Consider the following 57,671-nt stretch of genomic DNA (forward strand, 5'->3'; position numbering starts at 1 on the left):
TGTTTACGGCGTCTACCATGACGCAGTATGGCCATCTTCAGGAATCCCGTGCTGATATTTTAAAGGCATATGAGCGTAATGAATGATGTCATCCTGAATAAACGAGCGACCGTCGAGCGCTGTATTTCGCGCATTCTTGAAGAATACGTCGATGAAAAGACGTTGCGTGGCAGCTACACAAAACAGGATTCGGTACTTCTGAATTTGCAGCGTGCTTGTGAGGCCTGTATCGATGTGGCGAATCATCTTGTTCATCAGCATCGTTTGGGAGTTCCACAGTCTGCGCGGGACAGTTTTTCTTTGCTTGAGCGAAGCGGATATATCACCTCGGATATATCTTTGCGTATGCAGAAGATGGTTGGTCTCAGGAATGTCGCTGTTCATGATTATCAGAAGTTGAACCTGGATATCGTAATTTCCGTTCTTGATAATCATCTGGCAGGCTTTATTGATTTTCTCGATGAGGCTGACAAGGCTTTAAACAGGCTAAGTAATAGCTGATACCACCTGGGAGAAGTTTACGCCGTAACCACTTTATTCCGCCCGGTTTCCTTGGCTTCGTACAATGCTTTGTCTGCCGTTTTCAGCAGGTCGCTCATCGCTTCAACATCGGGGGATGGGTAACAGGCGACGCCGAAACTCGCAGTCACATCAATCTTTTGGCCATCAACCACAACATTCATACTGCTGATCCGTTTACGAATACGTTCTGCGATCAGTTTGGCCTGTAATAGAGTGGTACCCGGCAACAGAACCGCAAACTCTTCTCCGCCATAGCGACCGACTTCATCGTTAGGGCGGGCGCTGTCCATCATGACTTTTGATGCGGCGATCAGTACCTCGTCACCCGCGTGGTGCCCCCAGGTGTCATTGATCTGCTTGAAGTGGTCGAGATCTATCATGATGCAGGACAGTGGGGGCATGGCGTCTGAAGCCCGGGCACGGCGGATTTCTTCCTGTCCTCTGCTGATAAGAGAGTTGCGGTTTGAGAGTCGGGTCAGGCCGTCGATTGTCGACATTTCCAGATACAGGCTTTCACGTTCGGTCCAGCGCTTCATGGCCAGAATGCAGAGATAGGTAAGCGGTGCAAGGATGACGGCGACGGTCATCCTTACCATCATCCAGCCTTCAAGAGGGCGACCATCCTCTGAGTAAGGTGATCGCTCAAGTAGCATGGCATAAGGAACGACTTCGCTGTAATCGAGCGCCGACATCAGGATAAGAATGGGAACGACGATCCAGAAGCAAAACTTGACTTTATTCACATCGGCGAGTGTGCAGGTAATGATGACACCGAGAAATATAATCAGGAGGGCCTCAGACAAGTGAGTGCCCGTCAGGTATCCCGTGGTCATCACGGTAACCAGAAAGCTACTGATGATGGCATTCTCAAATAGGGGCCAGTCATGCGTATACTTTCTTAGTTTCATAGCGGTAAGTATGAAACTTCCCATCACCGCGATATGCATTACATACAGAACACTGAGCATCATCACCAACGTCTGGTTCAACCACTCAGGGGCCAGAATATTGGTTGCCCACATACTGACACCAAAAGACAGTGGCGCGAGAAGCACCAGGCAGGCGAGAAGGATAAAACGGTCAATGGCTTTCCAGTCCATGGGGTTAGAAATCGTGAGCAGGCCAGGTTCCTTCAATGTATTTGAATCCGTAGTCATAGTGGCGTCTGTTATTCAGGTGGATTAATACTAGTTCAAGGCGTCTTGTTTGACCAAGTAACGAGGCCGGAAAGCACATAAAGCAGACAGAGCTTTGATGTACGCCAAAGAATTGTCTGGTAAATTGAGCGAAAGCCTGTAGCTGGACCGCCTGATGTTGTTTGAACATAAAAACGAAGAACTTTTCACGTTAAACCGTAGTGATACTCAGCAGCCGCTGTCGTCGTATGCCTTATTTGCCTTTGAGCTGGATGGCGCAGAATGGCCGAGTGTTGAGCACTATTATCAGGCAATGAAGTTCGAAGACGAGGCTCACCGCGAGAAAATCCGTCAGGCGAAGACTGCCGAGGAGGCAGCGAAACTAGGTAAGAGCCGTAAGCCAAAGCGTCGCAAGGATTGGAAGAAGACCAGCACGGTAGTTATGACCCGTGGCACCTACATTAAGTGCCGCACTCATCGTGATATTGCCGAACAACTGTTAGAAACGGGCGAGCTGCGAATCGCGGAGCTGAGTGGTTACGATTATTTCTGGGGAAGTGGCCGTGATATGCGAGGAAAGAACAACTTCGGTAAAGTGCTCATGGGTGTGAGAGACAAGCTGCGCTCTGAGCGGGAGCAGAGCGCCTGATCCTTCTTACTTCCTTCCTGCCTCTTGTCAGGGCAGTGGCGTAAATTCCTGGTTGTCTCCGGGAATATCCGGGAAACGCTGCTCCTGCCAGTCTTGTTTAGCCTGTTCAATCCGTTCTTTGCTGAACGACACGAAATTCCAGTGCATGTGTGGATGTTGAGACCATTGCTCGCCACCTAAGAATATGGTCCGGGCGTAGGCGTTACTCGAGACAGATTCGTCTGGAGACAGGAGAACAAAGTCTCCTTGTTGGTAGCGTTCTGAGCCGACCAGCACCTCCCCCTCGATGACATACAATGCGCATTCCTGATCCGGATTCGGGCGCTTGAAAGTGCTACCGGCGCTAAAAATGACATCCAGAAAGAACATAGGGGAGTAGGTGCGGATCGGCGAGGTCATGCCCATGGCATCCCCAGCGATCAGCCTGGCAAAGACACCTTCTTTATTGAACTGAGGTAGCTGGCATTTTTTGTGGTGAGTGAAAGCAGGTTCAATCTCAGCAAACTTCTCAGGCAGCGCCACCCAGCACTGAAGCCCATTGAGCGCATGGTCGCTGGCTTTCGTTTCGTGAGTTTCACGTTCGGAGTGCACGATGCCCCGGCCAGCGGTCATCCAGTTTACGTCACCCGGTAGAATCTCCATGTTGTTGCCGAGACTATCCCGGTGAAGTATCGAGCCTTCTGTAAGATAGGTCAGCGTCGCCAGCCCGATGTGTGGGTGAGGTCTTACGTCGATGCCCTCACCTGCGGCAAAGTGCGCAGGCCCCATGTGATCCAGAAATACGAAGGGGCCGACCATACGCTTCTCTGCATGCGGCAGGATGCGAGTAACACTGAAGCCATCAAGATCCTTCGTTTTACCTTTCAGAAGTATGCTCATGGTCGTGCCTTCCCGGTTTCAATACCTTCTATCCTAAAGCTATGATGTAACTGGCACCAGTCATAGAAGAATGCTGGTACAAAGTGTTCTGAGAGGTAGATATATGGCGAGCAAGGCAGAGCTGGAGCATTTCTTTGCAACAGAATTTCCGCAAGCGGATTTTAAGATCGAAGTACTGGGCAGCCGCTCGGCCACGATTCGAAAGCGTATCACCGAAGCACATCTCAGGCCGGGAGGCACGGTATCGGGGCCAGTATTAATGGAGGTTGCCGATGCCGCTTTGTACGTCGCCATACTGGCCGAGCTGGGCTTGGTTGCGATGGCGGTTACAACGAGCCTGAACTTTAACTTCTTGCGGAAACCGGCTTCAGACCGCGACATCATCGCAGAATGTACTCTGATGAAAGTCGGTAAGGCCTTAGTGGTGGGAGAGGTTTCTATGTACTCCGAAGGGGATCAGGAACCCGTCGCACATGCGGTAGGCAGTTACGCAATACCACCCCGGAAGTAAGTCTCAGGTCTGGCCTGTATTGATTGATTTAACAGGCCAATCGTTTATCCTGTCGGCCAATAAAGGAACTGCATTGCAAAGGAAGCTCGATGGCCGCGACACCGCTTAATGAATACTTGGTCTACTTGCCTAATAGAGATGGCCGAAAGATATACATTGACCCCTCTCTGGTACCTGTTTTTACCGAATGTGTTGATCCAACCAATGCCGCCGGGAAAAAAATAGCTAACGATATTCAAAGCAAATTGTCCTCTGAAGCTACTGGCACAAAGTCTGGACAGGCAATTGGTGATGCTGCCGAGTTCTATATGGATATCGGAGATGTCGGTGATCGTTGCGTTCGTGTCTTCTATCGGGTTTTACAGGCAGGAAGCGCAGGAGCTGACAAGGGCCCTGGTGTCTATGTTCATAATATTCATAGCATATCTTCCAATGGTAGGAAGGTGGACGTTGGCCTGTTTCATATGAGGGCTAATGGGCTTAAATGGAGCGATGAGAAAGTAACTTCGCAAGAGCTGACAGCAAAGGTATTAAGGCTAGGCTCCGTGGTCGATGAGGGAGGGCTTATCGAACTAAGTGATCTTTCAAAGGAGATGTTAAAGGCCAGTGCTCAGGAAAGTGATAAAACCGATTTTAACCTCTACCATTGCCCATTAACGATATCAAACGATGGAAACGACTATGCAACGCCTGAAGCCAGGCACCGAGTTGTCAGCCCGTCGGACCTGGCTGATGTTCTCGTAAATACAGCCTCCTTGGGGGAGTGGAGCGGTCGTCATTATGAAAGCTATACCGTTTATTGCTATAACGACGCTTCGAAATTATTGGAAAGTGCTCTGGCCTTAGTTAAAAGTAAAAATGTCTCCTTAGAGAAATTCAAATTTTCTCTGGTTTCCCCTTATTCGCCTTTTTCTTTTATTAAAAAGTTGGCAGATGACTGCGGTGCGACAGCAAACTTAGAATCTGGTGACATCAGCAATGTTTCGCAGTTGCATCAGAATTTCGATCCTGCATCCCTTAGTCAGGATGCAATGTCGACCTGTCAAAATTACTCTGACTTGGTAGCAAAGGATAGTATCAACAGTTTTTTCGACTTGTGGAAGGGAATGGGTTCTAAAGCTCAACTTCCCAGCTTAGGGTAATTGCCTGATGACTTCTGAGCACCTTTATCCTGCGGTGTCTATTCCTGAGCTACGAGCACAGTATTGCTTTCAAGTGGATAGCTATCGAGTTCTTGTTTCGTGTAACGATGGTGCTCGCTGCGACAGACGCCTAGATTACCAGTTTCATGATATCGAAGGTGGAGTTATTAATAATCCTAATGAAACTGGTGAAATTAATCCTTTTAGTGGCAGCTTTTACGTTATTAATAGAGATATGCGTGTACAGTTCCCTGGTTGGGTAGCTTCTGTAAATATTCAGATCTGGCCTAAGACAGAACTATCGATGCACAGCAGCCACTGGCGATCAGAAAAAGACTTGGTCGAGAATACAATTCGACTGCACAATCGACCGGCACACAAGCCAGAAGAGTGGCCAAATTATACGGTGCCCAAAGATCACAATGATGTGCTAATTTTTCGTGCAGAAGAGCGCTTATGGAGCTTATGCGAGTTTGGTGATTTTTCGGTTAATAATGCATTGATGACTGAGCTCACAGAGCACCTCGCTTTGATTATTGTTTTTGATACGGCTTCATTCTGGCAAAGAAAAACTTATCCGCCAAAAGATCTCAAAGCTCACCTGAAACCTGTCTTTATTGACTACCTCTCACGTATTCAAATCATTCCAACCGAAGGCGTCCCTGAGTCTGAACTGCCACCACTTGGTTTCTACCCTTCGAAGCGTGAAGAAAAAGAAATTGATAGCGAAGGTAATGCTGTTGCAGAGGACATACCCGCTAGCTCATCCAGTGAGTGGGGCTGGTAAGTTATGGGTCTGTTAGGAAATATCCTTGTTACCTTTGCGCTCATGCTCTGGCCCATGGTTTGGATCGTATCTATCATGGGCATGGGTGGTCCGGGTGCTTCTAACCGTCTGGACTGGATGATTCAGCTTCTGGTCTATATGTCGTATCCAATCTGGATGTTTGGTTTGCTGAGTCTCGCTGGAAAGTCTTTTTGGGGGCTGGCCAGTGGTTATTTTCTGATTGGCTGTCTGGTGCTGTTTATCATCTTTAACGCAGGCATGTTCCGCAGCATTTCTAATCTTCTTCAAGGGATTCGGAACGAGGGCTACTCGGTAGCCAAGAGCACCGCATATTTTAATGCCAAACCCATAGTTGAAGCTGACGCTAAGTCGTTTGATACGTTCAAGGGCGACCTGAGTTACTTCTTTGCGTACCACGCCTGGGATAATGAACACACGTATTACCGTGGAGAGGTTGTCGAGGGAGCTCCTGGCGGACCTCTTGAAGCTTTGAATGATCTCAGCAGGAGTCGTGACTATGTCGCTAGCGGTGAAACGGTCATCTACGGGAACACGGTGTTACGTGGGTGTAGTTTAAGTCATCTCGAGTTTTTTGAAGATATTGAAAAGTATTGGGCTCGCTGCGGTGAGAAAATTTATTATGCAGGCAACATTGTTGAAGGTGCAGATGCTCAGTCGTTCACTCCACTGAATAGCTGGTTAGCGCATGATAACTACCGGTTTTATGAGTGTACTGAAGTAACAGATACCACTGCTGATGCTTCGAGCTTCCAACGAATCGACGGGGGCTATTATCGTGATCATCATCGTATTTTCTATCTCCCTGACAGTACGATCCAAGAAGTCGAAGGTGTCGATCTCAATACCTTCGAAGTCGTTTATGAAGTCTTAGGTGAGGTCAGAAGCGACGCCCGGGATGCTCACTCCCGATACTACAATGGAGAGAGGGTCTCCTCTCACTAATCCTGTTTTCTGATGCAGATGGCCTCTGCTATCTGCTTTAGTTTTTCTGCTGATCCTCCCCCTAACTCGGGTCGCATACCTGTCTCTAGAGGTCTTCTCTGGGCTGCTGGCTCGATAAGTACCACTTTGTCGAATTTCTTTCCAGAAATGTAATCAATTGTCAGTTCAGGCACTCTGGGGCTATCTTTGTTAATTTGTGTGTATATATATTGTATATACCTTGTATATGGCAAGCTAACCTAATCAGGAGAGACTATGAATTACATTAAGCCTCTGGCACTGACCACAATTGCGGCCGCGCTGGCCGCCTGTGGTGGCGATGACAGTAACGATGATCAGGCCTACCTTCGGGTTTTACATGCATCGGCGGATGCTCCCAACGTGGATGTTGCGCTCAATGGCGATGTTGTCCTGCGCGACGTCAGTTTTCAGCAGGGTACCGGCTACCTTGAGATTGAGGATGGCCTGACAACAGTAGAAATTCTGGTCGCTGGCACTGAAACCGTAGCGTTCAGTACAGAGGTTGATCTCATGGATAACGGTTACTACTCAGTAATCGCCATCAATGATGTGGCCGAGCTTGATCTCAAGGTTATCGATGACACCGCAACATACACAGACGGGGATGCTGACGTAACCGTCGTCCACGCCGCGACGGTTGCTGATGATGTCGATATTTTTGTGACTGCACCGGGAGACGATCCGGATACTAGTGCGGATACACCGGCCTTGGATGGGGTACCGTTCGAAGCGAACGCAACGCTTGAAGCCGTCGCGGCAGGAGATTACGAGGTCTTCATTGGTGGAGATGAATCCGAAGAGCTGGTTTACGCATCTGGAGAGCTTAATGTCGCAGGGGATATCGCGCTTGTAGCTGTTAACAGCATCAAAGGCCGTTCACCTGTGTCCTTAATTGCTTGGTCTGACTCTGGTGCAACCACGGTGTTGGACAATAGCGCAGAGCTGCGGGTCGTTCATGCCGTTGACGACATTGATGTTGATGTTTTCGCTAATGGCGAGTTATTCATTGATGGGTTTACTTACCAATCAGTAAATGGATACACGGTGCTCGATCCGGGTACGGTCAGTGTTGCTATTGCTGCAGATGATCAGGGGCTTGGTAATGCTTTGGCGAACCTGAGCGGAGATCTGACTCTGGAGCGCGGTGAGTCTTACACAGTCATCGCATCGGGAGACTCCGGAGCAGTAACGGATGCGCAGCTGATAGTACTTACCGATACCCGTGCAGCGGAAGATGCCTCGAATGGTTACGTTCGTCTGGTTCATGCCTCCTCTGCAACCGCTGCCGACCCTGTGGATATTTTTGTCTATGAAAACGGTATGACTCAACCGCAATCACCAACGTTTGCGGATGTTGAACAAGGTCAGGACACTGGGTACGTCGCTCTGTCACCAGCCACCTATACGGTAGACATCGCCGCCGATGATACCACCAGCCCCGCTATTTCAGGTCTTGATTCATTGCCATTTGCGGCCGGTGACGTGAAAACTGCGATCGCGATTGGTGATAGTTCCGGACTGGATGCGCTGCTGCTAAATGATAAGCGCGGATCAGGCGTGGAGTGATTTGATTGAGTACAGGTTAACTGTGTTTCGATGGAGAGCGGGCTCAGGCCCGCTTTTTTTATTGTTCGGTTTGGTCAAGCTGTCCCGCTGGTTTACTATGTGGCCATTCTTAACGTCTGGTCTTCTCCGACCTGGAGCACCTTGTACATGGCATTCCGAGCTACACATTTCTGGACTGCGGTAGGCATTTTTCTGCTGATCGTGCTGCAGTACCGCCTGTGGTTCGATGACAGCGGCGTGATTGCTAATCGCGCGCTTGAGCGTCAGATAGATCAGTTGCAGACATCCAACGATAAACAGTCTTCAGAGAATCATGCCTTGTTGAATCAGGTGATGGATCTACGCACCGGCGATGCCTTGCTGGAAGAGACTGCCCGCGAGGAACTGGGGCTGGTTAAAGATGGCGAGACCTTTATCTTATTTGCAGAACCCGATTCATGAGCGACTCTATCTGGGCAGTGCTCCCGGCTGCTGGTGTAGGCAGCCGCATGCAGGCCGACCGGCCAAAACAGTACCTTCCTCTGAAAGGCCGCTTCCTTCTCGATCATACCCTTGAGTGTGTACTTTCTTACCCTTCTATTGAAAAGGCAGTGGTCGTGCTTTCTGAGGACGACCCCTATTGGCCAGACAGTCAATTTGCCAGCCATTCTGATGTGATCAGGGCGGAAGGCGGTAGCGAGCGTTGTCACTCGGTACTTAACGGTTTATGCGCACTTGAGGGGATAGCTTCGGACACTGACTGGGTAGCCGTGCATGATATTGCCCGCCCCTGTCTACGACACAGTGATCTTGATCTTCTGTTTGATGGGCTTGGTGACAGCGGGGCCATTCTGGCGTCGCCAACGCGAGATACCATGAAACGGGGCACACTTCAGGCAGATGGCTCGGTGGTGATTGATCATACGGTAGAGCGTGACCAGCTCTGGCACGCGCTTACCCCACAAGTGTTTCGTCTGGGTGAGTTAAGAACTGCACTCGAGCGAGCACTAGCGGACGGTTTTGAAGTGACAGATGAGGCGTCTGCAATCGAATATGCTGGTGGCCGTCCGCGCTTAGTCTCGGGCCGGGCAGACAATATCAAAGTTACCAGGCCGGAAGATCTGGCACTGGCAGAACTTTTTTTATCGCAACATTAATGAGCAACTAATTCAGGAACAGGCCATGCGCATCGGACACGGTTTTGACGTACACGCTTTTGATGAAGGCGATTTTATTACGCTTGGAGGTATGAAAATTCCTCACTCGCACGGCCTTAAAGCGCACTCCGATGGTGATGTTGCATTACATGCATTGGCTGATGCGCTGCTGGGCGCGGCGGCACTGGGGGATATCGGCCAACACTTCCCGGATACGGATGAACAATGGAAGGGCGCTGACAGTCGCATGCTGCTGCGTCATGTTGTTTCTCTGGTGGCTGACAAAGGTTATCGCGTGGGTAATGTTGATGTCACCATCATCGCGCAAGCACCAAAGATGGCCCCTCATATCGCTGATATGCGCGCCGTAATCGCTGCAGATCTTCAGGTCAGAATCGACGACGTCAATGTGAAGGCCACCACAACTGAAAAGCTCGGTTATGTCGGTCGTAAAGAGGGTATTGCCGTTCACGCGGTAGCTCTGTTGCTGAATAGTGAGACGCAATAATGCAGGATTATTCAGTATTACCGGAGTGGCCATCCGCGTACGAAGCGACAGGAGCTACGGCCGTATTAAAGCAGGAGAACAGTGACTTTGTGGTCACAGAGATTCCTCTTGGGTTGCCGTCGGGCGAAGGAGAGCATGTCTGGCTTGATGTCGCCAAAGATGGGGCGAATACGCAGTTTGTGGCCGCTCAGATTGCTGAATTCGCCGGTGTTCGCGAGCTGGATGTGGGTTATGCAGGCCTGAAAGACCGATACGCAGAAACGCGTCAGTGGTTCACTGTGTGGATGCCTAAAACAGAGGCGCCAGACTTTATAGCACTCGAACACCCTGAGTTTCGTGTAATAAGTCAGGCTCGGCATATAAAAAAGCTGCGCCCTGGAGACCTGCTCGGTAATCGTTTTCAGATACTTTTACGTGAAGTCAAAGGAGACCGTACTGCCATCGAGCGTAATCTGTCGTTGGTTCAACAGTATGGCGTCCCGAACTATTTTGGCCCCCAGAGGTTTGGTCTGGCAGGGGACAACGTGGCAAATGGCATGGCGATGCTGAAGCGTGAAATTCGCGTGCGTAATAAAAAGAAGAAAGGCATCTATCTGTCTTCGGTCCGGTCTTTCCTGTTTAACGAAGTTCTCGCCGCCAGAATACGTTCTGGGTTGTGGGGGCAGAGCCTGACTGGCGATATCCTGACGGATGAAGGTGTCGCAACAGGACCTATGTGGGGACGAGGGCGGCTGACAACTACCGATGACGCTCTGGCGCTTGAATCGGAGATTGCTGCACAACATCCTGAACTCTGTGAGGGGCTTGAATTCTCTGGTCTGAATCAGGATCGCCGTGCGTTGGCAGCAATGCCCGGTAATATGACCTGGAGCTGGCCAGAAGAGTCGCATTTACTACTCACATTTTCACTGCCTGCCGGTTATTATGCGACATCACTTATTCGTGAATGCATAGAAACAACTGAACCTGAAAGGTATGTACCCTGATGACTCTGCTGCTTTCCAATGATGACGGTGTTCATGCGCCCGGCTTGAAGATGCTGGCCAGGACGTTGTCTGCGGCGGGCTACGATATTCGCGTCAGTGCGCCAGACCGTGACCGTAGTGGCGCAAGTAACTCTCTGACGCTCGACCGGCCCCTGCAGGTCATTCACCATGAGAACGGTTTTCATAGTGTTGATGGCACCCCGACCGATGCGGTGCACCTGGCTCTCAACGAATTTCATGCGGACACGTGCGAACGGGTGATTGCAGGCATCAACAGCGGCGCCAATCTGGGGGACGACGTTCTCTATAGTGGTACGGTCGCAGCGGCCACCGAAGGTCGTTTTCTGAAGCGCACGCCGATTGCGGTTTCTTTATGTGGAAAGACTCACTTTGAAACAGCTGGTCGGGTACTGATCGATATTCTGCCGCAGCTAGAATCGCTGGCCTTGCCGCGCAACGCCGTGATTAATGTGAACGTTCCGGATCTACCGTACGAGGACATTACCGGTGTTGAGGTGACTCGTCTGGGGCACCGAAATAAAGCGGATAATCCGGTTAAAACAACCAACCCTCGTGGCAAAGAATTATTCTGGATCTCGGCGGCTGGCGATGTTGCTGATGCTGGGCCGGGTACTGATTTTTATGCGATTGAGCAGGGGCGGGTCTCGATAACCCCCATTCAGACAGATATGACGCTACATAGCATGTTGGTTCCGGTGTCGGAACATTTTGAGAAGTGAGAGTGCAGGAAGCAAGGTGAACGAACACTACTTATCTGGCATAGGAATGACATCGCAACGCACCCGCAACCGCCTGGTGCAGCGTTTACAGGAAGCAGGCATCAGAAACGAAGAAGTCCTGAATGTCATTGCTACAACTCCAAGGCATCTTTTCGTCGACGAAGCACTGGCGCACCGTGCATACGAAGATACCGCTCTGCCGATTGGTAACGGCCAGACCATCAGTCAGCCTTATACGGTTGCACGCATGACAGAAACACTGCTGGCGAACGGGCCGCTGGAACGGGTACTGGAAATCGGTACTGGCTCTGGTTACCAGACAGCCGTACTCTCTCCGCTTGTCAGAACCTTATATAGTGTTGAGCGTATCGAACCGTTGCATAACCGTGCGGTCGAGCGCCTGCAAAGCCTGGGGTATGACAATGTGCATCTTACCCTCTCGGATGGTACCTGGGGGTGGCCTGAGCATGGGCCTTACGATGGTATTCTTGCTGCCGCAGCCCCGGAAGAGGTGCCTGAGTCATTGCTTGCACAGCTCGCTGATGGTGGGCGTATGGTGATCCCGGTGGGTGGTAAAGAACAGAAGCTGGTACTGATTACCCGACGTGGTGATCATTTCGCACGAAAAACTCTGGAAACGGTGCGTTTCGTGCCCTTCCTTCCCGGAGTTCAGAATTAACAATAGGGCGCTACGGCGTCCTTTTCTTTATCTGTCACTCAATCGAATACACGATTTACAACAACGACATTTGCGCAGGGCCTGCGCAATTATGGAGACACAATGGAGCATCTGAAAATATTTCTTAAGGGCATGGCAATGGGAGCGGCGGATGTTGTCCCTGGTGTGTCGGGTGGCACTATCGCATTTATCACCGGTATCTATACCCGCTTATTGGATGCCATTTCCAGCGTGAATCTGGAGGCTTTAAGGAAGCTCAGATCCGAGGGCTTTAAATCAGCCTGGACTCATATCGATGGAACCTTTCTACTGGCATTAGGCGCAGGCATTCTGACGGCCATTATCAGTCTGGCCAAAGTAATTCATCACCTGCTCATGACTCACCCGGTTATGCTGTGGTCATTTTTCTTCGGTTTAATTATCGCCTCATGCGTACATATCGGCCGAACGATACCCCAATGGCGGTTAAAAGAAATCGCAATGCTGGTGGTAGGGGCTGTGATTGCCGCCTTTATCAGTCTCGCATCGCCGACTGAGACTGCAGTAACACTGCCGATCGTCTTTGCCGCTGGAAGTATTGCGATCTGCGCCATGATTCTTCCCGGCATATCCGGCAGCTTTATTCTGCTACTGATGGGTCTCTATACCCCTGTGATTGCCGCGATTAAGGGGTTTGATCTTCCGGTGCTACTGACCTTTGCAGCAGGAGCGGGCCTTGGACTTTTGTTGTTCTCCCGCTTGCTCAGCTGGCTTCTTCATCACTATGCGTCGGTAGTACTCGCACTTCTGACGGGTTTTATGGTCGGATCACTAGTAAAAGTCTGGCCATGGAAAGAAACGCTGTCGACACGCATCAACAGCAAGGGAGAAGAAGTGCCATTCGTACAGCAAATGGCACTGCCGGTATTTGATGAAATGGTTGTGGTTTCAATTTTTTTGATGTTCTCAGGGGCCATTCTTGTTATCGGACTTGAACGCTTCGGAAGTGGTAATTCAGCGGAAAAATAAAATGAACGCCTGTTTAGTCACTTCTTTTCTTTGAAAAGCAGGTTTGAAATCCTGTATACAGTGGCTACGGATAAAAAAATCCTGATATTTTTTAGAATACTTTGGAATTAAAAAATACGTTTTTTATTCACCTGGGTTGCAAAGGTTGCAAACCGTTACATGGGCGGAAAGCCGTCACTATCGGGTGTCAAAAAGTCGTAAACTTGTCAGAACCTATGAAAACTGCCCGGCTTGTCATATTAGTCATAACCTCAACGATAGTTACTGCTTGTACATCTGGCGGTGGCTTCGTCTCAGTTGATCAAAAATTCGGCAGAGATAAAACGGCGTCAGGTTTTCATCTTGTTCGCGAGGGAGAGACTTTGTATTCCATTGCGTGGCGCTATGGATTGGACTATCGCGAGTTGGCGAACGCTAACTCCATTTCTTCCCCACATACTATTTATCCCGGCCAGAAAATTGACATCGACTACACCGCCGCAGAAGCCGCCAGTGCTCCGCGTGTGAGTGTCAGAAACCCGTCAAATCCGCCTAAGCCTGTTGCATCGCCAAGAGTCAGTAAACCTAAAAATGGTCAGTTATCGCCAAAACCGGTGCCGACTGGGCCGATTTCGGGGTGGCAGTGGCCCTCTGACGGCAAAATAATTGGTCAATTTTCGACCAGGAGACCCGTGAACAAGGGGATTGATCTTGCCGGGTCGATGGGGGAATCTATTTTGGCAGCAGCGGCGGGAACAGTGGTTTACGCAGGCACCGGACTCCGGGGGTACGGCAACCTTGTCATCATCCGGCACAACGAAAAGTTCTTAAGTGCTTACGCCCACGCTAGCCGCATCACCGTCAGCGAAGGCCAAGAAATTAAAGCGGGCGGAAAAATTGCCGAAAAAGGATCTACTGGTACCGACAAAGTGAAACTTCACTTTGAGATCCGGGAAAACGGCAAGCCGGTCAATCCACTGAAGTATCTGCCACAGCGCAGAGGGGGTGGATAAAAAGTAAACAGTCGTTCTGGCACAAAACCTGTTTCGGTTCAGGTTCAGGATGACCAACCCAAAGGTGGGACTAAACATGGCAGTACAACAACGCGATATTATTGAAGAAGAAGTGTTCGATGACGTAGAAACAGCCTCAGCTGACGATTCTACTGAAGAAAGCGGCCAGGAACGGTTCGCTGCGGACACATCCGGGAAAACTCTTGATGCCACCCAGATGTATCTCAATGAGATTGGTTTCTCTCCGCTGTTGTCTGCTGAAGAGGAAGTGCATTACGCTCGCCTGGCTCGTAAGGGCGACGAAATGGGCCGTCGACGCATGATCGAAAGTAACCTCCGTCTGGTGGTGAAGATCTCTCGTCGTTACGTTAACCGCGGCCTTTCTCTGCTTGATCTGATTGAAGAAGGTAATCTGGGGCTGATCCGCGCTGTAGAGAAGTTTGATCCTGAACGTGGCTTCCGCTTCTCGACTTATGCAACCTGGTGGATTCGTCAGACCATCGAACGTGCAATCATGAACCAGACCCGCACCATTCGTCTGCCGATTCACGTAGTAAAAGAGTTGAACGTCTATCTGCGTGCTGCCCGTGAGCTGGCTCAGAAGCTTGATCACGAGCCGACGGCTGAAGATATCGCAGAACTGCTTGATAAGCCTGTCGCGGACGTTAAGCGCATGCTGAAGCTGAATGAGCGTGTTACTTCGGTTGATACGCCGCTGGGCCCGAATTCTGACAAGTCGATTCTCGACACCATCGCTGATGAGCGTATGGAAGATCCGGGTACAGAGCTGCAGAACGACGATATTCAGAGCAACCTGTCACAGTGGATCGAAGAACTGCCTGAAAAGCAGCGTGAAGTGCTCTCACGTCGTTTTGGTCTGCGTGGCTATGAACCAAGCACGCTGGAAGATGTAGGCCGCGAAATCGGTCTCACCCGTGAGCGAGTGCGCCAGATCCAGGTAGAAGCGCTTAAGCGTCTGCGAGAAGTATTTGAAAAGCACGGTCTGAATGCAGAGGTGCTGTTCGGTATGGCATAAGCCATCACCGTAAACAAAAAAACCGGCCAATGGCCGGTTTTTTTGTGTCTGTCTGAAACTGGGTAGCTCAGATGTATTTCACCTGACCAGCGAGGAAGGGTTTGCCGTCTTCCGGATCGGTTAAACCGAAGTCCACACCGTCTTTACGGACGTTATAGCCCAGCTGCGCTTGTCCCGGCAGGAAGATAGGTAGCTTGAAGTCTACAGTGACTTCCGCAGGGCGCCCTTTCAGGTGAGATTCGATGGATGCCATGGCGCGTGCTTTTGCCCACATACCATGAGCAATCGGACGCTTAAAGCCGAAAGCCCGTGCAGTGAATGGAAACAGGTGAATAGGGTTGATGTCACGACCCAGAAGAGCGTACTTAACACCCGTCAGAGCTGGTACTTCCCAATCAACGATACGTTCAGCGTTCTCGACAACATCGAGCGTCGGTGCTTTTTCCATATCCGGATTCTTCTTACCGCGCCTCAGAAGAACGCTTCGGCACTCCCAGACAAGTTCACCAGCGATATGCATACGGGTATAGAAAGTGAATAGTTCACCGTTGTGAACTTTTTCCGGACCGATCAGAGTACAGTCGGTATCCAGTGTGGCATCCACAGGAATTTGTTTGTGCTGGGTGATGATATTGCGGATATGAACCAGGCCCATCACCGCATGCGGGTATGCATCAGATAGAAATAATGCACTTTGAAGCGGGAAGGTCAGCAAAAAAGGGTAAGTAAATGGCAGGTACTTACTTTTCGCGAATCCACACTGGCGGCGGTACTCTTCAAGCTCGGAAGGATTAACCCGGACATTCTTACGAGAGAAGCGAGCGCGTTCTTCACAGACCAGCTCCTGCTTAGGTTTACCCGGATTTTTCATTGCAATACGGATGTACTGAATCAGTGCTGGAGTCGGTTTTTTGATCTCTTTCGTTAACATTCGGGACTTCCTTAAATGAATACCTGAAGCGGACTTTGTTTGGCCTATTATGCCCAGTAGTCTGTAGTGATTGCTCAGCATTATAGAGTCTTAATGCCGCACAAAACTTGGCCTCAGAGACATACTGTTAACGTCGATTTTGACCTTTTGTCAGACAGGTGTCTTTTAAAGTACTGTATGCCAGATATAAAAAACGGGGCCGAAGCCCCGTTCTCAATTCCCTCAGAATGGGATGTCGTCGTCAAAATCATCAAAGCTATTGCTGGGCTGCGGAGCAGGCTGCTGAGGTGCCTGTTGTGGAGGTTGTGGAGGTTGCTGGTAACCACCTTGATTGCCATATCCGCTCTGAGCCGGTTGCTGTGCAGGCTGAGGCGGACGCTGTGGCGCCTGTTGGTAACCACCCGGCTGTTGAGCCGGCTGTTGCGGAGCCTGGCGTGGCTGCTGAGGCGCTTGCTGTGGTGGCTGTTGGTAACCGCCCATGCCGCCACCCATACCACCGCTCATGTTGCCAGGCATCTGGCCTGAGCCAGTGCTCATTCCATCGCCACGGGAGTCCAGCATCATCATTTCGTTAGTGATAATTTCGGTGGTGTAGCGTTTTACACCGTCTTTTTCCCATTCGCGGGTACGCAGCTTGCCTTCGAAGTAGGCTCGTGAACCTTTTTTCAGGTATTGCTGGCAGATTTCGGCAAGACGTCCATAGACGGTCAGGCGGTGCCATTCAGTCTGCTCGACCTTCTGGCCGGTTGCCTTGTCGTTGTAACTTTCATCTGTTGCCAGTGACAGGTTGGCTACGGCATTTCCATTCGGAAGGTAACGCACTTCAGGGTCGCGACCCAGGGTGCCGATGAGAGTGACTTTATTAACACTGCGAGCCATGTTTTTCTCCTGTGGATTCGATCAAGGTCAGTGCGTCTTCGCGGCTGAATTCATCCGCACTGACTTTCAGATATACCGCGTCTTCTGCCGGAAGATAAAGTGCTTCAGCAACGCCGGGCAGAGCTTCAAGTGATGCCAGGGCTGAATTATCGAGATGGCGATGGCCCGGCAGGCGGACACTGACCAGATGACGCGGTGCATTGGTCTGAGACATTAACAGCGCCCAAAGTACCACCAATGCCCCCAGTCCGACAAACAGAATTGGCGCCCCATATTGGCTGAGAACCCAGCCCCCGATACTGCCACCGAAGAAAGCGCCCAGAAACTGCATGCTGGAGTAGATCCCCATGGCGCTACCTTTAGCGCCTGCGGGAGCAATCTTGCTAAGCCATGAGGGCAGGCTGGCTTCCATCAGGTTGAAGCCCCAGAAGTACAACAACAGCAATACGATCCAGTGCCAGAGTGAGGAAGCTGTGCCCATAAGCAGAAGAGCGGCAGCAATGATCAGTGAGCCTGTAATAACGACGCCCTTCATGCGTTGTCGTTTCTCGGCAATGATGATCAGTGGCACCATCAAGACAAAGGCAACAAGAAGTACGGGCAGGTATAGCCAGCTGTGGTGATTCGCCGTCAGACCTGCTTCAACCAATTGAGCAGGGATAGCGACGAAAATAGCGACCATCAGAGCATGGAGTAAGAAAATCCCCAGATTGAGCGGCCACATGCGGCGATTTTTAAGTTGTTCGACAATGACAGGGAGTGCCGCGCTGGCGTCTCTGTGCTGTTTGGCCGGGGGAGCAGGAATCACCCAAAGAGTAACCAGGACGCCGCCGATGGCCAGTACTGCGGTGACAGCAAAAATCAGGTGAAGGCCACCAAAGGATGCCAGCCAGGGCCCAAGTATGAGTGCGACCGAGAAAGAAAGGCCGATGCTGGCACCAATGGAAGCCATGGCTTTCATCCGATGCTCTTCGCGGGTCAGGTCAGTGACCAGGGCCATAATCGCACTGGCAATAGCGCCACCGCCTTGCAATGCGCGCCCTATGATCACTCCCCAGACACTGTCTGAGGTAGCCGCGATAACGCTGCCCAGGGCAAAGATCAGCAAGCCACCGATGATCACTGGCTTGCGACCAATCCGATCGGAGAGTGCGCCCGCAGGTATCTGCAGCAGAGCCTGCGTAAGGCCGTAGACGCCCATAGCCAGCCCCAGCAACTGAGGTGTTGCACCTTCCAGTTGCTCGCCTTCGAGCATCATGACGGGCAGAACCATGAACAGGCCCAACATACGAAGAGCGTATAGTGAGGCGAGGGAGATCACGGCGCGTTGTTCGGTTTTATCTGGGGTCACTGTGCGGCCAATCGATAACTGTGAATCAGGGCGGCTAGTCTACCAGATTGTCGGCGCTGGAGGGGGAGTCTTGATGACGCCAAATCCCACTACCATCTTAGTCTGATTGCGGTAAACTCCTTTGGGGGTATAAGGGATATACCAAGACGGAAGCGACTAGCTTGGGCGAAAGTACATGGAGAGACTTTATGGACCAGAGATCACCTGCCATCGAACGAAGAATACTTCTTTTTGGTCAGACAAACCTTGAGAACTCAATCCTGATCGGCAATGTTCATCAGAACACAGGTATTGAGTGTCAGCTGATAGATGTTCGTCACTGGCGGGCAGAGTGGGAATTCGAAGCAGACAGAGTGATTGCTTTGATTGATTCCGGGAGCGCAGCTCCAGAACGTATCCGCGAGCTGGTGGATTGTCTTCATGACCTGCAAGCCGATGTTGGTATTGCCGTATTTAATGTGGCGAAACGACACCCCTCCGAACAGCTGATAAGTTGGCCTAAACTGAATGGTCTGTTCTATACCGGTACGACCCACAGCCAGTTGTGTCGAGGTATTGAAAGTCTGTTTCTCGGCGAACTCTGGCTACCACGCCATCTCATGGCGGCTTTTCTTGAAAGGACTCGTGAGCGCCCTAAAAACGCCACCGGCTTTGCCGGTATTCTCACTCGTCGTGAAAAGCAGATACTGCGCCTGACGGCAACAGGGGCGACAAACGCTGAAGTGGCTGAAGAGCTCAACGTCAGCATGCACACGGTAAAAACTCACGTTTATAACCTGTTCCGGAAAATCGGCGTGACCAACCGAATTCAGGCCGTGAACTGGGCAAAAGAAAACATGCACGAGCTGCATGACAAGGAAGAAGCAGAAGCAACAGGCTGATTCACAGTAAAAGCGGCTGATCCCGTCTTCGCCTTGCTTTACAATGGGGGTTTTGACTCAGGTAGTGAAAGCTCCACATGGATAAAATTCTCGTTCGCGGCGCACGTACACACAACCTCAAAAACGTCGATATTGATATTCCACGGGATAAACTCGTGGTAATCACTGGCCTCAGTGGCTCGGGCAAATCCTCTCTGGCGTTTGACACTCTGTACGCTGAAGGGCAGCGGCGCTACGTTGAGTCACTATCTACTTATGCTCGTCAGTTCCTGTCGATGATGGAAAAGCCCGACGTCGATCTGATTGAAGGCTTATCTCCGGCGATTTCTATTGAACAGAAATCGACCTCTCATAATCCTCGCTCGACCGTTGGTACTGTCACCGAAATCTACGATTACCTACGTCTGCTGTTTGCGCGTGTCGGAACGCCGCGCTGCCCGGATCACGATGTGCCTCTTGAGGCTCAGACAGTGAGCCAGATGGTTGATGAAATTATGCTGCTACCCGCAGACAGTAAATGCATGATTCTCGGGCCTGTTATCCGGGATCGTAAGGGTGAGCACCTGCATGTATTTGAAAGTCTGCGTGCACAGGGTTTTATTCGTGTTCGTGTAGACGGCACAGTATGTGACCTTGACGATACGCCGGATCTCGATAAGCGGAAAAAACACACGATCGAAGTCGTGGTAGATCGTTTTAAAGTCAAAGAAGGTATTGAGCAGCGCCTGTCAGAATCCATCGAGACCTGTCTTGAACTCAGCGGTGGCCTGGTGCTGGTTGCTGATATGGATGCGCCCGAGAAAGAACCCATGATGTTCTCTTCTCAGTTTTCCTGTCCGCACTGTGGTTACAGCCTTTCAGAGCTGGAGCCTCGTCTGTTCTCATTTAACAACCCGGCCGGTGCCTGTCAGACGTGTGATGGTCTGGGTGTGAAACAGTATTTCGACCCTGACCGCGTCGTACATGATGATTCTCTGAGTGTGGGCGAAGGCGCGATTCGCGGCTGGGACCGTCGGAGCGTTTACTACTATCAGATGTTGTGTTCAGTGGCGGACCATTATGGCTTTGATATTGATACGGCTCTGGCAGACCTGAAGCCTGAACATCGCGATGCAATACTGCGTGGCTCTGGTGATGAGAAAATCGAATTTATTTACGTGAATTCCCGTGGTGATCGCGTCAGCAAATCTCATCCGTTTGAAGGGGTGCTGCCTAACCTTGAGCGTCGTTATCGCGAAACCGACTCTCAGATGGTGCTTGAGGAATTGTCCAAGTACCTGAGCATTCAGCCGTGCCCTGCGTGCGATGGTTCACGTCTGCGCCGTGAGGCCCGTAACGTTTTTGTGGGCGATAAAACCATTCATGCCTGCACCAGCATGCCGGTCGAAGATGCCCACAACTATTTTTCAGAATTTCAGATGGATGGCCATAAAGGTGAAATTGCTGAAAAAATTCTGAAAGAAATTCGTGACCGTCTGCAATTTTTGGTCAATGTCGGTCTCGAATATCTGACACTTAACCGTAGCTCAGACACGCTCTCGGGTGGTGAGGCTCAGCGGATTCGCCTGGCCTCTCAGATTGGTGCTGGTCTCGTTGGGGTGATGTATATTCTTGATGAACCTTCCATTGGTCTGCATCAGCGTGACAATGATCGTTTGCTGAAAACCTTGTTCCATCTCCGTGATCTGGGGAATACCGTGCTCGTTGTCGAACACGACGAAGATGCAATTCGCAGCGCTGACCATCTGATCGATATTGGCCCGGGCGCTGGTGTGCATGGCGGTGAAGTGATTGCGCAAGGCACACCCGCTCAGGTGATGAAGAATAAAAACTCGGTCACGGGGGAATACCTCAGCGGCAAACGGGCCATCGCTCTTCCGGAAAAGCGTACGCCTTATGACAAGAAAAAAGTCATGACGTTAAAAGGCGCTAACGGAAATAACCTGAACAGTGTAGATCTGACCATCCCTTTGGGATTGATGACCTGTATTACCGGGGTTTCCGGTTCGGGTAAATCAACCCTGATTAACCGCACTTTATATCCTTTGGCAGCGACAGCGCTGAACGGCGCAACCACGTTAAAACCTTCGGAGCACTCAAGTATTACGGGGCTGAATCAGCTCGATAAGGTCGTGGATATTGATCAATCCCCGATTGGCCGTACTCCGCGTTCTAACCCTGCGACCTACACCGGAATCTTTACCCCGGTTCGTGAAATATTCGCCGGAACACAGGAAGCGCGCTCACGTGGTTATAAAGCCGGACGTTTTTCTTTTAACGTGAAAGGCGGACGTTGTGAGGCCTGTCAGGGCGACGGCGTGATCAAGGTAGAAATGCACTTTCTGGCTGACATTTATGTGCCGTGCGATGTCTGTAAAGGTAAGCGTTACAACCGTGAAACTCTGGATATCCGTTACAAAGGTAAGAATATCCACGAGGTGTTGGATATGACGGTTGAGGATGCGCGCGAGTTCTTTGATGCTATCCCGGCGGTGGCTCGTAAACTTCAGACATTGATGGATGTCGGTCTCAGTTATATTCGTCTTGGTCAGGCAGCGACCACGTTGTCCGGTGGTGAAGCGCAGCGTATTAAGTTAGCGAAAGAGCTGTCTAAGCGGGATACCGGTAAGACACTCTACATTCTTGATGAGCCGACCACTGGCCTTCACTTTCATGACATCGAACAGCTGTTAGTTGTTCTGCATCGTCTTCGTGATCATGGTAATACCGTGGTAGTGATTGAGCATAACCTTGATGTCATTAAAACCGCCGACTGGATCGTTGATCTGGGCCCCGAAGGTGGTTCGAAGGGCGGCTTGATTATTGGTGAGGGTACACCTGAAGATATCGGTGCGATGGAGCACTCGCACACAGGCCGCTTCCTGCAACCTCTTCTCGAACGTGGGTAAAGCTTTGATGAGGCTGCGATGAGCAGGTCGGTCTGTGATGGCTGCGGGAGGCCAGAGAAGGTCTGCCTCTGCAGCCACCTGATCCATTATGAGCTGCCGTTTCGTTTAGTGATCTGGCAGGACCCGGATGAAGCTAAGCATCCATTGTCCACGGCGCCCTTACTCGAACGCAGTATCAAGGGGTGTGAGCTGAAAATTGGCGATCAATTTACCTTTGAAGAAGTATTCGGGACGCTAGCAGACGCTGGTGTTGCGCTCCTCTACCCATCGGACGAACGCTCAACCGAAGCAGATGCGCAAGCCATTCATACGGTATTGGTTCTCGACGGTACCTGGCGTAAAGTCCGGCGCTTAACGCTGTTAAATCCCTGGGTATTATCGCTGCCACGAGTCTCGCTCAGCCCGGATAGACCGTCTGAATATCTCCGTACCAGTCAGGTTGAAGGCGGCGTCAGTACGCTGGAGGCGGTGCTGATGATGGCGCATCAGTGCGCGCCTGAGGGTAACTACCTTGAGGGGATTGGTGTCCTGCAACGTATGGCAGAGTTGCAGGAGCAGATGCGCCGTCGGTAAGTGAGGTGCTGGTGGTCAGGCGCTTTCAGTCATACTGGTGATGTGTTTCATCTGGCGCTGAATCAGAGATTCTGTTTTCTCTGGTAGCTGGTTAAGCCAGTAGGTTGGCTGCACGCCACCATGCAGGTCACGAATATTCGGACCCTCGCTCCAGATGATATCGTGACCGTCTTCAAGCATTTCTATCAAGGTCTGGCTGGCAATGATCCGGCGTTCCTCACTTTGCGCCGCCAGGTGGTATGCCCAGTGCACAGCATCACCAATCAGGCTGTATTGAGTCGACACGCCATCCTGAAGAGGCGCCATAAGTACCGGGCCCCAGTGCGCTGCAACGTTAAACTCAAGTGGCAGTACGCCAGAGTTCGTCTCATGTAGATGATTGACCAGGCTGGAAAACAGGCGCGCCGCATACAGACAATGCATGGCGGCGTTGCGGTCCCGGCCGGGTACGCCAAACAGCATAACGACACCGTCGCCCAGGTAGCGGTCAACTTTACCGTTGTAGAGCTTAGCGGCTTGAGAGAGCAGGCGGTGATATTGATTCAGCGTGGTGGTCAGCTCTTCAGCGCTGAGACGCTGCTGCAGTAGCTCAAGGTCCTGAATCTCGATAAAAAGCATGGCGCAGTCGTAGTACTTCATCGGGTCAGGGAATGGGGTGTCTTCATTGCCCATGAACTGTCCGAGAGCAACTTCAACCGCGCGACGTTGTTGCTCACGTTTGGATATGTCGCCTAAAACGGAATGCAGCGACTGCAGGTCAGGATCTCCCGGCCCCATCGGCAGTGTCAGCTCTTCGCCGTCGCGCCAGCCACTGAGTTTCGTGCGCAGCTGGCGAAGGTAACGTGCGTACTTTTCGCTGAGTAACCATCCAGTAAGGCCCGCAATCAGGCTTAGCGCAGCGGTCACCAGTAAACTCTGAGATGCAACTCGTGTCGCCGCGGTCTGAGCGGGAGCGTCCGTTGTATAGCCTTCGAGTGAGCCATAGAGCGTACCGTCCTGACGGATTTCAACAGGCATCATGGTTAATTCAGCGTTGATACGCCCGGCACTGGCCACTGGCTTTCCGTCACGATCAAGTACGCGGATTGCAGGCAGGGCTTTACCCGCGTCCCACTCGCTCAGAGTCAGATTCAGTGTAATACGGTCATCACGTACTAATGCCGGAGTCAGGAGCGCTCCAAGGTGCTGTAACTGACGGGTATTTTCTGAAGTGAGTTGCTGGCGGGCGTAATTGCGGACTTCGGTATAGGCGAGAGCGCTCAGTATGATGCCTGCAATCAGGACCATGACCGCTGCCAGTAGACCAGCGCGCTGGCTGGTATTGAGTGTTTCGCTGAATGTGCGGAGATTAGGCATCGGCAGTCCTGATAATTCTAAATTTCCATAACTTTAATGGTATTATATGCCGCGCTTGTCGCAACGCCAGCACCGAACACGGCTTCTGTGATGGAAGACAGCTTGTAAATTACAGTTTAGATATAGTTTAGATGAGGAATGACCATGAGTGATGTGAAACAGTCTCTGCAGGACAAACTGGCACAACTTGAGAAAGGTCTGTTTCTGATGAGTGTTGACCGCGTGCGTGCTCTGTCTGTACACGAGACCGTTGAACTGATCGAAGAACTGCGTGCCGTAGTTGCCGCAGCGAAATCAGACACCGACAAACTCTGATCTGCAGATTAAGCGAGACCTCCGTGACGGAATTAGTGCTCATTCGTATCACCGGTGCTGACAAGCCCGGTGTTACTGCGACCATCAGTAGTATCCTTGCTCAATACGAAGTAACCGTTCTGGATATCGGTCAGGCCGAAATCCACGACTCGCTTTCGTTAGGGATACTGGCAGCCATTCCGTCAACGGCGGAAGCAGCTCCGGTTCTGAAAGACGTACTTTTCAGAATCCACGAAATGGGGCTGTCAGTCTCGTTCACTCCGGTGACGCCTGAAAGCTACGAGCACTGGGTCGCCGGTCAGGGGAAACCCCGCCATATCATCACGCTGCTGGCGCGGACCATTCAGGCCGACGCAATTGCACGCGTGACTTCCATTGCCGCCGAGCACAATCTCAATATTGACCAGATCAGTCGACTTTCTGGCCGTGTCCCGCTGGATAAACAAAGCGAGACAACCCGTGCTTGTGTCGAGTTTTCGGTGCGTGGTGAAGCAGACCAGACCGCCATGCGAGCGCAGTTTCTGGAAGCCGCCAACGACCTGAATGTGGACATCGCCTTCCAGGAAGATGATGTGTACCGACGTACCCGTCGCCTTGTCTGCTTCGATATGGATTCGACCCTGATCGAAACCGAAGTGATCGACGAACTCGCTCATGCCGCCGGGGTAGGTGAGCAGGTAGCTGAAATCACCGAGCGTGCAATGCAGGGAGAACTCGACTTCACACAGAGTTTTGAACAGCGGGTTGCGCTGTTGAAAGGTCTGAGTGGTGATGTGTTGCAAGGCATTGCTGAGCGTTTACCTGTTACAGAAGGTGCTGAGCGCCTGATCCGTAACCTGAAAGCGCTGGGCTACAAAACCGCGATTCTTTCTGGTGGTTTCACCTACTTTGGGCGTTATCTCCAGTCTCAGCTGGGCATTGATTATGTCTACGCGAACGAACTGGAGATGGAAGGCAACGTCGTGACGGGGCGCGTGACCGGACGTGTTGTTGATGGTCAGCGTAAAGCTGAGCTACTGCGTGAACTCGCCGAGCGTGAGGGCATTCGCCTCGAGCAGACCATCGCCGTGGGTGATGGTGCGAATGATCTGCCGATGTTATCGGTGGCTGGTCTTGGCATCGCGTTCCGCGCCAAGCCACTGGTACGTGAAAACGCCAAACATGCGATCTCAACACTGGGGTTGGATGGGCTGCTTTATCTTCTTGGTTACCACGACCGCGATATCCATTAACCGCGACTGCTGCTCTGGCGGGTCACAGTTTTTATAAGAGCGTGGCTTCAACCCAGTCCCGCCTCTAGTTATAGAGGACAGAGCTTCTTCTGATGTAGAAGCTCCGACTTATTCTTCTGAGAAGTCATACGTCATATCCGCCTGGGGCGCCTGAACGTAATATCCCTGAATAAAGTGGACACTGTAGTGCCAGATATTGGCCACGGTGGATGAACTTTCGATAAATGGTGCGATACTGATTTTCCCTGCCTCGTGTACCTCGCCTAGCAGCTCTTTCAACGCTTTGTTGCCGTTAGCGTTATCGCCGCCAATCTCGCGGATATATGAACCGTCGACTTTCACGTAATCAATATCTACCTGTTGCAGCAGGCGCATTGGCTCCAGCTCGCAGCCAAAACGACTGACAGCGGTACTGATGCCGAGCGCGCGCACCAGATAACAGAAGCGTTTGGCAGGCGCTGCATAGCGCACAGCATCTTCTTCTGAGAATTGAAAAATGATCGCGTTGTGATTGAGTCCGGCGGCCTTCAGTGCGACCTGAACCCAGGCGGGTAACTTCTCATCGCGCAGAGACGCCCCTGTAATATTGATAAAGAGCTTGGTGTCTTTACCTTGTTTCTGACGCTCAGAAAGAAGCTTGGTAGCATGCAGGATGACCCAGCGATCCAGTTTCCGTTTGAGCGTATCACTGACCTCGGCGCTGTTAATAAATGCCCCGGCCTGAGGGTCTGAGGCATCTCCTCCGGGTAATCGAAGCAGCACCTCGTAATGTTCGGCATCATCACCCCGCATACTGATCAGAGGCTGGAACAGAAGCCGTAACTGATTTCGCGACAGTGCGGTCGTGATCTGCTTTTCCATCGAGCGCGTTTGTCGTGCTTCCGATTTGTCTTCCGGCATAAACAGGTGAGCGCTGCTGCTACTCTGCTTGTTCTCTTCGGCGGCTGCATCACAGGCAAGGTGAGCCTGTTGCAGGATCTCGGTCGGTACCGGGCTGGCGTCTGTGATCAATGTTATGCCAAGGCTGAGTGTTGGCTGCACGGTACGCTGTTCCAGATCAATGAGGAGATTATTGACCGTGCTGATCAGTTTCTGGGCTTGCTGGCGTGCCTTGGCTGGGTCACCACCCGGCATCATCCAGATAAAGGTATCATCTGAAATTCGCGCGGTGACATCGTATTCATGCGCGATGCTGCTCAGGCATTGACTGATTTCGCGGATCACCGTATCGCTGGATTCAATACCAACATCGCGACGTATAGTATCGAAGCCATTAATTTCCGCGTACACCAGAGTGCTGTACTGTTTTTCGAGAACGGCGTGATCGACAGCGCGTGTCAGGCGTTCCAGGAAATATTCCTTGTTGTGTAACTGCGTGACCGCATCACGGTGCCGCAGTTCGGTCAGTTCAGCAGCCAATTCGCTCTCTGTATCACGACGACTGATCTGAATCTGATTGCATGGCTCGTCGCTGTAGGTGGCGTCGCTGAAACTCATGGTCATCGGAAATTGCTCACCATCCGGCAGTACGCCCGTGGTTTCGAGCTCAAAGCTATCAGGGATTCCGGTCCGGTATTGCTTCAGGAAATCCTTAAAACTCGCCTGACTGTCTGAGGCAATCATGTCCATGACAGGCATGCCCTCGAGGTCTTCGACCGATTCATAACCGAACATTTCAAGATAGGCAGAATTTGCATGGACATGCATACCATCATGAATGTAAGCAATCGGATCGCGTGAACTTTCCAGCAGCATGCGTGAGCGCTTTTCTGCGTCTCGTAGTTTAACCTTCAACAGGCGGACTTCCTGGCGGTTGCGCAAGTGCTCGACTTCGCGTCGGATGGTCTGCATCAGGATGTTGCTTTCATCAAAAGCCACGACCGCACTGGCGCCTTTGGTCAGAGCACTTTCGAGAAGAGCATTGCTGGAATTTGCCGGTATGAGGATCAAAGGAATATCGTAGTTCAGTCGATGAATCTGGCTTAGCAGCTCAGTGAACTCGATGTTTTCCAGATCCGGATCGGCAACTACGACATCCCATTGGGCGGACTTAAGGGCCTCTTCAAATTGCTCATGTGTGATCACTGTCCGGGCACGTGTACTGAAACCGGAATTACGCATCAGACTGACGAGTTGTTCTGCGTCGTTCTGAGTCTGCGTCAGTAACAGTAGTTGCAGTGTGTCACGGGATAGCGACATGAGTGGACATACCTCGGCTGAAGAAAACCCGAAATTATAGGTGCTGTCGAATCAAAGAAAAACGGCATAGGTGACAAATTTTGTCACCCGCTGGCCCAATCAGAGTTTATTCCAGAGAGAATCAAAATCATCTTCAATCAGAGCATCACTAACACTGGTGGCCACCTGGCGTTTTTGCTCGGATGAGACTCCGGAAGCTCTGAACTGGAATTGCCCAAAGCTATTAGTAGACGCCAGGCTTTTGCTTAACTGATAGCGTCCGCTGAGTTTCTCATGCATCAACTCAATCTTATTGCCGGTACGGAAGGGCACCCGCGGCAGTATGACGCTGGCAGGCTGAGCGATCGCTTTAATCGCAGGCAGAACCAGAGCGCGCATTTGCGGACCGTTGCTGCCGGTTTTTTGCAGCAGGCGGGCTATGGCGACTTCGGCACGCGGTGCCAGAAGTTCAACGCCCAGCTGAGTCCCCTGACCTCGCAGGTGACGAATCCAGCGGATTGCTCCGACAGACCAGTGGCGTACGCCGCGTTCCTGAATGCCGATCAGCTCGCCGGCCTGAATGGCGCTGGGTAGCTCACCTTTCCATTGCAGGCAATAGCCACCCGGGCTGGTGTTAATCAGAATGACGCCATAGCTGCTGTAGCGGGTTTTGGGCTCGCTGTTTTCTTCTTCTTCGACCTGATGGCGGTTGATAAACTCAATAGCATCAAGATTCATCGCTTTGTTATCGGGCATGCGTGAACCGCCAGCATCAAACGCATCGGCCCAGACATCGTCAGACACAGTGGCGCCGGTATCAACAGATTTACCGGCAGGGCCCTGATCAACAGGTTTCATCTTCAGGGAAACCTGATCAAAGTCGCGTTTCCCTGCCGTGTAGTAGTGCAATGCAGACAGACCGACGCAGACACTTAGTTGACCATCGGTAGGCACGCGACGGAATGAACGCTGCCAGTGGATTCCCCAGGATTGAATCGCATGGGCAATCAGGGTTTCGCTGGTCTTATCTGGCACGGTAATCCGGCCATCACTGCCTGCAGACGCATATAGCTTCAGCGCCTGAACCAGTTTTTGCGTGTTCAGGCTGCGGAAATTTATCTTTTGGTTGTCGCGCAGATGCTGGCGATACTGGCCTGGACGGTCGCGATGAAGGTTGATGATAAACAGAGCGCTTTCATCGTCAGCCGGCGTCAGTTCAGCGTGAGGTGCCCAGTATTCACATACTTCATACAGTTGTGCCAGATCCTGCTGGCGCAGGTTGCTGGGTTTCGCTGTCCCCAAAAGGTGTATGCGTGCGAAGGCGTCACGGATCGTCGATTTGTGAACATACCGCGCTTGTTGATCTTCAATAGTGATGTTTTCCAGACGGCGCGCTTCTGCCATCAGGTAGATCTGGTTCACGTCCAGCCAGGTTCTGTCTGGCGGCTGAAAATACAGCTGGTAGGCCCGCAGAATAATCTGACTGCTGTCGACAATTGCTCGGTGAATAGCCGGTGCAAAGTGCTTGGGTGGACGGTCTCCGGCGCCAAGCAGATCAACACTGTGTGCCACTACCATTTTGTAACCGGTCGCGAGATGCCCTTGCAACGCCTGGCTCAGATTAGCGATCTTAAGTTGCTTATCATTCAGGGATACAGAGGACTGCAAAAAGTGCTTATTCAGGACTTTGCAGACCGAATGTATATAAGGGCGGATAACTTCGAGGAGTTCAAATCGCTGTGCCGGAGGGCAGCTTAATGCGTTTAACTCGCGGATGGCCTGATAGAGGCGTCGGGAAGCTTCCCCGGTATTTGCCATTGGTAGGCTTTTGGCCCACTGTGAGAACGCCGGAAGTCCCGCACCACAGAACGACAACTCGCCTTGAGTTGCATTCGGGATATGCAATGTTATCGGTGTGCTCTGGCTGTCCATGCGATCCTGCTGTTAACTTTCGGGGTTAGCGATTTATATAGCCTCTATGGCGTGTTTTTTCCAGCAATTACACGACATTTAACCGTTTCAAAAGAGAAATGTGAATTTCTTTTACACGAACTGACTACGCTATCACAAAATACCGGTGCGATCAGGCCAGAACGGGGTGGGGACGCTTGTAGGGGTCTCCGGGCACTTCTCTCACAAGTTGTGGGACAAGGTAACCAGGCAATTGTTCTCTTATACCGAGATAGAGCGCGGTGGCGTCCTTGTCGTCGACGAAATAATGCTGCGTCCCTTCAACTTTATCTGGAAGGTGAAGGTAATAGGGCAGTACCCCCATTGTAAAGAGCTTCTCGCTTAATTCGGCCAAAATAACAATGTCATCATTAACGCCCTTCAGGAGCACGCTCTGGTTGAGAAGCGTTACGCCACTGCTTCTGAGTTCACGCAGACGTTCCGCATGGAGAGCGGTCAGCTCGTTCGGGTGATTCACATGGAGCACCATGGCGTTATCTGTACGGGTATGACTGAGCGCTGTCTGCAGTTCCGGTGTCAGGCGCTGAGGAATGACCACCGGCAGGCGGGTGTGTATACGGATTCGTCTTACGTGGCTTATTTCATCAATGGCTTCAATCAGCTCTGCGAGGGCTGTGTCCTGAAGCATCAGTGGGTCGCCACCGCTGAGTATGACTTCAGAGATGCTGGCGTCGGCACGGATATAGTCCAGAGCCGATTTTCTTTCCTCCCGACTCAAGCGGTTGTCGGCATAGTCGAAGTGTCTGCGGAAGCAGTAGCGGCAGTTAACGGCGCAGCCGGTTGCTGCCAGCATCAGCACCCGCCCCTGGTATTTGTGAATAATCCCAGGGCGTATGTTCGTCTGACGCTCACCAAGGGGGTCGATACTGTAGCCTGGTAGGTCTGATGCATAGGTTTCGCTGGCGATGGGCAGAACCTGTCGCAACAGAGGGTCATTCAGATCACTACGAACCATCTGATCAGCAAAGGGTCGGGGTACCAGTAACGGGAACGTCAGGGCCGGGTGGCCGGCCTTAAGAGCTTTATCTACCGGAATATCCAGATAGCTGAGCAGGCGCTCTCCATTGCGGAAAGAGTCAGCGAGAATCTGTCGCCAATCCTGCATCTCTACAGGCGGCTCTGTTCGCGTTATGATACGCACCTTAATTTATTACCTGACAGTAAGCGGAAGTCAAAATGGCTAACTATTCTACCAACGAATTTAAATCGGGTCTCAAAGTGATGCTCGACAATGAGCCGTGCTCTATTGTGGAAAACGAGTACGTTAAGCCGGGCAAAGGCCAGGCATTCAATCGCGTGAAGCTCCGTAACCTGCGTAACGGTCGCGTTCTTGAGAAAACCTTCAAGTCAGGCGACAGCCTGGAAGGCGCTGACGTGATGGAAGTGGACATGGAATACCTCTACACCGACGGTGAATTCTGGCACTTCATGGCTACCGACGGTTCTTTCGAGCAGCACGGCGCTTCTCAGGAAGCCGTAGGCGACACCGTTAAGTGGCTGAAAGAGCAGGACGTGTACACCGTTATCCTGTTCAATGGCGCTGTTCTTACCGTTGCACCGCCTAACTTTGTAGAGCTTGAAGTAGTTGAGACTGATCCGGGTGTAAAAGGTGATACCGCGAACGGTGGCAGTAAGCCTGCAACTCTGTCGACCGGTGCGGTTGTTAAAGTCCCACTGTTTATCAATATCGGTGAAGTGCTGAAGATTGATACCCGTTCGGGCGAATACGTCGGCCGTGCCTGATACGCGCTGGCAACCCTCTTGCGATCGGGCAGCTCTGGCTGCCCGATCTGCGTTTTACCGCACTATTCGTGAGTTCTTTTACGCACGCGACGTGCTTGAGGTCGACACTCCTCTGTTAGGAAACGCGCCTGTTTCTGATCCCAATATTGAACCGATGCAGACCCGGGAAGGACGGTGGTTACACACCTCGCCTGAGTACGCAATGAAGCGTCTGCTGTGTGCAGGAAGCGGAGATATCTGGCAGTTATGTAAGGTGTTTCGTGCGGGGGAAGCAGGGCGTCGTCATAACCCTGAGTTTTCCATGCTCGAATGGTACCGGGTCAGTTGGTCGCTGGATCGTCTGATGGACGAAGTCCGGGACCTCGTGCGGGCGCTGTTTCAAACCCGCTGGGCCGAGCTGCCCGAAGTGCGTATGAGCTACGCCAGTGCGCTGAAGCAGTTTGCTGGTATCGATGTCCATAAGGCATCGGATGACGACATCGCTGCGGTCGGTATTTCTGTCGCAGGGCAGGATCTGCAACTGGGCCGTGACGGCTGGTTAGATATCATTATGAGTCATAGGGTCGAACCAGCTTTGTCCGAAGAAACTCTGGTGTTTATTTATGACTTCCCCGCGAGTCAGGCAGCGCTTGCGAAGGTGAGTTGCGATGCCGATGGCAACCCGGTGGCAGAACGTTTCGAATTGTTCTTTAACGGCACTGAATTAGCTAATGGATATCACGAACTGACCGATGCAGAGGAACAGCGTCGTCGCTTTGAAAAAGAAGCCGACGGGCGCCCTCTGGATGAGCAGTTATTGTCGGCGATTGAACAAGGCTTGCCGGAATGCTCCGGCGTAGCCATGGGCGTAGATCGCTTATTGATGCATTTACTACAGGCTGAGCACATCAGTGATGTACTCAGTTTCGACTGGCCGAGAGCCTGATCACGACTGGATCAGGCCAAGGCCAGAGGTAAGTCGGGTTTGAGTCAGATCACGAAAGGTCCGCGATGGCCTCGCCCATTCTTACCGGTGAGCCCGCTTCAAAGGCATCCTTCCAGTCCACAACGCCTTTCGGGTGACACAGAATGACGGTCGAACCGAGTTTGAAACGCCCCATTTCTGCGCCCTTGTCCAGTGATACGTCAACAGGTGCGCCATACTCACTGACTTTGAGTTCGCGGCGCGGTGGAGCAATATGGCCAGCCCAGACGGTTTCAACGGCAGCGACGATCATAGCGCCGACCAGCACCATAGCCATCGGTCCTTTGTCGGTATCAAAAATACAGACAACCCGTTCGTTGCGAGCGAACAGGCGAGGTACATTCTCGGCGGTTACCTGATTTACAGAGAACAGGTCGCCGGGAACATAAATCATGTCACGCAGTTTGCCGGCCATCGGCATGTGTACCCGGTGGTAATCCTTCGGTGACAGATAGATGGTCGCGAATTCACCGCCCATAAAAGGCGCTGCCCGTTTGGCATCTCCACCGAGTAGCTCAGTCAGGCAGTAATCCTGACCTTTCGCCTGAAAAATACGGCCATCAACGATTTCACCGCGCTGTGATACGGCACCGTCAGCAGGTGAGCACAGGACAGAGGCATCACCTTCGATCGGGCGTGCACCATCAATTAATTCGCGTGTAAAAAAGTCGTTAAAACAGGAGAACTCAGAGGCCGTCTGACGCTGAGCTTCGCTCATGTTGACGCCAAACTTTTTGATGAACAGATTAATGAGCGGATTTTTTACCCATTCCATTTCTGTCTCAGCCAGAGCACCCACAGCACGAGAGAGCAGGTGCTGCGGAACAACGTATTGGCTGGCGATAAACAGATTGTCTTTAAAACTCATTGGGTCATCTCTTAATTAGGTTCAGTGCCGGTCACAACCGGTGTGTTTTCGTCATTGCCCCACTCAGACCACGAGCCAGCGTAACCCCTGATATCGAATCCCAGAATTTTACCAACCAGGTAGGTATATCCGGAACGATGGTGGGTCTGGCAGTGCGTAGCGATACGCTTAGTCTCATCGATACCCAGGCCTGACAGTAAGGTGCGGAAAGCATCCAGATCGTTAATACGTAAACCGCGGTCTTTGTCCATTCCACGGGTCCACTCATAATTCACGGCTCCCGGAATGTGGCCACCGCGGGCTGAAATCACTTTTTCACCCGTGTATTCGGCGGCTGAGCGAGCGTCCCAGATGGCAAAGTCCAGTTTTCCGAGGTTATCCAGTACCTGGGCTTTGGTGAAGGTGGCATCCGGGTTAATCGCAGTGATTTTATAGTCAGACGCCTGCGGGGTAACGGTGCCGGTTTCCTGTGGTAAGCCCGCCTGACGCCAGGCGACGATACCGCCATTAATATAGGAATATTTTGTATGGCCTATGCAGTCGAGTACCCAGATCAGACGCCCGGCCCAGCCACCGCCTTCGTCGTCAGAGCAGATAACGTGAGTGTCAGGCGTCAGTCCCAGCTCGCTGAATACGGCTTCAAGATCTGAGACTTCTGGTAACAGACCAGGGACGGGTGTACCCGGACGTTGTAAACGTTTGAAGTCGAGGTGAACTGCACCCGGAATATGACCTTCAACGAAGGTCTCTGCCTTACTCTGGTCGATGACCAGGACATTATCGAGCGGTAACAGGTCAGCCAGTTGTTCTGGCTCCAGCAACAAAGGGAGGTCAGCCATGGGGGGTTCACTCAGCTAATTATTTCGTTGGCACGAAGTGTATCTGAGAGACCACCCTGTGTCAGGTCACGACGTCTGTCGCGCGGCCTTATGGGCCTTACCCGCGGGTTTATTTTTCTGGGCACTGAGCTGTCGGAGAGAAGCCAGCCCCTGACTGGTGGTTGTGCAAAGTTGGCGGAATCGCTGATATTGCGCCTTCGTGATTTCTTTATTGTCAGAGTTCGCCGCAATGACAATCCCGATAGGGTCGCGATCAGCATGAACGGACATAAGCATCAGCTCTTTTGGAAGTGCATCCGCAAGCTCCGGCGCCATGCCTTTGAAATATCGTTCACAGGTGGCTGGCGTGATATGAACAGCTGCTGACTGTTTCATCAACTGACGGAGTAAAGGAGCAACCTGTAACGGGATGCTGGTACTCGACAGAGGCATCAGGCCCTCAGGATTCTCCGAGTAAACTGTGCGCAAGGATGAGCGGTTCTTTCCTGGCAGCATAACTATTGCATGATCGATTCCTATGCCCAGATGGATACCTTTTAATACGCCCTGCATCAGGTAGTGCCAGTCACCGAAGCTGGCAGGAGACTCAGATAACTGCCCCATCAACTTAGAAAGGTATGCGCTGCCGTGATGAGCAGGCTTGGCTGTTGATTGGGTTTCGGGCGCTGACACTTCAGCGGCATCGGCCTCTGAGCGTACTTCAGGTCCTGTCTGCACGACCTCAGCTGGCATGTCCGCGCGCGAAGCTGCAGCTGCAGGCGCAGCTTCTGGCACGGGCGTCCATTTAGGGTAAGACAGCGCCTCAGGTTTCGGTGTAGTCAGCAACGCGATACCAGAGGCCAGAGCTGATTTCCTCAGGCGCGCTTCATCGAGCTGTATTTTCCGGCTCTCGCTGACCAGTGTTGGGTACTGCCGGCCCTGCGCATGACTACTCAAAGCGAGCCAGCGGTGGCTTCGCTCTCCCTCCGGGTTCATATGCAGGTGCCATGCGGTGCCAGCGGCGGTAAGTGCGAGCATAGAAGCGCTCTGGCTTTTGTGAATCAGCTGCCGCCCGGTGTCCAGGTCTCTCGGGTCCTGTTTGCGCAGACGTCGCCAGTCTTTGCGTTCTGGCAACTTATCGCGCTGGAACATATCGGCAACGGGCTCAGGCAGATTATGCCGCCGTACAAGGCGCTTCCAGTTCTCGGGCGAGTTGCCGAATACCTTGCGAGAGGCCGTTCCCAGATCATCTCCTTCGCTCAGGTAATGAAACCAGTTATGGCTGGATTTATCGAGTAACAGCCATGGCCATAGAATCGAGTTTGCCAGCATGGCTGACCAGTACGCTGTGCTGGTAGGGGTGCCTTTCGCACTGGCCCACTGTGCAGCCAGACAACCGGCCATGTGCGCAGTGTATAGCGCCTGTCGATAGACCTTTTGCGAGGCATCCTTTGGATGATCTTCAATGACCGGGAGCTTTTTCACCAGAATAATAAGCTCCTGCATACCAAGCAGTGCCAGGCAGTTGTAGACGCCGTGAATCTGTTCGCGGCAACCGGGATTGTGGTTGACTGCCTTCTGTAGCAGGTGCCAGCAGAGTGCCGGGTCTCTTTCCGCAACAGGCACCAGCGATTCAAAGCTGACCTGCGGATTTCTAAGTTCGACCCTTAACGCATCCCGCGTTTCTTTCAGGATCGGTAAGTCACGGAACGCCAGTACGGCCTCCCATTGGGCGGCGCTGGGCGTCTGGAGCGCAGAATTCTGCATGGAGAGAGTGTTCCCGGTTTGTTAAACGGTCATTTGTATCCTTTACTTACTATAGTCGTGATGCGTATTTCGTCCCGTGTAATCTGTGTGTCTTTTTTGTCACGGAAGGGTTTCGGTTCGCATTCTGAGTTAAGTGCGGAGTACCGCTGAGGAAATTGGCTGGATGCTATTTGTAGCAGGTGTCGTGATTGTTTTTGGCAGTGTCCTGTATGGCTATGTGATGTCGCATGGTCAACTGCTGGCATTGTGGCAACCATTCGAGATACTGATTATTGTCGGCGCCGCCTTCGGTGCCTTCCTTCTATCGAATCCATGGCATGTTGTATGGTCATCATTTCGTCTGATTCCGAAGGTGATCATGGGCGGCAGTGTTCCTAAAACCATGTATATGGATGTCCTGGGCCTGCTTTATGACATCCTTAACAAAGCACGGCGTGAGGGCATAATGGCCATTGAAGGCGATGTCGAAAATCCTGATACCAGTGCTCTGTTTGCCCGTTATCCGGCCATTCAGGCGAATCATGAGCTGGCTGTCTTTATTGCCGATTACTTCCGTATTATCGCTGCGGGAAACCTGACATCGTTCGAACTTGAGTCTCTGATGGATCAGGAGATCGAAGCACGTATGCACGAGCTTGAGCAGCCGGGGATGGCGGTCAGCAAAGTGTCAGATGCCCTGCCGGGTTTTGGTATCGTGGCGGCTGTACTCGGTATTGTGATTACCATGGGGGCGATTGGCGGCGACATTAACGAGATTGGTGCTCACGTTGCGGCCGCGCTTGTCGGTACCTTCAGTGGTGTGCTTCTGGCGTATGGTCTGGTTGGTCCGGTGTCTTCTGTTATGCGCCATATTGCAGAAGAAGAAATCAAACTCTACGAAGCAGCGAAGGCCTGCATCATAGCGTCGTTGAACGGATTACCGCCTCAGCTGGCAGTAGAGTTCGGCCGTAAGTCATTGTTTACCCATAAACGTCCGACCTTTAACGAAGTCGAAAGCAAAGTGCGTAGCCGCTGATGAGTGATGACTGATGGAGAAGCTGAGCCCACATCAGAATATCGTTGTCCGTCGCTATAAAAAGGGCAAACACGAAGAACACGGTGGCGCCTGGAAAGTAGCGATGGCCGATTTCGCGCTGGCGATGATGGCTTTGTTTCTGGTGTTGTGGGTAATTAATTCGTCGAATGAACAGGAGCGTGAGGCAATTTCGGGGTACTTTCAGGACCCGAAAGCGTTCGAGGAAGGCAAGTTGGTACCGTCCAAGTATGTAATCGACCTCGGTGGCTCGCCAACGACCTCAGATAATATTGCCGTTTCAGAGAGTATTGACCCTGAGAAAATTCTCCAGGCTGACGAGATCGAGAGCCTTGCTGACGCGATTGAACAGCGGCGCATGGAGGAAATGAAGGCCAAAATTCAGGCCATGATTACCGCCAGCCCAACGCTCAGTCCGTTCAAAAATCAACTTCTGCTGGATCTTACGACAGAAGGTCTGCGTTTGCAGATTGTGGATCAGACCAATCGCCCAATGTTTGATCAGGGCAGCGCTCATTTACGCTACTACTCTGAAGATATTTTATGGGAGCTGGCGCCCATGTTGTCTGGACTAGATCACCGTTTACAGATCACCGGTCATACCGATTCGTCCGGGATAGCCAATCAACGTGATGAAGATGACGTAAATTGGGGGCTTTCCTCTCTACGGGCAGACTCTGCGCGGCGGGCCTTGATGGAAGCCGGCGTACCCAAGTCTCAGATTGCCCAGGTCATTGGTATGGGCGATACCGCACCACTTAAACCAGATGACCCGGCAGCAGCAGTCAATCGACGCATTTCAATTACCCTGCTTAATAAATCGCTCGATGAGGGGATCAAGGGCCGCAGTGGCAGTGATGCTGATATTGAATTTATAAATGGTGACGACGGAGAAGAAGACCCAAGAACTCCGACGATTAATCGCACTGGGACCATGCTCGAAGAGCTGCAGGAGAGACGTAACCGGGCGGATAACCCCTACGATAACCCGCCCAATAAAGAAGAAGTTTTCTGGTAGTGCGCTGACTTACAGTTCGGTCAGTGTACTCAGAATCCGTTTGTAGCTGAAGAAGCGTTCGTCACTGATCTCACCGTTTTGCAGCGCTTCAATGATGGCGCAGCCAGGTTCAGATTCATGTGCGCAGTCGCGGAAGCGACAATGACCTGCAATGTCTCTCAGCTCGCGGAAACCGTACATCACCTCTTCTGGCGACATATGCCAGAGCCCGAATTCACGAATCCCCGGAGAGTCAATCAGATCACCGCCGGCCGGAAAGTGATAAAGGCGTGCCGTCGTGGTTGTGTGTTTACCCTTACGGGTATTTTCAGACAAGGCACCAATGCGCAGGTCTTCCCCAGGAAGCAGAGTCGCAATCAGGGACGACTTGCCAACCCCGGATTGACCAACAAAGACACTGACCCGATCATTCAGGAAGGTTTTAAGATCAGCCAGGCTGTCTTCGTCTTTGCTACATACGCGCAAAGACCGATAACCCAGCACTTCGTAGTCGCCGAGCAGCTCGTCGAAATAAGGCTGAATCTCTTCGTCGATCAGGTCGATTTTATTGAGCAGCAGAATCGGCTCGATACCACAGTTCTCAGCAGCGACCAGATAGCGGTCAATCAGGTTGCGGTGGGCGTGAGGTTCGGGAGCAATGGTCAGCAGAATGTTGTCGATATTTGCTGCGACGGGTTTGATCTCGTTGTAAGGGTTTGGGCGTGATAATTCAGATTCACGCTCCTGCACCATCTCAACGACGCCGGTCAGTACACCGTTATTCTCAGGCCCTGGGCGGAACACGACATGATCGCCGGTGACCAGAGAACCGAGGTTAGCGCGGAGAAAGCAGCGGTAGCGGGTGCGGTGCTCGTCTTCAACCTCAACCTGCGATCCGAAGTGGGCGATAACCAGCCCATGCATCTCTTCACCCAGTTCGCCTGCGCTCAGCTGATCTGAAATGTCACGCTCTTTGCGTTTAGCTCGTGAAGCCTTTTCCTGCTGGATTTTTTCAATCCGCCAGGCCTGACGCCGGTTTAGTTTGCGCTTTGCCATATCCGCTCTGATTTGTGAGATGGCGCTATTGTCGCGGTTGGCTGGGTTTGGTGCAACTTGCTAGACTGATATCACCAACATACTTACTGAGAATGCGACATGAGTCAGAAAGATAATCTGGTCTGGATGGACCTGGAGATGACAGGTCTTGAGCCAGAGCAGGATGTCATTATTGAAATCGCGACGATCGTCACCGACAGTGACCTCAACGTTATCGCCGAGGGGCCTGTGATTGCGGTGCATCAGCCAGACGTTTTGCTGGATGCGATGGACGAATGGAACACCCGTACCCATGGTAACTCAGGTCTTACTCAGCGGGTCAAAGACAGTACGCAGGATGCCCGTGCGGCTGAGCTGGCGACCATCGCCTTTCTGAAAGAGCACGTTAAAGAGGGTGCATCGCCACTGTGCGGCAACAGTATTCACCAGGATCGACGTTTTCTGGTGAAGTACATGCCTGAGCTTGAGCGCTATTTCCACTACCGCAATATCGATGTATCCACGCTGAAAGAGTTAGCACGTCGCTGGAAGCCCGAGGCAGTATCTTCATTCGAGAAGAAAGGGGCGCATCAGGCGCTGGATGATATCCGTGAGTCCATCGCTGAAATGCAGCACTATCGTAAGCACTTTTTAGCCGTATAAGAAAAAAGCGCCGCCAGCAAAAATGCTGGGGCGCTTTTTCATTTCTTTCCGTTGAAAGTTGATTCAGAGAAGCATCAAATCAACGAAACAGAAGCATCCAGATCGCCATTCCTACCATCATCAGGTTTTCCGTCATGGATATCGCGCCAAGGGGAACATTACTGTTGCCACCGACACAGGCGCATTTTAGCTCCCGTTTCTGAATATAAACGGCTTTATAGACGGATGCTGCGCCGATACTACCGATGAATAAAGCAACAAGCGCAACCAGTGGTGTCCACACCGTAGCGATCATACCTATACCGGCGAATGCCTCTGCGAACGGGTAGATCTTTGAATAGGGGACGTACTTCTGTGCCAGCAGGTCATACCCGAGGAACTGCAAAGAGAATGCTTCGAGATCCTGCAATTTCTGAATCGCCAGCACACACATGCTGAAGGCGATAAACAATTCAAACCATCGGGCACCAAAGAAACTTCCACTTAACATGTGAGAAGCGCCCAGAGCCATCAGAAGAGCGACGGAGAAAATCGCAATGACCGGCGTGTAGCTGGTCGTCTTTTCTTTGCTTTGTGCTTTGCCAAAGTGTTCCTTCAGAGCATCGTAGCCACCAATGCGTTCGCCATCGATGAAAGTCTGCGGTGTGGTTTCAACCTGATGTTCTTTTTTAAACGCGTCGGTTTCTTCGCGGGTCGTTAACCAGTGGTCTTTGACCTGAAATCCTTCGCGTTTTAGCAGGTCGAGAGACTTTAAACCGAAAGGGCAGATGTGTTTTTCCATCACCATACGGTATATAACGGCTTGTTTACTCATAATTCACCTCCTGTGAAAGTCGACCTGTTTTCTGTTCACAAGTTCATTCACGGAGGAATCAGGTTAACGCCATTTTCCGAACCATCTTATAAATCACGCTCGGGAAAAGTCGCTTAATGATGGGGCCCATACCTTCTTTGCCTTTAGCGATGATGACCTGTTCTTTTTCGTTGGCGACGGCTTCCAGGACTTCGGCAACCGCTTCATCGACGGCCATGCCGTTTTTGATGACGGTGTCCTCAACCTTCTCCTGAGCCGTGCCTTCACGGCGGGCGGTATCGATAATATTGGTGCGTACGAAGCCCGGACAAAGCGTTGTCACGCGCAATCCTTTGTCATGCACCTCAGAGCGCAAAGAATCCATAAAACCAATAATGGCGTGCTTCGATGAGCAGTAAGCCGAGCGGTAAGGAATACCGATCAGTCCGGCGATGCTTGAGGTTGTTACGATATGCCCTGAACCACGGGCAAGCATGCCGGGAAGGACTTTGCGGGTAATTGTCACCTGCGAGAAATAATTCAGCTCCATCACCTTGCGATAAATATCCGCATCGGTTTCATTGATCAGTGAGCGTTGTGTGATACCTGCGTTATTGAACAGGTAATCTACGGTGCCGAGTTCGTTGGCCACCTTGTCAGCGGCGTTGATCACGTCGGCCTCATTCAACATATCGAGCGGCAGAACAGTATGTGTTTCTGGACTCTGACAGGCGTTTCTTACCCGCTCAAGTTCGTCTGTCCGACGGGCAGACAGGATGAGGCGAGCACCCATTTTGCTCAGGTCATAACAGAGTTGTTCACCAATGCCGGAAGACGCCCCGGTAATCCAGATAAGTTTGTTATTGAAGACAGACGTCAGATTCGTGTTCGCCATATGCTGCACTCTTGTTCAGGCAATATTGAGGAAATATTTGTAACGGAAGAGCATCGACATTGGCAGAGCTCCAGAGAAGCGTCAAATGTTTCCAGTACATATTTTCGGGAATATTTTAGGAACAAAGCGAAACAGGCCCTGTCACTAAAAGGGAGTGATTCATTTTCAGAAGGAGTATACGTATGACTTCGATCGATATTGGTATTAATGAAGAAAGCCGCAAACAGATTGCAGAAGGCCTGAGCAGAGTTCTGGCAGATTCTTACACACTGTATCTGCAGACCCACAACTTCCACTGGAACGTCACTGGTCCTCAGTTCCGTGAATTACACCTGATGTTTGAAGAACACTACACCGAGCTGGCCGAAGCCGTGGATGATATCGCCGAGCGAATCCGTACTCTGGGGTTCACCGCGCCGGGTACTTACAAAGAGTTTGCGCGTCTGAGTTCTGTTGAAGAAGTGGACGGTGTACCGGAAGCTAACGAGATGGTCGATATCCTCACGAAAGGACACGAGCAGGTGGTACGCACCTGTCGTAGTGTTATCAAAATGACTGACGAAGTCTTCGATGAAGGTACAGCTGACCTGCTGACGGCTCGTATGAGCCTGCACGAGAAGACTGCCTGGATGCTGCGTGCACTGCGCCAGTGATAGGTAATCGTTAAGATGACCACTGGAAACAATGGTCTTCAATGGCCCTGCTGTTGCAGGGCCCAGTTGATATGTTCATCAACCAGGCCTGAAATTTTTCCTTTCTGATTTTTTAACGCCTCCTGCACTTCAATGCTCTGAGGGGCATTTCCTAACGCTACCGATATATTCCGCATCCAGTTCTCGTAACCGGTTCGCCGGATCGGCATACCTTCGGTTTTTTTCAGAAAGGTTGCTTCATCCCACTGAAACAGTTCGAGTAATGTTGCTTTATCCAGTTGGTGGCGAGGGGTGAAGTCGGGTTCTTCGCTACTTTTACTGAAGCGATTCCACGGGCAGCCAATCTGGCAGTCGTCGCAACCAAAAATACGGTTGCCGATGCCGCTGCGAAGTTCTTCGGGGATAGGCCCATCGAGTTCGATGGTCAGGTAAGAAATGCATTTTCTCGCGTCGAGAACATAAGGGGCGACAAAGGCCTGAGTCGGGCAGATATCCAGGCACGAGGTACAGCGGCCGCAATGATTCTTCAGTGGAGTGTCATTCGGATCGAGCGGCAGATCTGTGAGAATTTCACCCAGAAAAAAATACGAGCCCGCCTTGCGGTTCAGAACCATCGTATTTTTACCAATCCAGCCGATTCCCGCCTGTTCTGCGAGAGCCCGCTCGAGAATGGGCGCGCTGTCGACAAAGGCGCGAAAACCAAGATCGCCGATCTCAGACTGAATGCGTTTTCCTAGTTGCGTCAGGCGCTTGCGGATTAACTTGTGATAATCGCGCCCCAGCGCATAACGAGAAATATAAGCATTGTTTTTATCCTGCAGATGCTTAGCTACCTCAACACCGGGCGCCAGATAATCCATGCGCAGGCTGATCACACTGAGCGTGCCGGGAAGCAGCTCATCGGGCAGAGCACGCATCGGTCCCCGTTCCGTCACGTGATCGGCCATATAGCTCATTTCACCGTGATAACCGGCATCCAGCCACTGTTGTAAACGATCGCCGTGCTCACCTGTATCGACGCTACTGAACCCACACTGCTGAAAGCCAGCCTCGAGCGACCATTGCGTAATATCATCACGCAACTTCTGTAGTTGTTCTGGGGTAAGTACTGTCCTGGAGGATGTCATTCTGGCCGGGCTGCCCTGGGACTTATATAATCCCGGCAATGTATCACAAGCGCAGGCCCAACCGCGATGAAGCGACCTTACACAGGCTATGACCATCTTCCCGGAAACATCGACAGCGTTGCTGGCGTACGGGAGCTCGACCGGCTGATTATTCAGCGCATGGGAGACAATGGCTACAGTCTGATGCGACAGGCTGGCGAAGCGGCATTTGAATGCCTGCGTGAGCGTTGGCCCGAAGCGCAGCACCTGTGCATTCTTGCCGGTGCTGGCAATAACGGTGGTGACGGCTGGGTAATCGCTGCATTAGCAGTCGAGCAGGGCCTGTCGGTAACTGTTCTGATGCTTGGCGATGTTACCCGACAAAGCCCATCGGCGACCGATGCCCGGCACATGGCCGAGAGCGCCGGTGTCGTTGCCCGTGAATTCGACGGCAATCTGCCCGCAGATGCTGACCTTCTGGTTGATGGTTTATTAGGTACAGGCCTGAATGCGGTCGTACAGGGTGAGTTTGCCGAAGCGATCAAGGCGATGAACGAACACCAGGCGCCGGTATTCGCTCTGGATATTCCCTCCGGCCTGAACGCCAGTACCGGCATGATTATGGGCCATGTGGTTCAGGCAGATGCGACGATGACCTTTATCGGTATGAAGCCAGGTCTGCTGACCTGCGACGGCCCGGACTGCTGTGGTGAACTTCACTACGCGGCGCTTGGGTTAACCGATGCAGAGCGACAAGCGGTTTCTGTACTGGCGAAACGAGTGAGTTATCACTCGCTTACTCAGGATGGCCCCTTACTGTATTCCCGACGCGGTAACTCCAACAAAGGAAACCATGGCCATGCGTTGCTGATTGGCGGCGAAACCGGCTTCGGCGGTGCTATTGCTATGGCCGTGGACGCCTGCTGTCGTACCGGCGCAGGCCTGACCTCCTGCGCGACGCGTCCGGCTAATGTCTCTGTGGTGCTTGGTCGGCGCCCGGAGTGTATGGCGGCGGCGATTAATGCCGGGCTTGAAATGCAGCCCCTGATGGAAAAAGTGTCAGTGTTGGCCTGCGGCCCCGGACTCGGGCGCAGCAGCTGGGCAGAGTTGCTTCTGCAGCAGGTTCTTCAGAGTGACTATCCGGTTGTGCTGGATGCCGATGCATTGAATATTATTGCCTCTCCGGGATGGCAGACGGAATTTCCGGAGCGTGACGTCGTGATGACTCCGCATCCAGGCGAAGCTGCGCGGTTGCTGGACAAGTCCGTAGCGGATATTCAGTCTGATCGCCTCGGTGCGGCGCAGGCAATTGCTGAGAAATACCATGCGGTTGTTATTCTCAAGGGGCAGGGCAGTATCATTGCTTCTCCCGAAGGCGAGCTGGCAATCTGCACGGATGGCAACCCGGGCATGGCGACCGGCGGAATGGGTGATGTTCTTACGGGTGTGATAGCCGGGCTTCTGGCTCAGGGGTTAACGCCATGGCAGGCGGCTGTTCGTGGCGCCTGCCTGCACAGCGCAGCTGCTGATCTCGCGGCCGCGGAGTCCGGGACGCGCGGACTTCTTGCGACAGACCTGATGCCATTTATCCGACAATTGGTGAACTGATGACTGAGAGCAATCCACAGACTACTGGCCAGATACGCCTGACCGGCGAAGATGAAATGGTCAGTTTTGCAGGCCGTATGTCTTCAATACTGACGGGCGGTGGCCTGGTATTTCTCGAAGGTACTCTGGGCGCTGGCAAAACTACCCTGAGTCGTGGGCTGATTCAGGCGCTTGGTCATACAGGCCCGGTGAAGTCCCCGACGTATACTCTGGTTGAAGAATACGATCTGCCGGATGGTCGGGTCTGCCATTTTGACCTCTATCGTCTGGGTGATCCGGAAGAGCTTGAGTACATGGGGATTCGCGAATATCTGACGGATGGAACTTTGTGCCTGATCGAGTGGCCTGAGCGTGGGCGCGGTGTATTGCCCGAGGCCGATCTTGCGATTCATATTGACGATGTAGGTGAGGCACGTATCCTCAACTGGCAGGCAGAGACAGATAAAGGGGCACAGTGGAACAGGCAACTGCAGCAGCTGGTAAAAGAATGGCAGGAATAATTAAGCGGCTGATCGCGTTTTTCGTCGTGACACTCTGTGTGCTGCCAGTATGGGCAGACGTCAGCGACGTACGTATCTGGCAGTCTCCCGATAAAGTCCGTCTGGTGCTCGATCTCAGCGGACCGCACGAACATAAAATCTTCCAGCTGACCGGGCCGGATCGCATCGTCGTTGACCTTAAAAATGCGTCTCTGAAAATGTCGTCGTTAGAAAAGGTAGCCGACGATTCCAGCGAAGTGATTCGTGTACGCAGTGGACGCCGCAACAAGACCGACCTGCGTCTTGTGGTAGAAACCAGCGCGACGATGAAATATCGCAGCTTCCCGTTACCCCCTTCTGAAGGGGTGTCTCACCATCGACTGGTCGTAGATCTTGAACGTCCTCAGTCAGAAGCGTCTATGAGTGCGCCTGATATCGTTAAGAAAGCAGAAACCTACGAAACCGATCAGCGTGACATTATTATTGCCATCGATGCCGGGCACGGCGGCGAAGACCCCGGAGCCCTTGGCCCTGGCCGCGTGATGGAAAAACATGTGGTTCTGGCGATATCCAAAGAACTGCAACGCCTGCTGGATCAGGAAACTGGCTTTGCTCCCTTTATGGTCCGCACCGGCGATTACTACATCGGTTTACGTGAGCGCTCAGAAAAAGCCCGTAAAGCGAACGCCGATTTCTTTGTCTCTATTCATGCGGATGCGTTTAAGCACCCGAGTGCCAGCGGTAGCTCGGTATTTGTGTTGTCAGACCGGGGAGCGACCAGTGAAACGGCACGCTTTCTTGCCGACAAAGAAAATTCGTCCGACTTAATTGGTGGTGTCAGTATTGGTGATCGTGAGGACCACCTGGCGATGACGTTACTGGATCTGTCGATGACGCATAAGCGCACCGCCAGTGTTTCTATCGGCGATGAAATTCTGCAGGAAATGGGCAAGATCAGTAAACTGCATAAGAAGAACGTTGAAGAAGCCGCATTTGTCGTACTGAAATCACCGGACATGCCGGCGCTGCTGGTGGAAACCGGGTTTATTTCAAACCCTGGCGAAGCCCGGCAGCTGAAAACCAGTGCTTACCAGAAGAAAATGGCCCGTGCGATTTTCAACGGTATTAAAGATTATTTTCAGAATAATCCTCCGGCCGGTACCTTGATGGCGGCCCGTAAGAAAGCTGCACAACAATACATCGAATACACAGTCCGTAGTGGCGACACTCTTTCTGAGCTGGCAGTGCGCAGCGGCATGGGAATGTCTGAGCTGCGCAAACTGAATGGCCTGAGCAGTAATTCGCTGAGAGTCGGCCAGAAACTGCGTATTCCAAATTCCTGAACTTTCAGTCTGAGCTATGAGCCGAATACACCTGTTATCGCCACGTCTTGCGAACCAGATTGCCGCGGGCGAAGTTGTAGAACGTCCAGCCAATATCATTAAAGAGTTGGTCGAAAATTCGCTGGATGCTGGTGCTCAGCATATTGATGTTGATGCCGAGCAGGGTGGCATTAAGCTGCTTCGCGTTCGTGATGACGGGCACGGCATCGGCAAAGACGACCTGCCTTTGTCTCTCAGTCGCCACGCCACCAGTAAAATTACTACGCTGGATGATCTCGAAGCCGTGGGCACAATGGGTTTCCGTGGTGAAGCCTTGGCGAGTATCTCATCGGTATCACGCCTGACTCTGACATCCAGAGAGAAAGGCTCAGATGAAGCCTGGCAGGTGAAAGCGGAAGGGCGTGATATGCAGGCGGAAGTCAGCCCGGCAGCCCACCCAACAGGCACCACGGTTGAAGCGCGTGACCTGTTTTTTAATACGCCAGCACGACGTAAGTTTCTGCGTACAGAAAAAACAGAATTCTCTCACCTTGAAGACACACTGAAAAAGCTCGCACTCAGTCGCTATGACGTTGCTTTTACGCTGCGTCATAACAACCGCGTCATTCATTCGTTGCGCCCTGCGGCCCGGACGATTGATCGTGAGAAACGGGTGGCAACACTGCTTAATCCGCAATTTATGGATAACGCAGTGCACATTGAAACCGAAGGTGCGGGCCTGACAATTGAAGGTTGGGTGGGTTTACCGACGTTTTCGCGTTCGCAGGGGGATATGCAGTATTTCTTTGTGAACGGTCGGGCGGTGCGTGACAAACTGGTCGTGCACGCAATTAAACAGGCCTACCGTGATGTGCTTTATCACGGTCGTCATCCGGCGTTTGTGCTTTATCTCTGGTTGGACCCGAAGCTGGTGGACGTTAACGTTCACCCGACTAAGCACGAAGTGCGCTTCCGCGATGGTCGCCTGGTGCATGATTTTATTTTCCGTTCTCTGCACCGCGCTCTGGCGGACATACGCCCGGAACAGCCGACCGCGAATCTGCAGCCAAGTGCAGCTCCGGCGGCAACAGGTACAGAAGCGGGAGAGTTTCAGGGACAGAACCGGCTCGACTGGCAACAGCCTGCTACCGAACGAGTTCCCTTCTCTGCAACCGCTGACGGCGCCGCGACCTCAACAGCTCAGAATTTTTCTGGCGGTTCTTTTGGTCAGAGTTTTTCTGACAGTCGTCCGGGGCAGGGCGCAGTGGCTGAACAATTACGCAGTTACGAACAGCTGAATCAGGGAGCGCCACAACCACTTCCTGAATCCAGTGCAGAAGACCTGCCGCCACTCGGGTTTGCCGTCGCTCAACTGCATGGCATTTATATACTCGCGCAGAATGCTCACGGTCTGGTGGTCGTGGATATGCACGCTGCACACGAGCGAATTACCTACGAGCGTTTAAAAGTCGCGGTGGATGAGCAGGGCGTTCAGAGTCAGCCTTTGCTCGTGCCCGAAACTCTGCACGTCAGTGAGCGTGAGGCCGATGCGGCAGAGCAGTTCTCCGATGAATTCCGTCAGTTCGGCGTTGAGCTGGCGAGAGTGTCGCCAGAGAGCCTGATGATCCGCCAGATTCCGGTATTGTTGCAGCAGGCAAATGTCGGGCAACTGATCACTGATATGCTGAGTGATCTGATGGAGCATGGCGCCTCGGACCGGATTCTTGCCCATCGCAACGAACTGCTGTCGACCATGGCGTGCCATGGTTCTGTACGGGCAAACCGGAAACTGACCCTACCTGAAATGAATGCTTTGTTACGGGATATGGAAGCCACCGAGCGCTCCGGACAGTGCAACCACGGGCGACCGACCTGGACTCAGATGACGATGTCAGAGTTGGATAAGCTCTTTCTGCGGGGCCGCTGATGTCAGAATCCTTACCTCCTGTGAGTTTACCGCCCGCGATTTTTCTGATGGGGCCGACGGCCTCAGGTAAGACGGCACTCGCACTGGAGTTGGTTAAGAACCACGATTGCGAAATTATCAGTGTCGATTCAGCGCTGGTCTACAAAGGCATGGACATCGGTACCGCCAAGCCGGACGCCAGTATGCAAGCGCAGGCACCGCATCGCCTGATTGATCTGATTGATCCGGCCGAGGCATACTCCGCCGCTAATTTCCGTGAAGACGCTTTACGCGAAATGGCAGACATTACCGCCGCAGGCAAAGTGCCATTGCTGGTAGGTGGCACCATGATGTATTTCAAATTTCTCCGCGACGGCGCTGCAGATCTGCCGAAAGCCGACGAATCAATCCGGCAGCAGCTACTCGAAGAAGGCCTTGAGAAAGGTTGGCCGGCGATGCATGCGCGGCTGGCAGATATCGATCCTGAGTCCGCACGTCGCCTGAAGCCTATGGATTCTCAGCGTATTCAGCGTGCGCTTGAGGTGTATCTGATCTCTGGCAAAACACTGACGGAGTACTGGGCCGAGCAACAGACCGAACCGCTGCCCTACCATGTCGTGAACCTCGCGGTATGCCCGGCAGAGCGCAAGCGTTTACACGAACGCATCGCTGAGCGTTTCCGTATTATGGTGGCCGATGGTTTTCTCGACGAGGTAAAAGCGCTGCGTGCCCGTGGTGATCTTGATAAGAATATGCCGTCCATCCGTTGCGTTGGATATCGTCAGGCGTGGGACTATCTGGATGGTGAATACGACTACGACGAGATGATAGAACGGGGCATTATTGCGACGCGCCAACTGGCCAAACGTCAGATCACCTGGCTGCGTAGCTGGCCCGGTCTTCACTGGCTGGATACCGATGATCCGGATATTGTCAGAAATACCTTGAAAATACTCAGCACCAGCGCCATATTTAGCCGTGAGAACGGCTGCTGACCGTATTGAATTACCATAACAATGCGGAATTCGGCATTCTCGGGCTGAACCCGACGACCAAATATGTGTCTGTACAGATGATCCGGTTTAGGTGTACCGGTTTATTTCATGGCCTCCATGTTAGTTTTGGGGCAGGTTCTGGCCACCAATGGGGCAATCTACTATTACTTCGCCGACCGCAGATTGGAAGGCACTCTCTCATTTAGGAGAACAACTATGTCAAAAGGGCACTCTTTACAAGACCCTTATCTGAACCAGCTTCGTAAGGAGCGTATCCAGGTTTCCATCTTTCTGGTTAACGGCATTAAGCTGCAGGGGCAGATCGAATCATTCGATCAGTTCGTTATCCTGCTGAAGAACACCGTGTCTCAGATGGTTTATAAGCACGCAATTTCTACTGTTGTTCCTAGCCGCAATGTGCGTCTGGCACCAGCAGCAGAACAGGGTGAAGGCGAGGAATAATCGCCCGGCCTGATCAGGGGCTTTGCCGTAAAGAGGGCGGGCCCGCTGATATTCCCACCATCCGACTGAAACAGCCGCAGTGTTGTGATTGAGCGTCTGAGGCATCATTGTGTCTCGCATCTGCTATTTTTTATCGGAAGCATCCGGTACGACCAGATTTCCAAATTCTGAATAATCGCCGACAAAGGTACATCTATCTGTGTTTTTTGAGCGTCCTGACAGTGGTGGTGAAGAAGCCATCCTCGTACACGTCGACTTCCCCGAAGGAGCGAACCGGGAGGACCTGAGTGAATTCCGTGAACTCGTTATCTCTGCGGGGGCTGACCCGGTAGATCTGGTAACGACCAAGCGGGATGTACCTCATGTAAAAACGTTCGTTGGTAAGGGCAAGGTTGAAGAAATCGCTGAAGCGGTGCGTATGCACGATGTGAGCCTGGTGATTTTTAACCATGCACTGACACCCAGTCAGGAGCGCAACGTTGAACGTGAAATTAAGTGCCGGGTGCTCGACCGTACCGGCCTGATTCTCGATATCTTTGCCCAACGCGCTCGTACCCACGAGGGTAAGTTACAGGTTGAGCTGGCACAGCTGCAGCATCAGTCGACCCGACTGATCCGTGGCTGGACTCACCTTGAACGTCAGAAAGGTGGTATCGGCATGCGCGGGCCGGGTGAAACTCAGCTTGAAACTGACCGACGTCTTCTGCGGGAACGGGTAAAGAGTATTCATGCCCGTCTTGAGAAAGTAAGGGCACAGCGCAACCAGAGTCGCCGTGCGCGTAAGCGCTCGGATGTGCCGACCGTTGCTATTGTCGGATACACCAACGCGGGTAAGTCGACTCTGTTCAATGCACTGACGCAGGCTGATGTCTATGCTGCAGATCAGTTGTTTGCAACGCTTGATCCGACCTTGCGACGCCTCGAAATTGATGACGTGGGTGAAATCGTTCTGGCAGACACGGTTGGATTTATCCGACACCTGCCCCATAAACTGGTAGAGGCATTCCGTGCCACTCTGCAGGAAGCGGCAGAGGCTGATCTGTTGATGCATGTGATCGACTGCGCCTCGGATGAACGGGAAGGCAATATCGAGCAGGTTGAGCTGGTACTCGGTGAAATTCAGGCGGACGAACTGCCGGAGTTGCGTGTCTACAACAAGATCGATCTGTTGGAATCTGGTGAGCCGCGCATCGACCGGAACGAGGATGGTGTCCCCGTTGCGGTCTGGGTGTCGGCACAGGAACGACTTGGTTTTGACCTGCTGTGTCAGGCGATGTCTGAGTTGTTGGGCGAAGAGATCTTCGAAGATCGACTCACGCTGGCGCCTGCGGATGCACGTCTTCGTGCAATTCTTTACGAAAGCGGTGGCGTTCAGGGCGAGGATTTTGCCGATAATGGTGACATCCATCTGCAGATTCGCATGCAGTTGCAAGACTTTAAACGAGCGTTATCTAAAGCTGAGGTTCCTGAGTCGCGCTTTATCGCGCAACCTGCAGATCCCTGGTTATAGCGAAAGTCGGCGGTTAGTTGCCCGATTCAATGCCTGATGGGCTGGCCGCTGCGCTCAAATCCGTTATCATGACGGACGTACTATTCATTTATGACAAAACAGCCACACTGACTGGAGTGATCTATGGCCTGGAATGAGCCTGGCGGTAATGGCAACAAGCCCAAAGACCCTTGGGGTAACAATAACAGGGGCAACGGCGGTGGTGGTGGTAATCAGCCACCCGATCTGGACGAAGTGATCCGCAAGCTGACTGATAAACTGAACGGTTTATTCGGCGGCAAGAAAAGCGGCGGAAATAACAACAACGGCGGTGATGGCAGCATCACAGGCTTTCTTGTTGTAGCCGCAGTCATCGCGGCAATTCTGCTAGCGATGAATTCTGTATACATCCTCGACACTCAGGAACGCGGCGTCGTATTACGTACTGGTAAGTTTGACCGCATCGAAGGTGAAGGTCTGAACTGGAAACTGCCAGTGATTGAAGACGTAATCATCGTTAACGCGACCCGTGTTCGTGAAACTGAAATCCGTGAAAGCATGCTGACCGAAGACGAAAACATCGTCGACGTAAAACTGAACGTTCAGTACCGCGTCACCGATCCTGTGTCTTATGCGCTGCGTGTTGAAGACCCTGAACTGACTCTGCGTGATGCCGCCGAAAGTGCGCTGCGTCATGAGGTGGGTTCCACCGAAATGGACCCTATCCTGACGACAGGTCGTGTGGTTCTGGCAGAAGCGGTTAAACAGCGTCTGCAGTTCTACATGGATGAGTACAACACAGGTATCACTCTGCAGAACGTGAACATTAAAGACGCAACCCCGCCAGCGGCGGTGAAAGAAGCGTTCGATGATGTTCAGCGTGCTAAGCAGGATAAAGAACGCACCATCAACGACGCAGAAGCCTACGCGAACTCGGTTGTTCCGGAAGCCCGTGGTCGCGCTCAGCGTCAGCTCGAAGAAGCCCGCGCCTACCGTGAGCGTGTTGTGGCACGTGCAGAAGGTGAAGCCGATCGCTTTACCAAGCTGTTAAGCGAGTACAACAAGGCACCAGCCGTTACCCGTGAACGTCTCTACATTGATGCCGTGACTCAGGTGTACAACAAGAGCAGTAAAGTTCTGGTGGACGTCGAAGGCGGTAACAACATGATGTACCTGCCACTCGATAAACTGACCCAGCAGGCTCAGGGTGTGGCTCGTCAGTCTGATCTCAGTGATGAAGACATCAAGCGCCTGACTGATGAAGTGATCCGTGAGGCTAACTCGCGTCGTACTTCAGGCAGTTCATCTACTATTCGTCGGGAGGGTCGATAATGTCACCTAAAGCATTTACTTCGCTGATCGTTATCGCGCTGGTGGTCCTGATTGGTAGCCAGAGCTTCTACATCATCAAAGAAACCGAGCGTGCGATTAAGCTGCGCTTCGGTGAGATGATTGACGACGATGTTCAGCCGGGCATCGGGTTTAAAATGCCACTGGCCGATGTCATCAAGCGTTTCGATGCGCGTGTACTGACGCTGGATACTCAGCCATCACGCTTCCTGACGTCAGGTAAGAAATACGTCATCGTTGATTCGTTCGCGAAATGGCGCATCAAAGACGTGCGTAATTACTACCAGGCGACATCGGGTGACCGCACTCGTGCAACGCTTCTTCTGGAAAACCAGGTGAACAAGGGTCTGCGTGACGAAATCGCAGCGCGCAGCCTGTACGAAGTTGTTTCTGGTGAGCGTGATCAGCTGATGACCAAACTGACCGCAATGCTCAACGAGCAGACGCAGGACGAGCTGGGTATCGAAGTACTGGATGTTCGCGTTAAAGCGATCGACCTGCCAGATGAGCTGAGCAATAACGTGTATCAGCGTATGTCGGCAGAACGTGGTCGTGAATCCCGTGAGATCCGCTCTGAAGGTAACGAGCTGGCTGAAGGTATTCAGGCAGACGCAGATCGTCAGAAAACGGTGATCGAGGCAGAAGCCTACCGGGAAGCCGAGCAGATCCGAGGTGAGGGCGATGCTGAAGCATCGCGCATCTATGCGCAGGCGTTCAATAAAGACCCTGAGTTCTACTCATTTACCCGCAGCCTGAAGGCTTACACTGAGACCTTCGAAGGCAACGACGTTCTGTTGCTCGATCCTAAGAGCGACTTCTTCCGTTACCTGAACGACTCCAAAGGGAACTAATGGCAGCCGGGCCTGAACATGTTTGCATGTTCAAGCCCGGTCAGCTCTGGTAGAATCCCGCAACCGGGCTGGTAGCCCGGTTTTTTTGTGCAATTCTGTTTTACATCAAGGTAGAGAAAGTGTCCGCAGAAGCCTGGCATACACTGGCGGTGGCCGTCAGTCTGGTGCTGATTATTGAGGGCGTTATTCCCTTTCTTTACCCCGCACGATGGCGCCAGCTGGTGATCCGGATGGCCGAGACAGATGACCGCACCATGAGAATGATCGGGCTCTTCAGCATGTCGCTGGGGCTCATCCTGCTTTACCTGTTTAACAATTGAAGGCTGGACAATGACTGGAGCTGACCGTTGGCTGCTGCCTGATGGCATTGACGAAATCCTACCGCCACAGGCGCGTCGTATCGAACAGTTACGCCGCCATCTGCTCGATTATCTCGATAACTGCGGTTATGACTTCGTTATCCCGCCGGCGCTGGAGTATCTTGATTCACTGCTGACTGGCACAGGTAAAGACCTGGACCTGCGCACTTTCAAAGTGACCGACCAGTTGTCAGGTCGCCTGATGGGATTGAGCGCTGATACGACACCACAGGTTGCCCGTATCGATGCACACAGCCTTGCTCCGGAAGGCACCAGCCGTCTGAGTTACTGCCGTACTGTGTTTCACACGCGTCCGGCATCACTGCTGGCCAGCCGCACGCCAACTCAGATTGGTGCAGAGCTGTATGGCGTAGCTGGCACCAGTGCCGATGTCGAAATCATCAGCGTGATGCTCAGCCTGTTGTCTGAAGCCGGTATCGAAGGTGTTCACCTTGATCTGGGTAATGTCGGTGTATTCCGCGCGTTAGCCGACAGTGCTGGACTTAGTGATGAGCAGCAGAGTGAACTGTTTGACCTGCTCAAGCTTAAGTGTCAGACGGATACACTGGCGTGGGTTGAGCGTGAGCTGAGTGACAGCCGTTTAACCGAAGCATTCAGCCTGGTGGCTTCAATGCAGGGCAGTGCCAGTGCACTGACCGACAAATTTGCACGTTTAGCTGAACTGGTGCCGGTAGCGGCGCAGCAGCTGAGCGATATGACACAGGCAATTGAAGCGCTGATGCAGCGTTTCCCTCAGGTATCAATCACCTGTGATCTGACAGAATTACGTGGTTATGATTACCACACAGGTCTGGTATTTGCGGCCTATGTGCCGGGTTACGGTGATGCTGTAGCTCAGGGCGGTCGTTATGATGAAACCGGTGCTGATTTCGGGCGAGCACGTCCGGCAACCGGTTTCAGTGCAGACCTTAAAGTACTGGCGGCTCTCGGTCAGCGTCAGTTTGAAGCAAAGGAAACCGTGGCCGCTCCTGCGTCGGATGATCCGTCGTTATGGCAGGCAATCACGGACTTACGGACCAAAGGATACCGTGTAGTGACCGAAGCGAATGGTGATGTTGCAGGGGCGTCTCAGCGACTGCAGCAAAACGATGGCCAGTGGACACTGGTCAGCGCCTGAATTTTTAAATTTAACGACTGAGTGAAAGATTCTGCCATGGGCAAAAGCGTTGTTGTTCTGGGCACCCAGTGGGGTGACGAAGGTAAGGGTAAAATTGTTGACCTGCTGACTGAAAAAGCAGCGGCCGTCGTCCGTTTTCAGGGTGGCCACAATGCAGGTCATACCCTGGTAATTAACGGTGAGAAAACTGCACTCCACCTGATCCCGTCCGGCATCCTGCGTGATGGCGTTCGTTGTGTCATCGGTAATGGTGTGGTTCTGGCGCCAGATGCTCTGTTGAAAGAGATCCGCGCGCTTGAAGAGCGCGGCGTACCTGTGATGGATCGTCTGCGTATCTCTCACGCTTGTCCTCTGATTCTGCCATACCATGTCGCTCTGGATCAGGCGCGCGAAATTAAGCGTGGTAATGCGAAAATCGGCACGACAGGCCGCGGTATTGGCCCGGCGTACGAAGACAAAGTTTCTCGCCGTGGACTACGTGTTGATGACATGTATCAGCCAGAGTTTGCTGACAAACTGAAAGAAGTCATGGAATACCATAACTTCTCTCTCGTGAACTACTATGGCGTTGATCCGGTCAGCTACGAAGAGACACTGGCTGCCTGCATGGACTGGGCTGCTCAGATTAAAGACATCGTTGTTGATGCTGTTGATCTGGTGCACACAGTGCGTGAAGACGGTGGCGACATCATGTTTGAAGGTGCTCAGGGCACTCTTCTGGACATCGACCACGGTACATACCCGTTCGTAACCTCGTCTAACACCACTGCCGGTGGTGTGGCGACAGGCTCTGGCGTTGGTCCTCTGTATCTGGATCAGATTCTGGGTATCACTAAGGCTTATACGACCCGTGTTGGTTCTGGCCCATTCCCGACGGAACTGTTTGATGACGTCGGTAAGCACCTGGCAGATGTCGGTAAAGAGAAGGGCACGACCACTGGCCGTGACCGTCGTTGTGGTTGGTTCGATGCTATGCTGGTTAAGCATGCAATCCGCGTCAACTCGATCAACACCATCTGCCTGACCAAGCTGGACGTTCTGGATGGTCTGGACACCATCAAAGTGTGTATCGGTTACCAGGACGAGAATGGCAATGCGTTGAAAGTACCAGCGTCTGCTGACCAGTTCGAGAAAGTGACTCCGGTCTATAAAGAGCTGCCGGGTTGGACTGAAACGACCTTCGGTGCCAAAAGCATTGACGATCTGCCAGAGAATGCACGCGCTTACATCCGCTTCGTAGAAGAAGCGATTGGTGCGCCGATCGATATTATCTCTACCGGCCCGGACCGCGTTGAGACCATCGTTCTGCGTCACAGCTTCGAGCTCTGATTACGACGTTCGCTCGTAATGCTCCTAAGACCCGCCTCGGCGGGTTTTTTATTGCCTGACGAAAAGCTGACGATTTGGCAGTAACCAATCAAAACCGACGTGTGGCTTATCTGTTTTCTGACGTTTCTTTAATTCCCGTTTCCAAGGAGCCGGTTCAAGTTTCTCAGGACGTGTTCGTGGCCGGATAAGTCTTGCCGTTATGACTAATGAAAAAGTACTAGTCCGTGTTTATAAAGTTCTCCCTTGCCAACTTTGACTGGTGCTTTCTTCGTATATTTGATTAATTTTCACCCTTTCTTTTTCAGCGGGCATAGTCGTTGCTCTAGTACTTCTGTCGGCGCTGACTGACACCTTTTCTTATCGCTGGCCACGATGGCGAGCACCAATGAAGTATTAATGGGGCGATTATCATGCTGGATTTATACGATTATCCGATTGTTGTTGAGATACCCGTAGCGTGGGGCGAAATGGATTATTTCCACCATGTGAATAACACGGTGTACTTCCGCTACTTTGAGAGCGCGCGCGTAAAATACGTCGAAGCGATCAAAATTGAAGAATATATGGCGAAGACGGGTATGGGCCCGATTCTTGGTAGCACCAGTGCTAAGTTCCTGGCGCCGCTTAAGTACCCGGATACCATTAGTGTTGGTATAAAAAGTGTGAAACTGGATTCCGGCCGTATCGTTCAGGAATACGGCGTGTGGAGCCATGAGACATCCCGCCTGGTCGCTAAAGGTGAAAGCACCATGGTCTTTTTTGATTATAAAAAAGGCCGCCCGTGTGACATCCCGGAAGGGCTGCGCGAAAATATTCTGAAGCTTGAACCGTATCTTGCAGATACGACAAAGGCGAAAGAGACAGCCTGATTGTCGGGAAAAAGGCTGCGATGGCTGCGGTAAATGGATTACCGCAGCCTGGCTTTGTTTCTGTTACTTCTTGAGCCTTACCTGATACAAATCATTCCGTCTGTCTTTCAGGTTTCTTACTGATCCTTCGTTATGCAGAATACGTAGCTTATCCATATCCAGGTCTGAGAACATCAGCATTTCTGTATTTGGCGTTGCCTCGGATAACAGGGCGTCGTGTGGAAACGAGAAATCCGACGGTGTCAGTACCGCCGATTGACTGTACTGTACATCCAGACTCTCAACATCCGGTAAGTTTCCAACGCTACCAGCGATGACGACATAGCACTCGTTTTCAATTGC

58 protein-coding genes (2 of these 58 cut by a window edge) are annotated in these 57,671 nt (G+C 52.2%); 41 read left to right on the top strand and 17 right to left on the bottom strand.

The genetic code is table 11. The features are described 5' to 3' along the window. Positions 1-86 carry the 3' portion of a type VII toxin-antitoxin system MntA family adenylyltransferase antitoxin gene (gene mntA / locus BW941_RS12205; protein WP_076516464.1) on the top strand. The gene continues 301 nt to the left of window position 1, outside the view, so only the last 86 of its 387 coding nucleotides appear in the window; its start codon lies off the left edge, out of view; its stop codon occupies positions 84-86. After that, positions 79-501 (top strand): type VII toxin-antitoxin system HepT family RNase toxin, encoded by a 423-nt coding sequence (gene hepT, locus BW941_RS12210; protein ID WP_076516466.1) that lies wholly within the window; start codon positions 79-81, stop codon positions 499-501. The genes mntA and hepT overlap by 8 nt, the downstream gene beginning before the upstream one ends. A 17-nt stretch (positions 502-518) precedes the next feature. Here hepT and BW941_RS12215 read toward each other — a convergent pair whose 3' ends face one another. Then, positions 519-1,679 carry a GGDEF domain-containing protein gene (locus BW941_RS12215; protein WP_245820100.1) on the bottom strand — a complete coding sequence of 387 codons (1,161 nt, stop codon included), beginning with the start codon at positions 1,677-1,679 and terminating at the stop codon, positions 519-521. 154 nt (positions 1,680-1,833) lie between these two features. Between BW941_RS12215 and ybiA the strand changes: the two genes are divergently transcribed. Beyond that, positions 1,834-2,307 (top strand): riboflavin biosynthesis intermediates N-glycosidase, encoded by a 474-nt coding sequence (gene ybiA, locus BW941_RS12220; RefSeq protein WP_076516470.1) that lies wholly within the window; start codon positions 1,834-1,836, stop codon positions 2,305-2,307. A 27-nt stretch (positions 2,308-2,334) separates the two neighbouring features. Here ybiA and BW941_RS12225 read toward each other — a convergent pair whose 3' ends face one another. After that, entirely contained in the window at positions 2,335-3,186 is an 852-nt protein-coding gene (locus tag BW941_RS12225) for a pirin family protein (protein ID WP_076516472.1), read from the bottom strand. A 103-nt stretch (positions 3,187-3,289) separates the two neighbouring features. On the opposite strand from BW941_RS12225, the gene BW941_RS12230 reads away from it, so the two are divergent. The 14 genes from BW941_RS12230 to rpoS all read left to right on the top strand — a co-directional run bounded on the left by BW941_RS12230 (position 3,290) and on the right by rpoS (position 15,261). Further along, positions 3,290-3,697, top strand: a complete 408-nt coding sequence (locus BW941_RS12230) for a PaaI family thioesterase (RefSeq protein ID WP_076516474.1) — start codon at positions 3,290-3,292, stop codon at positions 3,695-3,697. A gap of 89 nt (positions 3,698-3,786) precedes the next feature. After that, on the top strand, positions 3,787-4,839 hold the full coding sequence (locus BW941_RS12235; RefSeq protein ID WP_076516476.1) for a hypothetical protein: 1,053 nt from the start codon (positions 3,787-3,789) through the stop codon (positions 4,837-4,839). Between the two features lie 7 nt (positions 4,840-4,846). After that, on the top strand, positions 4,847-5,626 hold the full coding sequence (locus BW941_RS12240; RefSeq protein ID WP_076516478.1) for a hypothetical protein: 780 nt from the start codon (positions 4,847-4,849) through the stop codon (positions 5,624-5,626). 3 nt (positions 5,627-5,629) lie between these two features. Beyond that, complete coding sequence (locus BW941_RS12245; RefSeq protein ID WP_076516480.1) at positions 5,630-6,589, top strand: DKNYY domain-containing protein; 960 nt, start codon at positions 5,630-5,632, stop codon at positions 6,587-6,589. A gap of 255 nt (positions 6,590-6,844) precedes the next feature. After that, positions 6,845-8,176, top strand: a complete 1,332-nt coding sequence (locus tag BW941_RS12250) for a DUF4397 domain-containing protein (RefSeq protein ID WP_068437220.1) — start codon at positions 6,845-6,847, stop codon at positions 8,174-8,176. Between the two features lie 147 nt (positions 8,177-8,323). Further along, on the top strand, positions 8,324-8,617 hold the full coding sequence (locus tag BW941_RS12255; protein ID WP_068437390.1) for an FtsB family cell division protein: 294 nt from the start codon (positions 8,324-8,326) through the stop codon (positions 8,615-8,617). Next, on the top strand, positions 8,614-9,312 hold the full coding sequence (gene ispD, locus BW941_RS12260) for a 2-C-methyl-D-erythritol 4-phosphate cytidylyltransferase (protein ID WP_068437221.1): 699 nt from the start codon (positions 8,614-8,616) through the stop codon (positions 9,310-9,312). The genes BW941_RS12255 and ispD overlap by 4 nt, the downstream gene beginning before the upstream one ends. Before the next feature lie 25 nt (positions 9,313-9,337). Then, positions 9,338-9,820 (top strand): 2-C-methyl-D-erythritol 2,4-cyclodiphosphate synthase, encoded by a 483-nt coding sequence (gene ispF / locus BW941_RS12265; RefSeq protein WP_068437223.1) that lies wholly within the window; start codon positions 9,338-9,340, stop codon positions 9,818-9,820. Further along, entirely contained in the window at positions 9,820-10,806 is a 987-nt protein-coding gene (gene truD / locus BW941_RS12270) for a tRNA pseudouridine(13) synthase TruD (RefSeq protein ID WP_068437225.1), read from the top strand. The genes ispF and truD overlap by 1 nt, the downstream gene beginning before the upstream one ends. After that, positions 10,806-11,546, top strand: a complete 741-nt coding sequence (surE, locus tag BW941_RS12275) for a 5'/3'-nucleotidase SurE (protein ID WP_076516481.1) — start codon at positions 10,806-10,808, stop codon at positions 11,544-11,546. The genes truD and surE overlap by 1 nt, the downstream gene beginning before the upstream one ends. Before the next feature lie 46 nt (positions 11,547-11,592). Continuing rightward, entirely contained in the window at positions 11,593-12,225 is a 633-nt protein-coding gene (locus BW941_RS12280) for a protein-L-isoaspartate(D-aspartate) O-methyltransferase (RefSeq protein ID WP_076516484.1), read from the top strand. A 102-nt stretch (positions 12,226-12,327) separates the two neighbouring features. Then, positions 12,328-13,233: a DUF368 domain-containing protein gene (locus BW941_RS12285; protein WP_076516486.1), complete on the top strand. Its 906-nt coding sequence runs from the start codon at positions 12,328-12,330 to the stop codon at positions 13,231-13,233. Between the two features lie 203 nt (positions 13,234-13,436). Continuing rightward, positions 13,437-14,225: a peptidoglycan DD-metalloendopeptidase family protein gene (locus BW941_RS12290; protein WP_245820101.1), complete on the top strand. Its 789-nt coding sequence runs from the start codon at positions 13,437-13,439 to the stop codon at positions 14,223-14,225. Positions 14,226-14,301: 76 nt separating this feature from the next. After that, positions 14,302-15,261 (top strand): RNA polymerase sigma factor RpoS, encoded by a 960-nt coding sequence (gene rpoS / locus BW941_RS12295; protein WP_076516490.1) that lies wholly within the window; start codon positions 14,302-14,304, stop codon positions 15,259-15,261. A gap of 67 nt (positions 15,262-15,328) precedes the next feature. Here rpoS and BW941_RS12300 read toward each other — a convergent pair whose 3' ends face one another. The 3 genes from BW941_RS12300 to BW941_RS12310 all read right to left on the bottom strand — a co-directional run bounded on the left by BW941_RS12300 (position 15,329) and on the right by BW941_RS12310 (position 18,422). Beyond that, positions 15,329-16,192, bottom strand: a complete 864-nt coding sequence (locus tag BW941_RS12300; RefSeq protein WP_076516492.1) for a MaoC/PaaZ C-terminal domain-containing protein — start codon at positions 16,190-16,192, stop codon at positions 15,329-15,331. Between the two features lie 222 nt (positions 16,193-16,414). After that, entirely contained in the window at positions 16,415-17,071 is a 657-nt protein-coding gene (gene ssb / locus BW941_RS12305) for a single-stranded DNA-binding protein (RefSeq protein WP_076516494.1), read from the bottom strand. Next, a complete protein-coding gene (locus tag BW941_RS12310; protein WP_084188915.1) occupies positions 17,055-18,422 on the bottom strand; it encodes an MFS transporter in 1,368 nt (455 codons plus the stop codon). The genes ssb and BW941_RS12310 overlap by 17 nt, the downstream gene beginning before the upstream one ends. A 188-nt stretch (positions 18,423-18,610) precedes the next feature. Between BW941_RS12310 and BW941_RS12315 the strand changes: the two genes are divergently transcribed. From BW941_RS12315 to BW941_RS12325, 3 genes are all read left to right on the top strand, one after another. Then, entirely contained in the window at positions 18,611-19,303 is a 693-nt protein-coding gene (locus tag BW941_RS12315) for a LuxR C-terminal-related transcriptional regulator (RefSeq protein WP_076516498.1), read from the top strand. A gap of 77 nt (positions 19,304-19,380) precedes the next feature. After that, positions 19,381-22,212: an excinuclease ABC subunit UvrA gene (uvrA, locus tag BW941_RS12320; RefSeq protein WP_076516500.1), complete on the top strand. Its 2,832-nt coding sequence runs from the start codon at positions 19,381-19,383 to the stop codon at positions 22,210-22,212. Between the two features lie 18 nt (positions 22,213-22,230). Next, positions 22,231-22,785, top strand: a complete 555-nt coding sequence (locus BW941_RS12325) for a tRNA-uridine aminocarboxypropyltransferase (protein ID WP_068437269.1) — start codon at positions 22,231-22,233, stop codon at positions 22,783-22,785. Between the two features lie 15 nt (positions 22,786-22,800). Here BW941_RS12325 and BW941_RS12330 read toward each other — a convergent pair whose 3' ends face one another. After that, positions 22,801-24,141 (bottom strand): adenylate/guanylate cyclase domain-containing protein, encoded by a 1,341-nt coding sequence (locus tag BW941_RS12330; protein WP_076516502.1) that lies wholly within the window; start codon positions 24,139-24,141, stop codon positions 22,801-22,803. A 144-nt stretch (positions 24,142-24,285) separates the two neighbouring features. On the opposite strand from BW941_RS12330, the gene BW941_RS17855 reads away from it, so the two are divergent. Together BW941_RS17855 and serB are read left to right on the top strand one after the other, a co-directional pair. Continuing rightward, positions 24,286-24,456 carry a hypothetical protein gene (locus BW941_RS17855; protein WP_175607907.1) on the top strand — a complete coding sequence of 57 codons (171 nt, stop codon included), beginning with the start codon at positions 24,286-24,288 and terminating at the stop codon, positions 24,454-24,456. A 23-nt stretch (positions 24,457-24,479) separates the two neighbouring features. Continuing rightward, positions 24,480-25,688 carry a phosphoserine phosphatase SerB gene (gene serB, locus BW941_RS12335; RefSeq protein ID WP_068437275.1) on the top strand — a complete coding sequence of 403 codons (1,209 nt, stop codon included), beginning with the start codon at positions 24,480-24,482 and terminating at the stop codon, positions 25,686-25,688. A 108-nt stretch (positions 25,689-25,796) separates the two neighbouring features. Here the strand turns inward: serB and BW941_RS12340 are convergent, their stop codons facing one another. From BW941_RS12340 to epmB, 3 genes are all read right to left on the bottom strand, one after another. Beyond that, on the bottom strand, positions 25,797-27,887 hold the full coding sequence (locus tag BW941_RS12340) for an EAL domain-containing response regulator (protein ID WP_076516504.1): 2,091 nt from the start codon (positions 27,885-27,887) through the stop codon (positions 25,797-25,799). Positions 27,888-27,986: 99 nt separating this feature from the next. After that, on the bottom strand, positions 27,987-29,798 hold the full coding sequence (locus BW941_RS12345) for a cyclic-di-GMP receptor FimW-related protein (protein WP_076516506.1): 1,812 nt from the start codon (positions 29,796-29,798) through the stop codon (positions 27,987-27,989). Positions 29,799-29,949: 151 nt separating this feature from the next. Beyond that, positions 29,950-30,978 carry an EF-P beta-lysylation protein EpmB gene (epmB, locus tag BW941_RS12350; protein WP_076516507.1) on the bottom strand — a complete coding sequence of 343 codons (1,029 nt, stop codon included), beginning with the start codon at positions 30,976-30,978 and terminating at the stop codon, positions 29,950-29,952. A gap of 35 nt (positions 30,979-31,013) precedes the next feature. Here epmB and efp point away from each other — a divergent pair, with 35 nt between their 5' ends. Both efp and epmA read left to right on the top strand, forming a co-directional pair. Further along, positions 31,014-31,580 carry an elongation factor P gene (efp, locus tag BW941_RS12355; RefSeq protein WP_068437287.1) on the top strand — a complete coding sequence of 189 codons (567 nt, stop codon included), beginning with the start codon at positions 31,014-31,016 and terminating at the stop codon, positions 31,578-31,580. Continuing rightward, complete coding sequence (gene epmA / locus BW941_RS12360; RefSeq protein WP_076516509.1) at positions 31,573-32,505, top strand: EF-P lysine aminoacylase EpmA; 933 nt, start codon at positions 31,573-31,575, stop codon at positions 32,503-32,505. The genes efp and epmA overlap by 8 nt, the downstream gene beginning before the upstream one ends. Positions 32,506-32,554: 49 nt before the next feature. On the opposite strand, the gene asd is transcribed toward epmA, so the two are convergent. From asd to BW941_RS12375, 3 genes are all read right to left on the bottom strand, one after another. Continuing rightward, entirely contained in the window at positions 32,555-33,412 is an 858-nt protein-coding gene (gene asd / locus BW941_RS12365; RefSeq protein WP_076516511.1) for an archaetidylserine decarboxylase, read from the bottom strand. Positions 33,413-33,423: 11 nt separating this feature from the next. Next, complete coding sequence (locus tag BW941_RS12370) at positions 33,424-34,251, bottom strand: sulfurtransferase (RefSeq protein WP_076516513.1); 828 nt, start codon at positions 34,249-34,251, stop codon at positions 33,424-33,426. Between the two features lie 66 nt (positions 34,252-34,317). Further along, complete coding sequence (locus tag BW941_RS12375) at positions 34,318-35,997, bottom strand: HDOD domain-containing protein (RefSeq protein ID WP_076516514.1); 1,680 nt, start codon at positions 35,995-35,997, stop codon at positions 34,318-34,320. Between the two features lie 163 nt (positions 35,998-36,160). On the opposite strand from BW941_RS12375, the gene motA reads away from it, so the two are divergent. Next, a complete protein-coding gene (gene motA, locus BW941_RS12380; protein ID WP_076516515.1) occupies positions 36,161-37,012 on the top strand; it encodes a flagellar motor stator protein MotA in 852 nt (283 codons plus the stop codon). A 13-nt stretch (positions 37,013-37,025) separates the two neighbouring features. Further along, a complete protein-coding gene (locus tag BW941_RS12385) occupies positions 37,026-38,048 on the top strand; it encodes a flagellar motor protein MotB (RefSeq protein ID WP_068437305.1) in 1,023 nt (340 codons plus the stop codon). Positions 38,049-38,057: 9 nt separating this feature from the next. Here BW941_RS12385 and rsgA read toward each other — a convergent pair whose 3' ends face one another. Then, entirely contained in the window at positions 38,058-39,083 is a 1,026-nt protein-coding gene (gene rsgA / locus BW941_RS12390) for a small ribosomal subunit biogenesis GTPase RsgA (protein ID WP_068437308.1), read from the bottom strand. A gap of 99 nt (positions 39,084-39,182) precedes the next feature. Here rsgA and orn point away from each other — a divergent pair, with 99 nt between their 5' ends. Then, complete coding sequence (gene orn / locus BW941_RS12395) at positions 39,183-39,725, top strand: oligoribonuclease (RefSeq protein ID WP_068437311.1); 543 nt, start codon at positions 39,183-39,185, stop codon at positions 39,723-39,725. Between the two features lie 79 nt (positions 39,726-39,804). Here orn and BW941_RS12400 read toward each other — a convergent pair whose 3' ends face one another. Together BW941_RS12400 and BW941_RS12405 are read right to left on the bottom strand one after the other, a co-directional pair. Beyond that, positions 39,805-40,539 carry a MauE/DoxX family redox-associated membrane protein gene (locus tag BW941_RS12400; RefSeq protein ID WP_076516516.1) on the bottom strand — a complete coding sequence of 245 codons (735 nt, stop codon included), beginning with the start codon at positions 40,537-40,539 and terminating at the stop codon, positions 39,805-39,807. Positions 40,540-40,597: 58 nt separating this feature from the next. Continuing rightward, entirely contained in the window at positions 40,598-41,413 is an 816-nt protein-coding gene (locus tag BW941_RS12405) for an SDR family oxidoreductase (protein WP_076516517.1), read from the bottom strand. A 182-nt stretch (positions 41,414-41,595) separates the two neighbouring features. On the opposite strand from BW941_RS12405, the gene BW941_RS12410 reads away from it, so the two are divergent. Beyond that, complete coding sequence (locus BW941_RS12410) at positions 41,596-42,066, top strand: Dps family protein (RefSeq protein ID WP_076516518.1); 471 nt, start codon at positions 41,596-41,598, stop codon at positions 42,064-42,066. 38 nt (positions 42,067-42,104) lie between these two features. On the opposite strand, the gene queG is transcribed toward BW941_RS12410, so the two are convergent. Continuing rightward, a complete protein-coding gene (queG, locus tag BW941_RS12415; RefSeq protein WP_076516519.1) occupies positions 42,105-43,193 on the bottom strand; it encodes a tRNA epoxyqueuosine(34) reductase QueG in 1,089 nt (362 codons plus the stop codon). 66 nt (positions 43,194-43,259) lie between these two features. Between queG and BW941_RS12420 the strand changes: the two genes are divergently transcribed. From BW941_RS12420 to BW941_RS12480, 13 genes are all read left to right on the top strand, one after another. Beyond that, a complete protein-coding gene (locus tag BW941_RS12420) occupies positions 43,260-44,780 on the top strand; it encodes a bifunctional ADP-dependent NAD(P)H-hydrate dehydratase/NAD(P)H-hydrate epimerase (RefSeq protein ID WP_076516520.1) in 1,521 nt (506 codons plus the stop codon). Beyond that, complete coding sequence (gene tsaE, locus BW941_RS12425; RefSeq protein WP_076516521.1) at positions 44,780-45,280, top strand: tRNA (adenosine(37)-N6)-threonylcarbamoyltransferase complex ATPase subunit type 1 TsaE; 501 nt, start codon at positions 44,780-44,782, stop codon at positions 45,278-45,280. The genes BW941_RS12420 and tsaE overlap by 1 nt, the downstream gene beginning before the upstream one ends. Next, on the top strand, positions 45,268-46,602 hold the full coding sequence (locus BW941_RS12430; RefSeq protein WP_076516522.1) for an N-acetylmuramoyl-L-alanine amidase: 1,335 nt from the start codon (positions 45,268-45,270) through the stop codon (positions 46,600-46,602). Before tsaE ends, BW941_RS12430 begins: the two co-directional genes overlap by 13 nt. 16 nt (positions 46,603-46,618) lie before the next feature. Continuing rightward, the gene (gene mutL / locus BW941_RS12435; protein WP_076516523.1) at positions 46,619-48,508 is read left to right on the top strand and encodes a DNA mismatch repair endonuclease MutL; all 1,890 of its coding nucleotides are present in this window, start codon (positions 46,619-46,621) and stop codon (positions 48,506-48,508) included. Continuing rightward, positions 48,508-49,482, top strand: a complete 975-nt coding sequence (miaA, locus tag BW941_RS12440) for a tRNA (adenosine(37)-N6)-dimethylallyltransferase MiaA (protein WP_076516526.1) — start codon at positions 48,508-48,510, stop codon at positions 49,480-49,482. The genes mutL and miaA overlap by 1 nt, the downstream gene beginning before the upstream one ends. A 216-nt stretch (positions 49,483-49,698) precedes the next feature. Further along, the gene (gene hfq, locus BW941_RS12445; protein WP_068437341.1) at positions 49,699-49,944 is read left to right on the top strand and encodes an RNA chaperone Hfq; all 246 of its coding nucleotides are present in this window, start codon (positions 49,699-49,701) and stop codon (positions 49,942-49,944) included. A 199-nt stretch (positions 49,945-50,143) separates the two neighbouring features. Next, on the top strand, positions 50,144-51,454 hold the full coding sequence (gene hflX / locus BW941_RS12450; protein ID WP_076516528.1) for a ribosome rescue GTPase HflX: 1,311 nt from the start codon (positions 50,144-50,146) through the stop codon (positions 51,452-51,454). 123 nt (positions 51,455-51,577) lie between these two features. Next, on the top strand, positions 51,578-52,765 hold the full coding sequence (hflK, locus tag BW941_RS12455; RefSeq protein WP_076516530.1) for an FtsH protease activity modulator HflK: 1,188 nt from the start codon (positions 51,578-51,580) through the stop codon (positions 52,763-52,765). After that, positions 52,765-53,634 (top strand): protease modulator HflC, encoded by an 870-nt coding sequence (hflC, locus tag BW941_RS12460; RefSeq protein WP_068437364.1) that lies wholly within the window; start codon positions 52,765-52,767, stop codon positions 53,632-53,634. Before hflK ends, hflC begins: the two co-directional genes overlap by 1 nt. Before the next feature lie 119 nt (positions 53,635-53,753). Next, positions 53,754-53,954 (top strand): DUF2065 domain-containing protein, encoded by a 201-nt coding sequence (locus BW941_RS12465; RefSeq protein ID WP_068437367.1) that lies wholly within the window; start codon positions 53,754-53,756, stop codon positions 53,952-53,954. A gap of 10 nt (positions 53,955-53,964) precedes the next feature. Next, on the top strand, positions 53,965-55,131 hold the full coding sequence (locus BW941_RS12470; protein WP_076516532.1) for an ATP phosphoribosyltransferase regulatory subunit: 1,167 nt from the start codon (positions 53,965-53,967) through the stop codon (positions 55,129-55,131). A gap of 36 nt (positions 55,132-55,167) precedes the next feature. Continuing rightward, a complete protein-coding gene (locus BW941_RS12475; RefSeq protein ID WP_076516535.1) occupies positions 55,168-56,460 on the top strand; it encodes an adenylosuccinate synthase in 1,293 nt (430 codons plus the stop codon). A gap of 410 nt (positions 56,461-56,870) precedes the next feature. After that, positions 56,871-57,329, top strand: a complete 459-nt coding sequence (locus BW941_RS12480; RefSeq protein ID WP_084188916.1) for an acyl-CoA thioesterase — start codon at positions 56,871-56,873, stop codon at positions 57,327-57,329. 63 nt (positions 57,330-57,392) lie between these two features. Here the strand turns inward: BW941_RS12480 and BW941_RS12485 are convergent, their stop codons facing one another. Further along, positions 57,393-57,671, bottom strand: partial view of a carbon-nitrogen hydrolase family protein gene (locus BW941_RS12485; protein ID WP_076516537.1) — the 3' portion only. It continues 1,245 nt past the right edge of the window; the window shows 279 of its 1,524 coding nt (coding positions 1,246-1,524); its start codon lies off the right edge, out of view; the stop codon is at positions 57,393-57,395.

It is taken from the genome of Thalassolituus maritimus (genome assembly GCF_900156675.1).
Taxonomy (GTDB): domain Bacteria; phylum Pseudomonadota; class Gammaproteobacteria; order Pseudomonadales; family Oceanobacteraceae; genus Thalassolituus; species Thalassolituus maritimus.

Coding starts and splice junctions, on each gene's coding strand:
- rpoS (WP_076516490.1), top strand. CDS start 14,302: ATGGCAGTACAACAACGCGATATTATTGAAGAAGAAGTGTTCGATGAC.
- orn (WP_068437311.1), top strand. CDS start 39,183: ATGAGTCAGAAAGATAATCTGGTCTGGATGGACCTGGAGATGACAGGT.
- BW941_RS12250 (WP_068437220.1), top strand. CDS start 6,845: ATGAATTACATTAAGCCTCTGGCACTGACCACAATTGCGGCCGCGCTG.
- motA (WP_076516515.1), top strand. CDS start 36,161: ATGCTATTTGTAGCAGGTGTCGTGATTGTTTTTGGCAGTGTCCTGTAT.
- BW941_RS12475 (WP_076516535.1), top strand. CDS start 55,168: ATGGGCAAAAGCGTTGTTGTTCTGGGCACCCAGTGGGGTGACGAAGGT.
- BW941_RS12340 (WP_076516504.1), bottom strand. CDS start 27,887: ATGTCGCTATCCCGTGACACACTGCAACTACTGTTACTGACGCAGACT.
- BW941_RS12370 (WP_076516513.1), bottom strand. CDS start 34,251: ATGGCTGACCTCCCTTTGTTGCTGGAGCCAGAACAACTGGCTGACCTG.
- BW941_RS12285 (WP_076516486.1), top strand. CDS start 12,328: ATGGAGCATCTGAAAATATTTCTTAAGGGCATGGCAATGGGAGCGGCG.
- BW941_RS12245 (WP_076516480.1), top strand. CDS start 5,630: ATGGGTCTGTTAGGAAATATCCTTGTTACCTTTGCGCTCATGCTCTGG.
- hflC (WP_068437364.1), top strand. CDS start 52,765: ATGTCACCTAAAGCATTTACTTCGCTGATCGTTATCGCGCTGGTGGTC.
- BW941_RS12405 (WP_076516517.1), bottom strand. CDS start 41,413: ATGGCGAACACGAATCTGACGTCTGTCTTCAATAACAAACTTATCTGG.
- truD (WP_068437225.1), top strand. CDS start 9,820: ATGCAGGATTATTCAGTATTACCGGAGTGGCCATCCGCGTACGAAGCG.
- miaA (WP_076516526.1), top strand. CDS start 48,508: ATGTCAGAATCCTTACCTCCTGTGAGTTTACCGCCCGCGATTTTTCTG.
- tsaE (WP_076516521.1), top strand. CDS start 44,780: ATGACTGAGAGCAATCCACAGACTACTGGCCAGATACGCCTGACCGGC.
- hfq (WP_068437341.1), top strand. CDS start 49,699: ATGTCAAAAGGGCACTCTTTACAAGACCCTTATCTGAACCAGCTTCGT.
- BW941_RS12255 (WP_068437390.1), top strand. CDS start 8,324: ATGGCATTCCGAGCTACACATTTCTGGACTGCGGTAGGCATTTTTCTG.
- BW941_RS12385 (WP_068437305.1), top strand. CDS start 37,026: ATGGAGAAGCTGAGCCCACATCAGAATATCGTTGTCCGTCGCTATAAA.
- BW941_RS12330 (WP_076516502.1), bottom strand. CDS start 24,141: ATGCCTAATCTCCGCACATTCAGCGAAACACTCAATACCAGCCAGCGC.
- BW941_RS12345 (WP_076516506.1), bottom strand. CDS start 29,798: ATGGACAGCCAGAGCACACCGATAACATTGCATATCCCGAATGCAACT.
- BW941_RS12300 (WP_076516492.1), bottom strand. CDS start 16,192: ATGTTAACGAAAGAGATCAAAAAACCGACTCCAGCACTGATTCAGTAC.
- hepT (WP_076516466.1), top strand. CDS start 79: ATGAATGATGTCATCCTGAATAAACGAGCGACCGTCGAGCGCTGTATT.
- efp (WP_068437287.1), top strand. CDS start 31,014: ATGGCTAACTATTCTACCAACGAATTTAAATCGGGTCTCAAAGTGATG.
- asd (WP_076516511.1), bottom strand. CDS start 33,412: ATGAGTTTTAAAGACAATCTGTTTATCGCCAGCCAATACGTTGTTCCG.
- BW941_RS12230 (WP_076516474.1), top strand. CDS start 3,290: ATGGCGAGCAAGGCAGAGCTGGAGCATTTCTTTGCAACAGAATTTCCG.
- surE (WP_076516481.1), top strand. CDS start 10,806: ATGACTCTGCTGCTTTCCAATGATGACGGTGTTCATGCGCCCGGCTTG.
- BW941_RS17855 (WP_175607907.1), top strand. CDS start 24,286: ATGAGTGATGTGAAACAGTCTCTGCAGGACAAACTGGCACAACTTGAG.
- BW941_RS12280 (WP_076516484.1), top strand. CDS start 11,593: ATGACATCGCAACGCACCCGCAACCGCCTGGTGCAGCGTTTACAGGAA.
- BW941_RS12480 (WP_084188916.1), top strand. CDS start 56,871: ATGCTGGATTTATACGATTATCCGATTGTTGTTGAGATACCCGTAGCG.
- ispD (WP_068437221.1), top strand. CDS start 8,614: ATGAGCGACTCTATCTGGGCAGTGCTCCCGGCTGCTGGTGTAGGCAGC.
- mutL (WP_076516523.1), top strand. CDS start 46,619: ATGAGCCGAATACACCTGTTATCGCCACGTCTTGCGAACCAGATTGCC.
- BW941_RS12400 (WP_076516516.1), bottom strand. CDS start 40,539: ATGAGTAAACAAGCCGTTATATACCGTATGGTGATGGAAAAACACATC.
- BW941_RS12225 (WP_076516472.1), bottom strand. CDS start 3,186: ATGAGCATACTTCTGAAAGGTAAAACGAAGGATCTTGATGGCTTCAGT.
- BW941_RS12315 (WP_076516498.1), top strand. CDS start 18,611: ATGGACCAGAGATCACCTGCCATCGAACGAAGAATACTTCTTTTTGGT.
- rsgA (WP_068437308.1), bottom strand. CDS start 39,083: ATGGCAAAGCGCAAACTAAACCGGCGTCAGGCCTGGCGGATTGAAAAA.
- BW941_RS12215 (WP_245820100.1), bottom strand. CDS start 1,679: ATGACTACGGATTCAAATACATTGAAGGAACCTGGCCTGCTCACGATT.
- hflK (WP_076516530.1), top strand. CDS start 51,578: ATGGCCTGGAATGAGCCTGGCGGTAATGGCAACAAGCCCAAAGACCCT.
- BW941_RS12410 (WP_076516518.1), top strand. CDS start 41,596: ATGACTTCGATCGATATTGGTATTAATGAAGAAAGCCGCAAACAGATT.
- BW941_RS12235 (WP_076516476.1), top strand. CDS start 3,787: ATGGCCGCGACACCGCTTAATGAATACTTGGTCTACTTGCCTAATAGA.
- BW941_RS12430 (WP_076516522.1), top strand. CDS start 45,268: ATGGCAGGAATAATTAAGCGGCTGATCGCGTTTTTCGTCGTGACACTC.
- ispF (WP_068437223.1), top strand. CDS start 9,338: ATGCGCATCGGACACGGTTTTGACGTACACGCTTTTGATGAAGGCGAT.
- BW941_RS12325 (WP_068437269.1), top strand. CDS start 22,231: ATGAGCAGGTCGGTCTGTGATGGCTGCGGGAGGCCAGAGAAGGTCTGC.
- ssb (WP_076516494.1), bottom strand. CDS start 17,071: ATGGCTCGCAGTGTTAATAAAGTCACTCTCATCGGCACCCTGGGTCGC.
- ybiA (WP_076516470.1), top strand. CDS start 1,834: ATGTTGTTTGAACATAAAAACGAAGAACTTTTCACGTTAAACCGTAGT.
- queG (WP_076516519.1), bottom strand. CDS start 43,193: ATGACATCCTCCAGGACAGTACTTACCCCAGAACAACTACAGAAGTTG.
- uvrA (WP_076516500.1), top strand. CDS start 19,381: ATGGATAAAATTCTCGTTCGCGGCGCACGTACACACAACCTCAAAAAC.
- BW941_RS12375 (WP_076516514.1), bottom strand. CDS start 35,997: ATGCAGAATTCTGCGCTCCAGACGCCCAGCGCCGCCCAATGGGAGGCC.
- BW941_RS12240 (WP_076516478.1), top strand. CDS start 4,847: ATGACTTCTGAGCACCTTTATCCTGCGGTGTCTATTCCTGAGCTACGA.
- BW941_RS12420 (WP_076516520.1), top strand. CDS start 43,260: ATGAAGCGACCTTACACAGGCTATGACCATCTTCCCGGAAACATCGAC.
- BW941_RS12470 (WP_076516532.1), top strand. CDS start 53,965: ATGACTGGAGCTGACCGTTGGCTGCTGCCTGATGGCATTGACGAAATC.